This window comes from Arthrobacter ginsengisoli (assembly GCF_031456935.1).
Classification (GTDB): Bacteria; Actinomycetota; Actinomycetes; order Actinomycetales; family Micrococcaceae; genus Arthrobacter; species Arthrobacter ginsengisoli.
This window is the reverse complement of sequence record NZ_JAVDVQ010000026.1, coordinates 1-43609: the sequence shown is the minus strand read 5'-3', so window position 1 is coordinate 43609 and position 43609 is coordinate 1. Positions and strand designations below refer to the sequence as shown.

The 43609-nt window shown below is 66.7% G+C and carries 42 protein-coding genes, 1 tRNA gene and 1 other RNA gene; 21 read left to right on the top strand and 23 right to left on the bottom strand.

Translation table 11 applies throughout. From position 1 onward, the window contains the following. Positions 1 to 170: 170 nt before the first annotated feature. The gene (locus J2X01_RS19340) at positions 171 to 803 is read right to left on the bottom strand and encodes a uracil-DNA glycosylase family protein (RefSeq protein WP_310061299.1); all 633 of its coding nucleotides are present in this window, start codon (positions 801 to 803) and stop codon (positions 171 to 173) included. Positions 804 to 1343: 540 nt separating this feature from the next. Here J2X01_RS19340 and J2X01_RS19335 point away from each other — a divergent pair. The 4 genes from J2X01_RS19335 to J2X01_RS19320 all read left to right on the top strand — a co-directional run bounded on the left by J2X01_RS19335 (position 1344) and on the right by J2X01_RS19320 (position 4857). Further along, complete coding sequence (locus J2X01_RS19335) at positions 1344 to 2633, top strand: adenylosuccinate synthase (RefSeq protein WP_310061296.1); 1290 nt, start codon at positions 1344 to 1346, stop codon at positions 2631 to 2633. A 339-nt stretch (positions 2634 to 2972) separates the two neighbouring features. Continuing rightward, on the top strand, positions 2973 to 3452 hold the full coding sequence (locus tag J2X01_RS19330) for a hypothetical protein (RefSeq protein WP_310061293.1): 480 nt from the start codon (positions 2973 to 2975) through the stop codon (positions 3450 to 3452). Positions 3453 to 3538: 86 nt separating this feature from the next. Beyond that, positions 3539 to 4087, top strand: coding sequence for an RNA polymerase sigma factor (locus J2X01_RS19325; RefSeq protein ID WP_310061290.1), 549 nt, complete (start codon positions 3539 to 3541; stop codon positions 4085 to 4087). After that, the gene (locus J2X01_RS19320; RefSeq protein ID WP_310061286.1) at positions 4084 to 4857 is read left to right on the top strand and encodes a hypothetical protein; all 774 of its coding nucleotides are present in this window, start codon (positions 4084 to 4086) and stop codon (positions 4855 to 4857) included. The genes J2X01_RS19325 and J2X01_RS19320 overlap by 4 nt, the downstream gene beginning before the upstream one ends. A gap of 100 nt (positions 4858 to 4957) precedes the next feature. Here the strand turns inward: J2X01_RS19320 and J2X01_RS19315 are convergent, their stop codons facing one another. From J2X01_RS19315 to J2X01_RS19285, 7 genes are all read right to left on the bottom strand, one after another. Continuing rightward, a complete protein-coding gene (locus J2X01_RS19315; protein ID WP_310061284.1) occupies positions 4958 to 5455 on the bottom strand; it encodes a CoA-binding protein in 498 nt (165 codons plus the stop codon). Continuing rightward, entirely contained in the window at positions 5452 to 6807 is a 1356-nt protein-coding gene (locus J2X01_RS19310) for an O-acetylhomoserine aminocarboxypropyltransferase/cysteine synthase family protein (protein ID WP_310061281.1), read from the bottom strand. Before J2X01_RS19310 ends, J2X01_RS19315 begins: the two co-directional genes overlap by 4 nt. Further along, on the bottom strand, positions 6807 to 8015 hold the full coding sequence (gene sfnG / locus J2X01_RS19305; protein ID WP_310061277.1) for a dimethylsulfone monooxygenase SfnG: 1209 nt from the start codon (positions 8013 to 8015) through the stop codon (positions 6807 to 6809). Before sfnG ends, J2X01_RS19310 begins: the two co-directional genes overlap by 1 nt. Beyond that, on the bottom strand, positions 8012 to 10114 hold the full coding sequence (gene acs / locus J2X01_RS19300; protein ID WP_310061275.1) for an acetate--CoA ligase: 2103 nt from the start codon (positions 10112 to 10114) through the stop codon (positions 8012 to 8014). Before acs ends, sfnG begins: the two co-directional genes overlap by 4 nt. Further along, positions 10105 to 11016 (bottom strand): ABC transporter permease, encoded by a 912-nt coding sequence (locus J2X01_RS19295; protein ID WP_310061272.1) that lies wholly within the window; start codon positions 11014 to 11016, stop codon positions 10105 to 10107. The genes acs and J2X01_RS19295 overlap by 10 nt, the downstream gene beginning before the upstream one ends. Continuing rightward, entirely contained in the window at positions 11016 to 12059 is a 1044-nt protein-coding gene (locus tag J2X01_RS19290) for an aliphatic sulfonate ABC transporter substrate-binding protein (protein ID WP_310061269.1), read from the bottom strand. The genes J2X01_RS19295 and J2X01_RS19290 overlap by 1 nt, the downstream gene beginning before the upstream one ends. 119 nt (positions 12060 to 12178) lie before the next feature. Beyond that, the gene (locus tag J2X01_RS19285) at positions 12179 to 13039 is read right to left on the bottom strand and encodes an ABC transporter ATP-binding protein (RefSeq protein WP_310061266.1); all 861 of its coding nucleotides are present in this window, start codon (positions 13037 to 13039) and stop codon (positions 12179 to 12181) included. Positions 13040 to 13374: 335 nt separating this feature from the next. Between J2X01_RS19285 and J2X01_RS19280 the strand changes: the two genes are divergently transcribed. The 6 genes from J2X01_RS19280 (at position 13375) to J2X01_RS19255 (ending at position 16641) form a co-directional block, all read left to right on the top strand. Next, positions 13375 to 13800 (top strand): CoA-binding protein, encoded by a 426-nt coding sequence (locus J2X01_RS19280; protein WP_310061263.1) that lies wholly within the window; start codon positions 13375 to 13377, stop codon positions 13798 to 13800. Between the two features lie 86 nt (positions 13801 to 13886). Beyond that, positions 13887 to 14297, top strand: a complete 411-nt coding sequence (locus tag J2X01_RS19275; RefSeq protein ID WP_310061260.1) for an MmcQ/YjbR family DNA-binding protein — start codon at positions 13887 to 13889, stop codon at positions 14295 to 14297. A gap of 8 nt (positions 14298 to 14305) precedes the next feature. Next, a complete protein-coding gene (locus J2X01_RS19270) occupies positions 14306 to 14860 on the top strand; it encodes a DUF1990 domain-containing protein (RefSeq protein ID WP_310061257.1) in 555 nt (184 codons plus the stop codon). 90 nt (positions 14861 to 14950) lie between these two features. Continuing rightward, positions 14951 to 15271, top strand: coding sequence for a putative quinol monooxygenase (locus J2X01_RS19265; RefSeq protein WP_310061256.1), 321 nt, complete (start codon positions 14951 to 14953; stop codon positions 15269 to 15271). Between the two features lie 15 nt (positions 15272 to 15286). Next, on the top strand, positions 15287 to 15580 hold the full coding sequence (locus J2X01_RS19260; protein WP_310061310.1) for a DUF503 domain-containing protein: 294 nt from the start codon (positions 15287 to 15289) through the stop codon (positions 15578 to 15580). A gap of 119 nt (positions 15581 to 15699) precedes the next feature. Next, complete coding sequence (locus tag J2X01_RS19255; protein ID WP_310061251.1) at positions 15700 to 16641, top strand: type IV toxin-antitoxin system AbiEi family antitoxin; 942 nt, start codon at positions 15700 to 15702, stop codon at positions 16639 to 16641. An 87-nt stretch (positions 16642 to 16728) separates the two neighbouring features. Here J2X01_RS19255 and purL read toward each other — a convergent pair whose 3' ends face one another. The 3 genes from purL to purS are packed head-to-tail and all read right to left on the bottom strand — an operon-like array spanning position 16729 to position 20082. Continuing rightward, on the bottom strand, positions 16729 to 19068 hold the full coding sequence (gene purL / locus J2X01_RS19250) for a phosphoribosylformylglycinamidine synthase subunit PurL (RefSeq protein ID WP_310061249.1): 2340 nt from the start codon (positions 19066 to 19068) through the stop codon (positions 16729 to 16731). Further along, complete coding sequence (purQ, locus tag J2X01_RS19245; protein ID WP_310061246.1) at positions 19065 to 19829, bottom strand: phosphoribosylformylglycinamidine synthase subunit PurQ; 765 nt, start codon at positions 19827 to 19829, stop codon at positions 19065 to 19067. Before purQ ends, purL begins: the two co-directional genes overlap by 4 nt. 1 nt (position 19830) lies before the next feature. Further along, positions 19831 to 20082, bottom strand: coding sequence for a phosphoribosylformylglycinamidine synthase subunit PurS (gene purS / locus J2X01_RS19240; RefSeq protein WP_011690410.1), 252 nt, complete (start codon positions 20080 to 20082; stop codon positions 19831 to 19833). Positions 20083 to 20383: 301 nt separating this feature from the next. Here purS and J2X01_RS19235 point away from each other — a divergent pair, with 301 nt between their 5' ends. After that, positions 20384 to 20569, top strand: coding sequence for a hypothetical protein (locus J2X01_RS19235; protein WP_310061237.1), 186 nt, complete (start codon positions 20384 to 20386; stop codon positions 20567 to 20569). A gap of 290 nt (positions 20570 to 20859) precedes the next feature. Next, positions 20860 to 23994: a S8 family serine peptidase gene (locus J2X01_RS19230; RefSeq protein WP_445344440.1), complete on the top strand. Its 3135-nt coding sequence runs from the start codon at positions 20860 to 20862 to the stop codon at positions 23992 to 23994. A gap of 100 nt (positions 23995 to 24094) precedes the next feature. Here J2X01_RS19230 and J2X01_RS19225 read toward each other — a convergent pair whose 3' ends face one another. From J2X01_RS19225 to J2X01_RS19210, 4 genes are read right to left on the bottom strand one after another with little or no spacing between them, the layout of a single operon-like run. Continuing rightward, the gene (locus tag J2X01_RS19225) at positions 24095 to 24472 is read right to left on the bottom strand and encodes a serine protease inhibitor (RefSeq protein WP_310061234.1); all 378 of its coding nucleotides are present in this window, start codon (positions 24470 to 24472) and stop codon (positions 24095 to 24097) included. After that, positions 24469 to 25455 carry a 3-methyladenine DNA glycosylase gene (locus J2X01_RS19220; protein WP_374724998.1) on the bottom strand — a complete coding sequence of 329 codons (987 nt, stop codon included), beginning with the start codon at positions 25453 to 25455 and terminating at the stop codon, positions 24469 to 24471. Before J2X01_RS19220 ends, J2X01_RS19225 begins: the two co-directional genes overlap by 4 nt. Beyond that, a complete protein-coding gene (locus tag J2X01_RS19215; RefSeq protein ID WP_310061231.1) occupies positions 25424 to 25972 on the bottom strand; it encodes an SSI family serine proteinase inhibitor in 549 nt (182 codons plus the stop codon). Before J2X01_RS19215 ends, J2X01_RS19220 begins: the two co-directional genes overlap by 32 nt. A 27-nt stretch (positions 25973 to 25999) precedes the next feature. Next, positions 26000 to 26473, bottom strand: coding sequence for a MarR family winged helix-turn-helix transcriptional regulator (locus J2X01_RS19210; protein WP_310061229.1), 474 nt, complete (start codon positions 26471 to 26473; stop codon positions 26000 to 26002). Between the two features lie 80 nt (positions 26474 to 26553). Between J2X01_RS19210 and J2X01_RS19205 the strand changes: the two genes are divergently transcribed. Further along, positions 26554 to 26787 carry a hypothetical protein gene (locus tag J2X01_RS19205; protein WP_310061227.1) on the top strand — a complete coding sequence of 78 codons (234 nt, stop codon included), beginning with the start codon at positions 26554 to 26556 and terminating at the stop codon, positions 26785 to 26787. A gap of 172 nt (positions 26788 to 26959) precedes the next feature. Next, the gene (locus tag J2X01_RS19200) at positions 26960 to 27193 is read left to right on the top strand and encodes a hypothetical protein (RefSeq protein WP_310061225.1); all 234 of its coding nucleotides are present in this window, start codon (positions 26960 to 26962) and stop codon (positions 27191 to 27193) included. Between the two features lie 88 nt (positions 27194 to 27281). On the opposite strand, the gene J2X01_RS19195 is transcribed toward J2X01_RS19200, so the two are convergent. From J2X01_RS19195 to ffs, 4 genes are all read right to left on the bottom strand, one after another. Continuing rightward, positions 27282 to 28640, bottom strand: coding sequence for an aspartate kinase (locus J2X01_RS19195; protein ID WP_310061224.1), 1359 nt, complete (start codon positions 28638 to 28640; stop codon positions 27282 to 27284). A 213-nt stretch (positions 28641 to 28853) separates the two neighbouring features. Continuing rightward, entirely contained in the window at positions 28854 to 29453 is a 600-nt protein-coding gene (recR, locus tag J2X01_RS19190; RefSeq protein ID WP_310061222.1) for a recombination mediator RecR, read from the bottom strand. 50 nt (positions 29454 to 29503) lie between these two features. After that, the gene (locus tag J2X01_RS19185; RefSeq protein WP_310061219.1) at positions 29504 to 32512 is read right to left on the bottom strand and encodes a DNA polymerase III subunit gamma and tau; all 3009 of its coding nucleotides are present in this window, start codon (positions 32510 to 32512) and stop codon (positions 29504 to 29506) included. A gap of 27 nt (positions 32513 to 32539) precedes the next feature. Continuing rightward, positions 32540 to 32636, bottom strand: an RNA gene (ffs, locus tag J2X01_RS19180) — signal recognition particle sRNA small type. A 226-nt stretch (positions 32637 to 32862) separates the two neighbouring features. Between ffs and J2X01_RS19175 the strand changes: the two genes are divergently transcribed. Then, a tRNA-Ser gene (locus tag J2X01_RS19175) sits at positions 32863 to 32947 on the top strand. Here J2X01_RS19175 and J2X01_RS19170 read toward each other — a convergent pair. Beyond that, entirely contained in the window at positions 32929 to 33945 is a 1017-nt protein-coding gene (locus J2X01_RS19170; RefSeq protein WP_310061217.1) for an oxygenase MpaB family protein, read from the bottom strand. The two genes, J2X01_RS19175 and J2X01_RS19170, sit on opposite strands and share 19 nt — an antisense overlap. Before the next feature lie 320 nt (positions 33946 to 34265). Here J2X01_RS19170 and J2X01_RS19165 point away from each other — a divergent pair, with 320 nt between their 5' ends. From J2X01_RS19165 to J2X01_RS19150, 4 genes are all read left to right on the top strand, one after another. Then, positions 34266 to 35684 (top strand): M23 family metallopeptidase, encoded by a 1419-nt coding sequence (locus J2X01_RS19165; protein WP_310061215.1) that lies wholly within the window; start codon positions 34266 to 34268, stop codon positions 35682 to 35684. Positions 35685 to 35793: 109 nt separating this feature from the next. Then, complete coding sequence (locus tag J2X01_RS19160; RefSeq protein WP_310061213.1) at positions 35794 to 36279, top strand: glutathione peroxidase; 486 nt, start codon at positions 35794 to 35796, stop codon at positions 36277 to 36279. A gap of 206 nt (positions 36280 to 36485) precedes the next feature. Continuing rightward, positions 36486 to 37697, top strand: a complete 1212-nt coding sequence (fdhA, locus tag J2X01_RS19155) for a formaldehyde dehydrogenase, glutathione-independent (RefSeq protein ID WP_310061211.1) — start codon at positions 36486 to 36488, stop codon at positions 37695 to 37697. A 195-nt stretch (positions 37698 to 37892) separates the two neighbouring features. Continuing rightward, the gene (locus tag J2X01_RS19150) at positions 37893 to 38834 is read left to right on the top strand and encodes a phosphodiesterase (protein WP_310061206.1); all 942 of its coding nucleotides are present in this window, start codon (positions 37893 to 37895) and stop codon (positions 38832 to 38834) included. A gap of 90 nt (positions 38835 to 38924) precedes the next feature. Here J2X01_RS19150 and J2X01_RS19145 read toward each other — a convergent pair whose 3' ends face one another. Together J2X01_RS19145 and J2X01_RS19140 are read right to left on the bottom strand one after the other, a co-directional pair. Then, positions 38925 to 40559 (bottom strand): stealth family protein, encoded by a 1635-nt coding sequence (locus tag J2X01_RS19145; RefSeq protein ID WP_310061203.1) that lies wholly within the window; start codon positions 40557 to 40559, stop codon positions 38925 to 38927. Positions 40560 to 40691: 132 nt separating this feature from the next. Next, on the bottom strand, positions 40692 to 41606 hold the full coding sequence (locus tag J2X01_RS19140) for a Cof-type HAD-IIB family hydrolase (protein WP_310061199.1): 915 nt from the start codon (positions 41604 to 41606) through the stop codon (positions 40692 to 40694). A gap of 176 nt (positions 41607 to 41782) precedes the next feature. Here J2X01_RS19140 and J2X01_RS19135 point away from each other — a divergent pair, with 176 nt between their 5' ends. Next, the gene (locus J2X01_RS19135; protein WP_310061301.1) at positions 41783 to 42082 is read left to right on the top strand and encodes a type II toxin-antitoxin system VapB family antitoxin; all 300 of its coding nucleotides are present in this window, start codon (positions 41783 to 41785) and stop codon (positions 42080 to 42082) included. Further along, positions 42075 to 42755 carry a LytR C-terminal domain-containing protein gene (locus J2X01_RS19130; protein ID WP_310061195.1) on the top strand — a complete coding sequence of 227 codons (681 nt, stop codon included), beginning with the start codon at positions 42075 to 42077 and terminating at the stop codon, positions 42753 to 42755. Before J2X01_RS19135 ends, J2X01_RS19130 begins: the two co-directional genes overlap by 8 nt. A 40-nt stretch (positions 42756 to 42795) precedes the next feature. Here J2X01_RS19130 and J2X01_RS19125 read toward each other — a convergent pair whose 3' ends face one another. Beyond that, complete coding sequence (locus tag J2X01_RS19125) at positions 42796 to 43434, bottom strand: TetR/AcrR family transcriptional regulator (RefSeq protein ID WP_310061192.1); 639 nt, start codon at positions 43432 to 43434, stop codon at positions 42796 to 42798. Between the last annotated feature and the right edge of the window lie 175 nt (positions 43435 to 43609).

Genomic DNA, 43609 nt, shown 5'->3' with positions numbered 1-43609 from the left:
GTGCGTGAAACGCTATCTCGCCCGACGGATCTACCGGATACTCAACGCCGCAAACCCGGCGCCCTGCCACGCTTGACAACCATAGAAGGATCCCCGCGTTGTTAGTTAGAGTGCGAAGGCGGGCGTCCACCAGTAGGTGGGCGCCCGCCGTCGCAGTTACGCGTGGGGGATCAGTTGGCCTTGGCCAGACCGGTGCGGGCCATGGCGTCCGCGTAAACGGTGCTCATATCTTCGAGGTACTGCTCCTGGCGGGCAGGCGTGCCGGCGAAAGCGCGGCCGCTGAGCGAACGGACCTTGTAGGTCTTGAGGCCGCGGCGCCAGATCATCGGCACCTCGGTTTTGAGCAGCAGGTTTGCGAGCCGGTTGGCCTCGGTGCCGTGGGCCACGATCACTGAGGCGCGGGGAACAACGGCGAGGAACTTCAGCAGCGGCTTCAGGCCCGCGGAAATCTGGTCCGGCGTGAACTTGCCGTTGGGCTCGCCCGGGACGTACCAAGGATGAACATTCCAGGGCATCACGTACTCGGGGCGGAGGCCCAGCTTCCAGTGGACGCCGAGCAGGCGGGTGGCCGCTTCGTCGTCACCGGCGGTGATGAAGCCCGACTCGTCCTCAGTTCCGATGTTGGAGAACAGGCTGATGATCCGGCACTCGTCGATGTCGTGCATCGGGTCCACGTAGGGGACATTTGTGCCAGCTTTGGTTGCCTGCAGCGTGTCGCACAGCTCGTTGACGGCCGCGACGCTAGGTTCATAGCGGCGGCTCAGAAGCTGTTCGCGGGAATTTTCAGTGGCCAAGGCTGTCATATATTGCTGTGTCTCCTGCGGGATTGGTGAAGCTGCCAGACCGTACGCGGCACGCCGAGCACCGGGGCACGCCAAGTACGGTGTGGTTTGAAAATGTGGTGTGGACCGATTCCTGGTCGATCCTTATTAGTCTATCAAGCCCTGCGAAATGCCGTTTCTGCCGAAGTGCGGGCTGCGGAGCCTCGCGGCGGCACTGCGGGCGCACGCACCCCGGGATTCCAGCGCGGCAGGGGCGATTTTGCCGTTCCAGCCGGGCATCCGGACGACAGTCTGTGGAGGCAGTCACATTTTCCCGGGACACCCGCCGGAGCGTCCCCCCACGGATCGCCGCCGGTAACACCGGCGGGAAGTCCATTGGATGGCCAAATGACTTGCCGCCACCGCTATCGGCTAAACTTGGGTGGTAAGAGCCCCGGACTCTGGCGTTGATGGTAAGAGCACAGCGGTAGATTCGGGGCATTCTCATGAACGGCGCTCAGCTCCGGTGACCACCCTGGTGACTCACCCGGAACTCGGCCCGAACGAATGGGGGAGGATCCCATGCCAGCAATCGTGATCGTCGGAGCCCAATGGGGCGACGAAGGCAAAGGAAAAGCCACTGACCTGCTCGGTGGCCGAGTCGACTACGTCGTCAAGCCCAATGGCGGCAACAATGCCGGGCACACCGTGGTCGTGGGCGGTGAGAAGTATGAGCTCAAGCTCCTTCCGGCCGGCATCCTGAGCCCCAACGCGGTTCCGATTATCGGCAACGGCTGTGTGGTGAACCTCGAGGCACTGTTCCAGGAAATCGACGGACTGGAAGCCCGCGGCGCCGACACGTCCAAACTGCGGGTCTCCGCGAATGCCCACCTCGTGGCCCCCTACCACCAGGTCCTGGACAAGGTCACCGAGCGGTTCCTCGGCAGCCGCGCCATCGGCACTACCGGCCGCGGCATCGGCCCGGCCTACATGGACAAGGTGGCCCGCCTCGGCATCCGCGTCCAGGATGTGTTTGACGCCTCCATCCTGCGCCAGAAGGTCGAAGGGTCGCTGCGGCAGAAGAATGAACTCCTGGTCAAGGTCTACAACCGCCGCGACATCGAGGTGGATGAGATCGTGGAGTACTTCCTGTCATTCGCCGAGCGCCTCCGGCCGCTGGTCATCGACAGCACCTATGTCCTGAACACAGCGCTGGACGAGGGCAAGGTGGTCCTCATGGAGGGCGGCCAGGCCACGTTCCTGGACGTCGACCACGGCACCTACCCCTTCGTAACCTCCTCCAACCCGACCGCCGGCGGGGCCTCCGTGGGCTCCGGCATCGGCCCCACCCGGATCTCGCGCTCCATCGGCATCATCAAGGCGTACACCACCCGGGTCGGCGCCGGTCCCTTCCCCACGGAACTGTTTGATGAGATGGGCCTGTACCTGCAGAAGACGGGCGGCGAGTTCGGCGTCAATACCGGCCGGCCACGCCGCTGCGGCTGGTACGACGCCGTGCTGGCGCGGCACGCCTCGCGGGTCAACGGCTTCACGGACTACTTCGTCACCAAGCTGGACGTGCTCACGGGCATCGAGCAGATCCCGGTCTGCGTGGCCTACGACGTCGACGGCGTCCGGCACGACGAAATGCCGATGACGCAGACCGAGTTCCACCACGCCAAGCCGATCTTCGAGCACTTCGACGGCTGGACCGAGGACATCACCGGCGCCCGCACGCTGGAGGACCTCCCGGAGAACGCCAGGAACTACGTGCTGGCGCTCGAGAAGCTCTCCGGCACGCGCTTCTCCGCAATTGGCGTCGGCCCGGACCGCGACCAGACGATCGTGATCAACGACCTGATCAACGACTAGTACCCCGCGCTCCTTCAGCGCTCGACGGCGGCGGGTCACCTGACAAGGTGGCCCGCCGCCGCCGTCGTCGTTAACGGTTGTTCGCGTGCCGCCGGGCGGCTCCGAAAAAATTCCGTCAGGCGCGTAACTTTTCGCGGTGTCCCAGCGATTACTCCTTTGTAAGCGCCACCGGAGGATGGACCCCCCACCAGGAATCCGGCCGGCCTTCCACGGTAAGTGCAGGCCGGCGCCCGCCCCCCATGCGGCGCCGGCCGGCCTTCACCTGATAGCGCGGGCTGTTGACTGCCCCCACGCGGCTGCAGCAGGCCTTCACACAAAAACAAAGGATGTACGTTTTATATGAAGAGTGTTAGCAAGACCACCAAGATTGCTGTCAGCGCCGCGATCCTCGTTGTCGGAGGATTCTCCGGCATCGGTCTGGCCCACGCGGCCCAGGTTTCCAGCACCCAGCAGGCTGAAGTGACCCCCGCTACGCCCGCCGTTCCGGCCGCCACCTCACTTCCGGAGGCCCCTGAACTTCCCGCCGAGCCGGCTGTTCCGGCCGTCCCCGCCGTTCCAGCTTCACCGTCCGGCTCCGCCGAGGGTGACGCCGGCGCAGAAGACCCCGAAGGTTCCGCCCAGGGTTCCGTCGGCGCTGACAAGGACGGCGCCTCCGCCGAGGGTGCCGCCAACGCCAAGGGGGCAGCCGAGGCTAAGGCCCACGCCGGCGTGACCGTCGCTGTCCCGGCGGTACCGGGTGCCAAGGGTGAGCCGGCTGTTCCCGCAACTCCGGCCGTTCCGGCCCTGCCGTCGGACGAGCTGCCCGAGCTCGACAAGTAGGCATAAAACGCCTCTTTGGAGGCGCCCGGGGTGCGGCCGCTAGACTGGCGTGGCCGCACCCCAGCAGTAACCGGAAGGACAGCCAATTGGCAGGACAGCTAAGCGATGACGAATTGTCAGCCGCACTGGCTGGCGAGCCATCAGGATTTAGCGCTGTCTACGCGATCATTTCACCCGCGGTGCTCGGCTACTTCCGGGCCCGCGGGGTGGAAGACGCCGAGGGGCTGACCCAGGACGTTTTCGTTGATGTCCTGCCGAAACTGGCCAAGGTCACCGGCGGCCACAGGGGTTTGCGGACCTTCATCTTCTCCGTCGCCCACGCCCGGCTGGTCGACCATCACCGGCGGGCCGAACGCACGCCGTACCTGGCCGAATACGATCCCCTGGATGACACGCGGTGCGCCCCTTCCGCCGAGGACGAGGCCCTCGGTTCGCTGGGCGGCATGACAGATTCCCTCTCCCGGCTCAACGACGAGCAACGGGAAGTGCTGGTCCTGCGGATCGTCGCGGACCTCTCCATCGAACAGGTGGCCGGCATCATGGACAAATCGCCGGGCGCCATCAAACAGCTTCAACGACGCGGGCTCAGCGCCCTGCGCGACCTCGTCACCGAAAAGGACCACGCAGCATCATGACCGGATCCCACGAACCCCAGCAGGATGGCAGCATCCAGGCGATGCTCTGTGATTCCGGCCTCGAGGCAGCCACCGAGCTCCGCCGTTCGCTGGAAGAACTCCGTGCCCTGGTCCCGGACCGGGCCCCGGCGCCCCGCGCTGACCTCGCGGCGCTGCTGGCCGCGGGCAGCCCCGCTCCTGCCGCCGCCACGACCGTGATGATGCCCGCTGCCGTGGCCGCACCGGATTCCGCCGACGAAGCACTGCCTGCGGGGGTCGTGAGCCTCGCCGAGCGCCGCGGCAGGAAGCGCAGGCTGGCAATTGTTGGTGGCGCCGTCGTGGCTGCAATGACCCTTGGTGCCGGTGCCGTTGCAGCCTCCAGCGAGGACTTCCGGGCCAGTGTCAGCCAGAGTGTGGGGATCGTGTTCCAGCCGTCCGGCCAGACCCCCGATAAGGCTCCGCAACCCCTCCGCCCCTCACCGGCGGACCTTCCGGCGGCTTCCGTGCCGTCGGATGCTTCGGTCGCGACAACTCCGCCGGCGGCCGACGAGGCCGGGGTGGTGGCACCCGGACCCGCCGCCGAGGTTCCTGGGCGGCCGGGCGCTGCAGCGACTCCGCCCGCCATTGGCCGGGGCGGCGTCCTTCCGACGCCGCCCCGCCGGCCCGTCACACCGGGGATCCCCGGCCTCCCCGTCATACCCGCGACGCCCGGGCTCCCCGACCCGGGCGAGGAGCGCGACGCCAAGGAGCCGGCGCCGATTCTTCCCGGCCAGCCCCAGCCCCAGCCCTAGCCCGCCCGGGTCGCGATTGACGTGCAGGGTCGCCGTTTCGTCCCTACGGCGACCCCGCGTGCCTGCCGCGGGTTCGTCAGCCGAACGCCTGCTGGCTAGGCTAGGCCAGGACCTGCCGTTTGGAGGAAATGACGCCGGTGTCGAAGCCGGCCAGGTGCAGGCCGCCGTGGAACCGGGCATGCTCAATCTTTACGCAGCGGTCCATCACGACGTCGAGTCCGGCAGCTTCGGCTTCCTTCGCCACATCCTCGTGCCACGAACCGAGCTGAAGCCACAGCGTCTTGGCGCCGGCCGCGATGGCCTCTTCCAGGACACCGGGCAGGTCATCGTGCTTGCGGAAGACGTCCACGATGTCCGGGCTCTCCGGCAGGTCCGCCAGCGAGGCGTACGTCGGCTCGCCCAGGATCTCCTTCACCACAGGGTTCACGAAATACACCTTGTAGCGCGTGGAGGACTGCAGGTACGTCGCCACAAAGTAGCTCGCGCGGGACGGCTTGTCCGAGGCGCCCACAATAGCGATCGACTTCGCCTGCCGCAGCAGGTTCAGACGCTCCGGCGCCGACGGGCCGGTCCAGGTACGGGTTTCTTCGCTGCTCATGACAGTGCTCCAATCGTGCAGGCGTCAGCCTGTGATGCGTCCGCGGCGGTCTCGGACCCGACGACGTCCTCCGACGCCGCGTCCAGGGCCTGGTCCAGGTCCCAGAGGATGTCCTCGATGTCTTCCAGCCCGATCGAAATCCGGACGAGGTCCTCCGGGACGCCGGCCGACACAAGCTGTTCGGGGCTGAGCTGCTGGTGGGTCGTGGAGCCGGGGTGGATCACGAGGGTCCGGGAGTCGCCGACGTTGGCCAGATGCGAGGCCAGCTGCAGGGACTCAATGAACTTCTGGCCTGCGGCGCGGCCTCCCTTCACGCCAAAGGAGAACACCGAGCCTGGACCCAGCGGCAGGTACTTCCTGGCCCGCTCGAAGTGCGGGTGCGAGGGCAGGCCGGAGAAGTTCACGTAGGCCACGCGCTCGTCCGCCTCGAGCCATTCGGCCACGGCCTGGGCGTTCTTGAGGTGCTCGTCCAGCCGCTGCGGGAGGGTCTCCACTCCCTGCAGCAGCTGGAAGGCTGACTGCGGCGACAGCGCGGGGCCGATGTCGCGCAGCTGCTCGCAACGGAGCTTGGTCAGGAAACCGTACTCGCCGAAGTTCCCCCACCAGGAGACATTGCCATAGGAGGCCACCGGTTCGGTCATGGTGGGGAATTTGCCGTTGCCCCAGTTGAAGCGGCCGCTCTCGACAATCACGCCGCCCAGGGTGGTGCCGTGGCCGCCGAGGAACTTGGTGGCGGAGTGGATCACAATATCGGCCCCGTGTTCGATCGGCCGCACGAGGTACGGCGTGCTCAGGGTGGCGTCGACGACGAGCGGGATGCCGGCGTCGTGCGCTACCTTTGCCAGCCCCTCCAGGTCCTGGACTTCCGACGACGGGTTGGCCACGACCTCGACGAAGATCGCCTTGGTGTTTTCCCGGACCGCGGCCGCGTAATCGGCCGGGTCGGTGCCGGGCACGAAGGTGGTGTCCACGCCGAAGCGGCGCAGCGTGACATCCAGCTGGGTGACAGTGCCGCCGTAGAGCTGGGAGGCCGCGACGATGTGGTCGCCGGACTGGGTGAGCGCGGCGAAGGTGATGAACTCCGCGGCCATGCCCGAGGACGTGGCCACCGCGCCGATGCCGCCCTCCAGGGACGCAATGCGTTCCTCGAACGCGGCGACCGTGGGGTTGCCGATCCGGGAGTAGATGTTGCCGTACTTCTGCAGCGCGAAGAGGTTGGCGGCGTCCTGGGTGTCCTTGAACACGAAGGACGTGGTCTGGTAGATCGGGACGGCCCGGGCGCCGTGCTCGGCGTCGGGCGTGCCGCCGGCGTGCAGGGCGCGGGTGCGGAAACCGAACTTGCGGTCAGCCATTACGCGTTCACCAGCCCGGTGGTTGCGGTGGCCGAAGCTACCGGGGTGCCGGACAGGTCCAGTTCCGTGCCGTTCTTGCGGGCGAGGTCCGCTTCGAGCTCACGGACAATCGGCAGGATGTCCTGGCCGAACGCCGCGACCTCCTCCTGGAAGTGGAGGTACCCGGTGAGGAACAGGTTCACGCCGATTTTCTTGTACTCCACGATCCGTTCGGCGATCTGCTCGGGGGTGCCGATCAGCTGGGTCTTGAAGCCGTCGTTGTACTGGACCAGGTCCTCGAAGCTGGAGTCGGCCCACATGCCCCTGCCGTCCTTTGTGGACGCGCCGGCTTCCTGCACGGCGTCGCGGAAACCCTCGACGGCGGGCTTGTGCACCTTCGCCACGATCTCGCGGAGGGTGTCCCGGGCTTCTGTCTCGGAATCGCGGGCGATCACGAAGCCGTTCAGGCCGAACCGGGGGGCGGCGAGGGCGCCGCCCGTGCCGCGCCGTGTCTCGCCTGCCGCGGCAACGACGCCGGCGATGTTGTCCTTGAAGCCCGCCAGGTCCTTGCCGTTGGAGAAGTACCAGTCGGCCACGCGGCCGGCCGTGGCCTGCGCCGCCGTGGAGTTCCCACCGAAGAAAATCTCCGGGTGCGCGCGGCCGGGTACATCCACCGGGGCCGGGTTCAGGGTGAAGTCGGTGATGTTGTAGTACTTGCCGGACTGGTTGTACTCCTGCTCGGTCCACAGGCCACGCAGCACCCGGATGAACTCCTCAGTGCGGACGTAGCGCTCGTCGTGCTCGAGCCATTCGAGGCCGAAGTTCTCGAACTCCGCCTTGAGCCAGCCGGAGACGATGTTCACGGCGGCACGGCCGTTGGAGATGTGGTCGGCGGTGATGATGAACTTCGCCAGCACACCGGGGTGCCACATGCCCGGATGGACGGCGGAAATCACTTTGAGCCGCTCCGTGGCGGCCAGCAGCGCCAGGCTGAACGAGGTGGCCTCGTGCTGCTTGTCCGCGCCGTATGAGGCTGCGTAGCGGGTCTGGGTCAGGGCGTATTCGAAGCCGGAGTTCTCCGCGATTCGGGCGAGTTTCTTGTTGTAGTCGAAGTCCCAGCTGGTGCGCTGTTCGATCGTGGAGACTACGAGGCCGCCGGAGACGTTGGGAACCCAGTAGGCGAACTTGAGCGGTTCGGAAAGACGGGCGACGTTGCTGATGTCGGTCATGAGGGGTCCTTACTCTGGGTATTTCTGGGGGTGTCATTGCGTTCACGCAGGACGGACTGGATGCCGGCGATCGACGGCTCGTTCTGGAGTGAGGTCGTGTCGCCGAGGGTGGTTCCTTCGAACAGCTGGGTCAGCAGCCGGCGCATGATCTTGCCGCTGCGCGTTTTCGGCACATCAGGAACGACGATGACGTCACGCGGCTTCGCGATCGGCCCGATCTCCTTCGCGACGTGGTTGCGTAGTTCGGCGGCAATTTCCTCGCGCCGCTTAGCGTTCACGGGCTGCCCCGAGCTCGCAAGCTCGCCCGGGGACCCCTGCCCGTTCACTTCACTCGCTCGTTCCCCGCTCGCGCGATGCGCGGCTACCGAGGAATTTGCCGCCGAACCCTTCAGCACGACAAACGCGACGATGGCGTGGCCGGTCTTGGGATCCGCGACCGGGCAGACGCCGGCCTCCACCACGTCCGGGTGCGACACGAGTGCCGATTCGATCTCGATCGTGGAGAGCAGGTGGCCGGAGACATTGAGCGTGTCATCCACGCGCCCGAGGATCCAGATGTCGCCGTCGTCGTCGTACTTGGCGCCGTCGCCGGCCAGGAACCAGCCCTGTTCGGCGTACTGGCGCCAGTACGAGTCGAAGTAGCGTTGCGGGTTCCCCCACACGGTCCGGGCGATGGCAGGGCCGGGGGCATCCACCACAATGAAGCCCTGGATGCCCGGCGGCACGGTGTTTCCGGCCTCGTCCACGATCCGGGTGCGGACGCCGGGAAGCGGCCGGGCCGCGCAGCCGGGCTTGAACTCCGTGTCCGTGGGGGCGGGGGAGAGAATGGTGGCACCGGTTTCGGACTGCCACCAAGTGTCCACGACGGGGGCAGTGCCGGCTCCCAGGTTTTCCCGGAGCCAGCGCCAGGCTTCGGGGTTGACGGCCTCGCCGACGGTGCCGAGCAGGCGGATGGAGGAGAGGTCGTAGCCGGCGGGTACACCGTCCGGGAACCAGCCCATCAGGGACCGGACCAAGGTGGGTGCGGTGTAGTACTGCGTGACGCCGTAGCGTTCGATGATTTCGAAGTGCCGGCCGGGGTGCGGGGTGTTGGGTGTGCCCTCGAAAATCACCTGGGTGGCTCCGTTGGAGAGCGGGCCGTACAGCTCGTACGTGTGGGCGGTGACCCAGGCGAGGTCGGCCGTGCACCAGTGGACATCCTGGTCCCGGAGGGCCGGATCCGGATTGCTGAACAGGTGCTCGAAGCTCCAGGACGCCTGCGTGAGGTAGCCGCCGGAGGTGTGGACCAGGCCCTTGGGCTTTCCGGTGGTTCCGGAGGTGTACATGATGAACAGCGGCGTCTCGGCGTCGAAGGCTTCCGGCGTGTGGCGCGGGGAGGCCTGTCCGACTGTGTCATGCCACCAGACGTCGCGGCCCTCGGTCATCGGGACGGTGTCCAGGAGTTCCGGTGCGGTGGTGCGGTTGACCACCAGGACATGCTCGATGGCGTTGTCTCCGGCGACAGCCGTGTCCGCATTGTCCTTTACCGGCACGGCGACGCCCCGGCGGAACTGGCCGTCGGTGGTGACGAGCAACTTGGCGCCGGTGTCCTCCACCCGGAACTTGAGCGCCTCGGCGGAGAAGCCGCCGAAGACGAGCGAGTGGATCGCGCCGATGCGGGCCACGGCCAGGGTGATGATGACTGTTTCCGGGATGACCGGGAGGTAGATGACCACCCGGTCGCCCTTGCCGATGCCGAGGTCCAGCAGCGCGTTGGCGGCGCGGGAAACCTCGCGCTGCAGTTCGGCGTAGCTGATGGTGCGCCGGTCGCCGGGTTCGCCCTCAAAGTGCAGTGCCACCCTGTCCCCGCGTCCCGCCGCCACATGGCGGTCGACGCAGTTGTAGGCGACGTTGAGCCGGCCACCTTCAAACCAAGTGATGTCCGGGCCGGTGCCGGCGTCGACGTCGGCCGGGACGCGGCGGTGGGCCGTGTGCCATGGCTTGTCCTGTCCGGGCACGTCCTCCCAGTCGAGTCGGAGGGCGGCTGCCTCCCAGAAGGAGAGGCGCTCCTCTTCGGTGGCCGGAAGACTGGCCGGGGCTGTTGCGGTGTTTACGCCCATCGTTTCACTGCCCATTTCTCTGCAAGGCCCAACAGGGCGTCGGTGATTTTTCCGATCACGGCGAGCAACACGATCGCCAGCAGGAGCCGGTCCGTCCGGCCGTTGTTCTGCGAGTCTGTCAGCAGGAAGCCGAGCCCCATCGAGGAAGCGATGAGTTCCGCGGCCACCAGAAACAGCCAGGCCTGCGCCAGCGCCAGCCGGAGCCCGGAGAAGACCGCCGGAACCACCGCCGGCAGTTGCACCGTGGTCAGGAGCTTGATGCCCTTGAGTCCAAACGCGCGCGCCGCTTCCACCAGGTTCCGGTCCACATGGCGCAACGCCAGGGAGACGGTGGTGAATACCGGGAAGAACGCGCCGATCAGGATCAAGGTGATCTTGGAATCCTCGCCAATCTTCATCCAGAGAATGAGCAGCGGAACCCATGCCAGCGACGGAACGGCGCGGAGGGCGCCGATGGTCGGTGCGAGCAGCGCATCGGCGAACCTGGACAGGCCCACCAGGGACCCGAACAGCAGGCCCAGGGCTGCGCCGGCGGCGAAGCCGATCAGCACACGCTGGGTGGAGATCGCGATGTGCTGGCCGAGCTGCCCGCGCTGGAGCAGGTCGATACCGGCCTCCAGCACCATCGAAGGGGGCGGGAGCTGGACAACACTGAACACCCCGGCAGCCGTGGACAGCTGCCAGGCGGCAAGAACCGCCGCGGGAATGATCAATCCAAGGAGCAGACGCGCCCAGCCGTTGGCCGGAATCCCGGCGGGGGACCATCCGTTCGCCGGGGGGCTGCCCACACCCTTAAGGGTAGGGCCCGGCTGGGCGGCGTCTGCTGGAGTTGCGGGGACGGCTGCAGCGCGTCCGTCCGCAACATTAGTGCCGGTGACGGCGGGATTCCTGAGCTGTGGCATCAGGAATCCTTGATGGCGGACGCGTCCGCCTGCTTCACCAGCGAGTCATCAAGAATGGAGGCAACGGCGTCGTCGATCTGCTGCTGGCTGGCGACGTCGCCGGTCTCCACGAAGGTGGGGCCGATCTTCGCCAGGACTTTCCGCTGCGCCTCGCCGGGGGCGGGGTCCACGTCCAGGTTGCTGCGCTCCAGCACCACAGTCTTCGCGACGGCCAGGTCCAGGCCGGCGACGTCGGCGAGGATCTGGGCCGTCTCGTCCGGGTTCACTGCGGCCCAGGCGCGGGCTTTCTCATAGGCGTTGACGACGGCCTGCGCCTGCTTCGGCTTGTTCGCCAGGAAGGATTCCGTGGCGTTCAGGAAGCCGTAGGTGTTGAAGGAAAGGTTCCGGTAGAAGAGCTTGGCGCCCTTCTGCTCCGCGCCGGCCATAATCGGGTCCAGCCCCGACCAGGCATCCACCGAGCCGTTTTCCAGCGCGGCCCGGCCGTCTGCGTGCTGCAGGTTCTGCACCGTGACGTCCTTGGCGGAGATCCCGGCTTCGGCGAGGGACTGCAGCAGGAAGAAGTACGGGTCGGTGCCCTTGGTCGCGGCCACGGACTTGCCCCGGAGGTCAGCCACGGTGGTGATGCCGGAGGAGTCCTTAGCCACCAGGGCCGCCCATTCCGGCTGGGAGTAGATGTCGATCGTTTTGATCGGCGAACCGTTGGCGCGGGCCAGCAGGGCAGCGGATCCGGCCGTGGAGCCGACGTCGATCGCGCCCGAGCGCAGCGCCTCATTGGCTTTGTTGGAGCCGGCCGACTGGACCCAGTTCACGGTGACGCCCTGGTCCTTGAGCGAGGCCTCCAGCCAGCCCTTCTTCTTGATGACCAGGCTGAGCGGGTTGTAGGTGGCGAAGTCGATGTTGAGTGTGCCGCTTTCGACGGCGGCATTCGCGGCCGGGGACCCGCCGGAGCCTTCGCCTGCGACGCAGCCGGTGAGGACGAGGGCGGCGGAGACAGCGGCAGCGCCGATGACGGAGCGGCGGGTGACTTTGCGGGCGAATGACATGGGGCTCCTCTGAGGGATGAAGCGAACAGCGAACGGGGGTGAAAGCGGTGGAGCAGGCGGCGCGCCGGGGGCTGCGGCGCTTCCGGCGGGGAACTTCGAGGAAACCGGGGGAGTTGCGGCTAGTGGCCGTCGACGCCGAGGGTCTCCAGGAGCGAGGCCCGCATTCGGGCGAGTTCCACGGAACCGCGGTCCCGGGGGCGCTCGCCAGGCACGGCGACGGTGCGCACGATCGTCGCGCCGGGCGCCGCTGCCGCTTCCCCTTCGCCGGCTTTTGATTCCTTGCCGAGGACGATGATGCGGTCGGCAAGCTGGAGGGCCTCGTCGACGTCGTGCGTCACCAGGAGTACCGTGGTGGGCTCGGCACGGTGGATGTCCAGCAGCAGGTCCTGCATCTTGATGCGGGTCAGCGCGTCGAGCGCGCCGAAGGGCTCATCGAGGAGCAGGACGCCGGGGTTGCGGGCCAGTGCCCGGGCCAGTGAGGCGCGCTGGGCCATGCCGCCGGAAATTTCGCGCGGGCGGTGCTTGGCGAAGTTCGTGAGGCCCACAAGTTCGAGCAGCCGGGCCACCTTCGCTTTGCCGTCCCGGGCGCTGATGCCGGTGGGCAGGCCGATCGCAATATTGGCCTGCAGGGTGTGCCACGGCAGGAGCCGCGGTTCCTGGAACGCGAAGGCGCAGCGGGAATCAATGCCCTGCACCGGTGTGCCGTCGATGTCAACGCTGCCTGAGCTGGGGGAGTCGAGCCCGGCAGTGGCCCGGAGCAGCGTGGACTTGCCGCAGCCGGAGGTGCCGAGGATCGCCAGGACCTCGCCGGCGCGGATCTCGAAGTCGACGTCGCGCAGTACGGTGTGGGCGTCCGCGCCGGTGCCGAAGGTACGGCGCAGGGAGCGGAAGGAAACCGGCAGGGCCGGCGTGCGGGCGGGAGCTCCGGCGGGGGCGTCCAGGGACGACTCAGGCGCGGAAGAGGACAGGACAACAGTCATAGGATTACTCCATCGGTCCTGGCAGTAGCACCCTACGGAATGAGCCTTTGAACCGGGTGGTCAGTCCGGCGGTTCCCTTGGCTCCATACCTTGCTATCGCCAGCATCCAGGGGCGGATGACGGCGACCAGGGTTGCTGCGGCTTCATCGATCCAGGTCTCTCGGCCGCTCGGGATGGTCGCTTCTAACTAAAACGGAATCGGAGCTTTTTCCCAAATGGCGGTGTTTTGCTGCGTAATATTCGGTCCTGCGCTGCCGGGCGGCCGGGGGCCGGTCAATTCTTCGACGCCGTTTGCCCGGGCCCCGCAAACCGATCCGGCCGGTTAGGCTTTGCACATGGCCCACGTCAACGATCCGGCAGTCCTCGAAAAGCTCATGCGCACCAAGGGCCGGTGGGCCATTGTCGGCCTGTCCACGAATCAGTGGCGGGCCGCGTACGACACGTCCCTTTTCATCCGCGACCGGCTCGGGATGGAAATCATCCCGGTGAACCTGCCCGGCGATCCCGTGCACGGGGAAACCGGCTACGCCGCCCTTGCCGACATCCCGCCCGGGAAGCAGCCCATCGACGTTGTGGACTGCTTTGTGAATTCCCAGAAGGTCGGGGCCGTGGTGGATCAGGCAATTGCCGTCGGTGCGAAAGCCGTCTGGATGCAGCTGGGCGTCATCGATGAGGAGGCAGCGGCCCGGGCGAAAGCCGCCGGTCTCGACGTCATCATGAACGCCTGCCCGGCGCAGGACGCCAGGCGCTTCGGCCTCTGACCGCGCTCCCGCCGCGCTCCCCTGCCGGGCATTCCCGCCAGGGAAGGTCCCTGCAAAATGTCCGCGCCGGCCAGTAGGCTCGGATCATGGATGCAACCGCACTCCGCGAAATTTGCCTCGGCTTTCCCGGCACCTTCGAAGACTTCCCCTTTGGGCCGGCGACGTCCGTCTTCAAGGTGCGGGCCGCGGTGTCCGGCGGACAACGCCACGAAGCCAAAATGTTCGCACTCTCCGCCCTGGACGAGGCGGACCTCGCAGTCAGCCTGAAGTGCGAGCCTGCCCTGGCCGAGCAACTGCGCGCCGCCCACCCGGAGATCACCGGAGCGTGGCACTTGAACAAGAAGCACTGGAACGGCGTGCGCCTGGATGGGTCCCTGCCCGATGCGATGGTGCGCGACATGGTTGAGGATTCCTATGACCTCGTGGTGGCTTCGCTGAGCCGCCGGCAGCAGGAGCAATTGGGCTGGGCGAGGCTCACCGGGGGCGGACGGGCGTGAATCCGCGGATGGCCGCCGGGGAACTGAACTACACCGGGATCGGGTCCACCGAGCATGGCTGGCCGCCCGCCGACGCCGAATGCCTGGTCACCCACGCCTACGTGGGCGAGGGCAAGACGGCGTACCGGCGTGTCGTGCAGGGGTTGCTGACCTGGCAGCTGCAGAAACGGGCCGGCCTGAGGGTCCGCGCGGAATCCGACGTCGTGGCCCCCGGCGTGCGGGTGGTGAGCGGATTCGGCGTCGGTCCCTTCCGGATCAACGCGCCGTGCGAAGTCGTCTGGGTCCGCCGTCCGGTGCCGGGGGACGCCCCGCAATCTGCGGGCTTCGGCTACGGGACCCTCCCGGGGCATCCCGTCCGCGGCGAGGAGGCCTTCGAGGTCTCCATCGACGCCCGGGGCCGGGTCACCATCCGCATCACCGCGTTCGGTGTGCCATCCAACTGGTTCTACCGGGCGGGCGGCGCCTTGACGAGGCGGGCGCGGGGCCACATCACGTCCCGCTACATTAGGGGTGCACAGGAACTGGCCGCGGAACTGCCGCGCCGGGGCACTTACGGCCGATAAATGCCGCCGCCATGGGCCGGGTCTGACCCCGCGTTGCTGCAAGAATGGAAGTCCAGCCAAACCCACCCTGCCCGACCGAAAGGCACATCCGTGATCTTCATTGTCGTCAAATTCAAGGTCAAGCCCGAATGGTCCGGGCGTTGGGCCGGGCTCGTGGAGGACTTCACCCGGGCCACCCGTGCAGAGCCGGGCAACCTGTGGTTCGACTGGTCCCGCAGCGTGGAGGATCCCAACGAATTCGTCCTGGTGGAGGCATTTAAGGACGACGCGGCCGCGGGCCATGTCAACAGCCCCCATTTCAAGCAGGCCATGGCGGACATGCCGCAGGCGCTGCTGGAGACACCCCGGATCATCAGCCGCCAGTTCGACGGCGAGGGCTGGGACATGATGGGCGAACTCACCATCGCCTAGGACGGGGTGAACTCCATGTGGATCGGCTGGATTGAATTCGATGTCCTCCTCGGTGACGTCCACAGCCTGAAGGAGAAGCGCTCCGTGGTGCGGCCGGTGCTTGCCGAACTCAAGCGCCGCTTCGAGGTTTCCGTCGCCGAGGCCGGACTGCAGGACCAATACCGTCGGGCCGTCATCGGCGTCGGGCTGGTTTCGGCGGACCGGGCGCACCTGATCGAGGTGCTCGCCGCCGTTGAACGCTTCATGGCAGCGCGCCCGGAACTCGAGCTGCTCAGCGCCCGCCAGCGCGAACTCCGCAGCGACGACTAAGCCCCATCGATTGCTCCGCAGACGCCCTTATGAGGCCGCATAACGGCACTTGTGGAGCAATGGATTGGACGGTGTGGATAACTTCTGCGGGGTCTACGAGGTTCTGGTCTGATGAAGCCATGAAAACCGCACGCCCGCTGCCGGATGATTTCCTGGGACGCCCCTTCACCGGTGTCGAAGCCGCACGGGCGGGCGTGTCGCCCAAGCGGCTTCGTCACCGCTCCCTCGCAACGCTGGGCAAGGGGATTCGGTCCCTGCCCCCGACGCCGGGGCTTCCTTTGAGCGTGCGAGTGCGGCCTTTCGTTGAGGTCAATGAGCGATGCGCCGCGTCGCACCTCACCGCGGCCGAGCTTGGTTCGCTTCCGGCGCGGCAAATGAAGGAGGGACCGCAGATGTACCACGTGATCAGGCCCGAGGGTGCTGCCCATCTCAACCGGCCACATGTAATCGTTCATCGGATGAAGCTCAACGACGACGAAATCACGCTCCTGGACGGAATTCCCATCACCACCCCGGAACGGACCTGGCTGGACCTTGCCGAAATGCTGACCATCGACGAGCTCGTGGTGGCCGGCGACAGCTGCGTCCGGGTGCCGCGGCTTGAGTTCGAGGGCAGGGAGGTGCCGTTATGCAGCCTCGGGGATCTGCAACGGATGATCGACCGGCACAAAGGGAAGCGTGGAATCCGCCGGGCTCGGGAGGCTCTAGAACTCATTCGAGTGGGCTCTGATTCGCCGCAGGAGTCCCTGCTGAGGCTTGCCATGGTTCGGGCCGGGCTTCCGGAACCTGAGCTGAACGTCCCGATCATCGACGATGCAGGAACGCAGCACCATGAACCCGACTTGTCCTATCGGAAGTACAGGATCGGCATCGAATACGAGGGTGAGCTCCGCGGGGATGAGGGACAGATTGTCCGGGACATCACCCGTTCCGAGCGTTACACAGCCCTGGGCTGGACCGAGGTCCGGCTCTCCAAACGGCACATGCACAATGACGCCAAGGCTGCCGTGGCCAAGGTTCGGGCCGCGCTGGTCCAGGCCGGCTGGCGTCCGGGCCGTTAAACCTCATCGACTGCTCCGCAACTGCCGGTTTGAGGGTTCAAAAGGGCGGTTGCGGAGCAGCCGATGGAGGCCAAAGCGGGGGTGGGGTCAGGCGAAGTACTTTGGCAGGGTTGCCTCGTGTGCTTCGCGGAGTGCGTCGAGGTTCATGGTCTCGACGCCGTTGATCTCCAGGGTGCCGCCCTCGGCGTCGACGACGCCGATCCGGAGGTGGGCGAAGCCGCGGGCGGTGCACATGTCCTTGAAGCGGATCTCCTCGGAGCGTGGCACGGCCACGATGGCGCGGCCCTGCGTCTCGGAGAACAGCGCCGTGAACAGATCCACGCCGTCGCGGTCCAGGACGTCCTGCAGGGCGATCCGGGCGCCGACGCCGTAGCGCAGCGAGGACTCCACGAGGGCTGCCGCGAGGCCGCCTTCGGAGAGGTCGTGCGCGGAGTCCACCATGCCGTCGCGGGAGGCGTTGATCAGGATCTCGCCCAGTGCACGTTCGGCGTCCAGGTCAACCTTCGGCGGCAGTCCGCCGAGGTGGCCGCGCATGTTGGACCATTCGGAACCGTCCAGTTCCGCCGCCGTCGTGCCGAGCAGGTAGATGGCCTGGCCATCTTCCTTCCAGCCCGACGGCGTGCGGCGGGCGACGTCGTCGAACTTGCCCAGCACTGCCACCACGGGGGAGGGGTGGATGGGAGTGGTGCCCGTCTGGTTGTACAGCGAGACGTTGCCGCCAGTGACCGGGATGCCGAGCACCATGCAGGCGTCGGACAGGCCGCGGATGGCTTCGGCCAGCTGCCACATGACGTCCGGGTCCTCGGGGGAGCCGAAGTTCAGGCAGTCGCTGACGGCCATCGGCACGGCGCCGGAGGTGGCGACGTTGCGGTACGCCTCGGCCAGGGCCAGCTGCGCGCCGTGGTACGGGTCGAGGTAGGTGTAGCGGCCGTTGGCGTCGGTGGCCAGGGCCACGCCCAGCCCGGTTTCCTCGTCCACCCGGACCACGCCGGCGTCGTCGGGGAACGCCATGGCCGTGTTGCCGCCGACGTAGCGGTCGTACTGCTGGGTGATCCAGGACTTGTCACACATGTTCGGGGACGCAACAAGTTCGGTGATGGCGGCGGCCAGCTCCGCCGGAGCGGACGGGCGGCCGGCGTCCTGCACGGACCCGGTGAAAGCATCGGCCTGGACGGCGTCCTGCCATTCGGGACGGGCGTAGGGGCGGTCGTAGACCGGGCCGTCGTGCGCCACAGTGCGCGGGTCGACGTCGACGATGACTTCGCCTTCCCACGTGATGATCAGGCGGCCGGTGTCGGTCACTTCGCCCAGCCAGGAGTACTCCACGGCCCACTTGTCCATGACCGCTTCAAACACTGCGATGTTCTCGGGGGTGACGACGGCCATCATGCGTTCCTGCGACTCGGACATCAGGATTTCGCCCGGGGTCAGGGTGGGGTCGCGGAGCAGGACGGAGGTCAGTTCGACCTCCATGCCGCCGTCGCCGTTGGAGGCAAGCTCGGACGTTGCGCAGGAAATGCCCGCGGCGCCCAGGTCCTGGATGCCCTCAACCAGGGAGCCCTTGAACAGCTCCAGGCAGCACTCGATCAGGACCTTCTCAGCGAACGGGTCGCCCACCTGGACTGCGGGGCGCTTGGACGGCTTGGTGTCGTCGAACGACTCCGAGGCCAGCACGGAGGCGCCGCCGATGCCGTCACCGCCCGTGCGGGCGCCAAACAGCACCACCTTGTTGCCCTTGCCGGAGGCGTTGGCGAGGCGGATGTCCTCGTGGCGCATCACGCCGACGGCCAGTGCGTTGACCAGCGGATTGCCCTGGTACACGGAATCGAAGACCATTTCGCCGCCGATGTTCGGCAGGCCCAGGGAATTCCCGTAGCCGCCGATGCCGGCCACCGCACCGTGCATGACGCGGGCCGTGTCCGGATGGTCAATGGCGCCGAAGCGGAGCGGATCCATCACGGCCACCGGGCGGGCGCCCATCGAAATGATGTCGCGGACGATGCCGCCGATGCCGGTGGCGGCGCCCTGGTAGGGCTCCACGAACGACGGCGAGTTGTGCGACTCGATCTTGAAGGTCACGGCCCAGCCGTCGCCCAGGTTCGTGACGCCGGCGTTTTCGCCGATGCCCACGAGCATGTCCTTCTTCATCTCCTCGGTCACCTTTTCGCCGAACTGGCGCAGGTGGTTCTTCGAGGACTTATAGGAGCAGTGCTCGCTCCACATCACGGAGTACATGGCGAGTTCCGCGCCGGTGGGGCGGCGGCCCAGGACCTTAACGACCTCGTCGAATTCGTTCTGCTTCAGGCCCAGTTCGGCCCAGGGGAGTTCGACGTCCGGGGTCTTCGCCGCGTTCTCGACGGTGTCGATGTTGAATTTCTTGGTCTCGGTGGCGGTGCCTGCCGTCCGGCCAGTCGACGTCTCCGTCATTTGTTGTCTCCCACGATCTTGTTCAGGACTGAGGTGAAGAAGCCGAGGCCCTCGGTGCCGGAGCCGTTTTCGGGGCCGAAACCGGCCTCCACGGCGTGCTCCGGGTGCGGCATGAGGCCCACGACGTTGCCCGCGGCGTTGGAGATGCCGGCGATGTCGCGGCGGGAGCCGTTCGGGTTGAAGCCGACGTAGCGGAACACCACCCGGCCCTCCGCCTCAAGCGCGTCGAGGGTCTTCTCGTCCGCGATGTACTGGCCGTCCTGGTTCTTGAGCGGCACCGTGATTTCCCGGCCGACGGCGTAGTCCCGGGTCCAGTCGGTGGCGTTGTTCTCCACCCGCAGGACCTGGTCGCGGCACATGAACTTCAGGTGGTCGTTCTTGATCATTGAACCCGGCAGCAGGTGCGATTCAGTGAGGATCTGGAAACCGTTGCAGATACCCAGCACGGGCAGCCTGGCGTCCGAGTTGGCGGCGTCGATGATTTTGGCCATGAGCGGCGCGAACCGTGAGATGGCGCCCGCACGGAGGTAGTCCCCATAGGAGAAACCGCCGGGAATGACGACGGCGTCGACGTCGCCCAGGGTGGTGTCGGCGTGCCAGAGGGCCACCGGCGTGGCGCCGGCCAGGCGGACCGCGCGGACGGCGTCGCGGTCATCCAGGGTGCCGGGGAAGGTGACGACGCCGATCTTCGCGCCGGCGAGCCTGCGGGCAGCAGGAGCGTCGGCGGCGATGGCTTCACCGATCAGGGGGAGTTCAGTCATCTCAGGCCTCGACGACCTCGACGTTGACGACGTCCTCGATGACCGGGTTGGACAGCAGGGTCTCGGCGGCGTTCCGGGCCTGGGCCAGGATTTCCTCGGTCACCTCGCCGTCGACCGTGAGTTCGAAGCGCTTGCCCTGGCGGACAGAGCTGAAAGCGGTGAAGCCCAGCCGGGGCAGAGCACCCACGATGGCCTTTCCCTGCGGGTCCAGAATCTCGGGCTTGGGCATGACATCGACAACGATCCGGGGCATCCGGCAACTCCTGTGCGTGAGCATTGGGTAAGGGCGCAGCGGAGTGATACCGTCTCACACCGGTCCGCTGTGTGGTGAGGACTGCTTGGTGGATACAGCGTGAAAGGGCGCTCCGCGAGCTTGCAAGCCCATTCTACCGGCAGCGGTGCGTCCGGCCGCATTCGGGCGGGGGAGTGTGAACCCTGCCCTCCGGCAGCCGCGGCCGACCGAGCGTCCGGCTGTCCGGCGACAGCCGCCCTCGTCCGGCGTGACCTGCGACGACACTATGGTCACCCACCTGCCCCGTCAGTAGCATGTGCGTATGGCTGAGAAATCGAAATCCGTGCTTTTGCCCGTTGTCGCTGCCGCCGTTTTCGCCGGCCTGGGCCGGATGGTCCTGCAGAAAATAATCGCGGACCGCAAGGCCCGGGGCAGCAATGTCGCCGGACCCCTCGATGAGAAGACCCGCGCCTGGATCAGCGAAGTAGTCAGGACGCCCAGAAAGTAGGCGCCCAAGCACCCGACAGGAGGGCGCCGGGAGCGCCCGGATTCCCACAAATCAGCTGCCCGGCAGGACCGGCGGCGCCCCTCCGACGCCGCCTGTCTGAGAGGGCTGTCGAATTGATTGACTAATTTTGATTTCCTCATTGTGGTCTATGTCATAACTGGCTCTCAGTCTGTACTGTATGAATCGGCTGGTATCCGTCGGGGCCGTGAGAGTCTCAGCTCTTTACAACCTGCCAGTCTTTGACCCGGCAGCAAGGCCGGGACCGTTCATTCTGAAAGGTTCAACATCACGTGAAATCACCAGGAAAGAGCTTCCTTCGAAGCGGGGGACTCCGGAGGGCCGTGGCACTGACCCTGGGCCTGCCGCTGCTCTTGTCAACAGTCGCGATTGCGCCCGCCACCGCGGCGCCGGCAGGGGGCCCCACCGTTGCAGGAGTGGCCCAGAAGAATCTGGATCCCGGCAGCTACCCGGACGGACGCTACATCGTTCTCCTGGCTGACAAGCCGGCGGCGAGCTATGAAGGCAGCACGGCAGGATTCCAGGCCACCAAGCCGGCCGCGGGAAAGAAACTCGACACCGGCAAGGCTGAGGTCAAGAAGTACCGTGCCCACCTCGAGACCAGGCAGGCCGAGGTTGCAGCCCAGCAGAACGTCCAGATCCAGCGCCGGTACACCGCGGCCGTCAATGGCTTCAGCGCCACGCTCACCACGGACCAGGCCGTCAGGCTTGCCAAGGACCCCGGCGTCCTGGTGGTCGCCCCCGACTCGGAAAACGCCCCGGATTACTCCAGCACCGACTTCCTGAAGCTCAGTGGCAAAAACGGCACCTGGAACCGGAAGTTCGGCGGCCAGGACGGTGCCGGCAAGGGCGTCGTCGTCGGTGTCATTGACACCGGCTACACCCCCGACAGCGCCTTCTTCACCGGCGAAGAGGTCACGCCCCTCGTCGGCGAACCTGTCGTCGGCGTGCCGTACAGGTTGGCGGACGGCAGAATTCAAATGCTCAAGTCCGACGGCGACCTCTTCACCGGAGAGTGCCAGACGGGCCAGGGCTTCGACGGTTCAGCCTGCAACTCCAAGGTCCTCAGCGCGCACTACTTCGCCGAGGACTTCCTGCGCTTCGTTCCCCCGAGCGAACGTGCACCCCAGGAACTGCTGTCCCCGGTGGACGTCGACAGCCACGGCACCCACACCGGAAGCACCGCAGTGGGCAATGCCAACGTCGAGACGTTCGTTGACGGCCGCAGCTTCGGCCTCACCAGCGGCATCGCGCCGGCCGCCAAGCTCTCCGTCTACAAGGTCTGCTGGGAAGACAAAGACCCGGCAACCGGCGGCTGCTACAGCTCCTCCTCCGTTGCTGCTGTGGAGCAGGCCATCGACGACGGCGTGGACGTACTGAACTACTCCATCTCCGGCTCTGCGACCTCCGTTATCGACCCCGTTTCGATCGCGTTCCTGAACGCCGCCGCCACCGGCATCTTCGTTGCCGCCTCCGCGGGCAACTCTGGCCCGACGCCGCCGAGCACGGTCAACCACGGCGCACCGTGGGTCACCACCGTCGCCGCCAGCAGCTTCTCCCAGGAGCTCCAGGGCACTGTGGAGTTCCCCGACGGGACCAAGTTCCGCGGAGCCAGCATCATGAACCGCGAGGTCAGGGACGCCGGCGTGGTGCTGGCTGCCAACGCGGCCCTCGCCGCCGGCAACCCGAACGCGGCACTCTGCGGCCCGGGCACGCTGGACCCCGCCAAAGTCGCCGGCAAAGTTGTGGTCTGTGACCGCGGCGTCTTCGACCGGGTCGCCAAGAGCGCCGAAGTCGCCCGTGGCGGCGGCGTCGGTATGATCCTGGTGAACCTGAGCAGCTCGTCGCTGGACACGGACAAGCACTCCGTCCCGACCGTCCACGTGAACCCGCCGGCCACCGAGGCCATCAAGGCCAAGGTCACAGCCAACCCGGCCATCACCGTTTCACTGGTCAGCAAGGACACCACCGGACTGCCGCTGGAGGCCCAGCCGCAGATTGCCGGCTTCTCCTCCCGCGGGCCGCTGCTGGCCACCGGCTCCGACCTGCTCAAGCCCGACGTCGCCGCACCCGGCGTGGCAGTCCTGGCCGGCGTCTCACCCATCGGCACGGGCGGCGACAAGTTCGGTTTCCTCTCCGGCACCTCGATGGCTGCACCGCACGTGGCCGGTTTCGGCGCGTTGCTCCTGGGCAAGAACCCGAACTGGTCGCCGGCAGCGGTCAAGTCCGCCATGATGACGACGGCAGGCAATGTAGTGAACGCCGACGGCACCAAGAATACCGACGTCCACGCCACCGGCGCCGGCCAGGTCGACCCTGCACAGATGGTGGATCCGGGACTCGTCTACGACGCGAGCCTGAAGGATTACCTGGAATTCATCCAGGGCACCGGAGTCAAACTCAATGCCGAAGGTCTGGGCAGCACCCTGCCGCGGGACATGAACGTGCCGTCCTTCTCGCTGGGCAACCTCACCGGCAAGATCGAGGTCACCCGCACGGTCACCGCCCTGACCCCGGGCGTCTACAAGGTCAAGGCCAACGTGCCCGGAATCAAGGTCAGCGTGGCTCCGGACGTACTGAAGTTCAAGGCCGCCGGCGAAAAGATGACCTTCAAGGTGAGCTTTGAGAACGAGAGCGCCAAGCTGGGCCAGTTCGCGATGGGCTCACTGAGCTGGAAGGGTGCGGGCAAAACCGTCACCTCGCCGATCGCGGTCCGTCCGCAGTCCGTGGTGGCCGCCAAGGACGTTTCCTTCACCACCGAGTCCGGGACCGGGTCCGGTGACATCAACGTTGTCTCCGGCACCGACAAACCGGTCGACATGACCCTGGACGGCCTGTCCAAGGCGGATTCCACCGCGGTGGAACTGGTTCCGGGCTCCTCGGCTGCCTCGATGTTCGTCAAGACCGTCGAGGTTCCGGCCGGTGCTCCGCTGGCCAAGTTCTCGGTCAACTCCGTTGACCCCGCAGCCGATTTCGACATGTGGGTGGATGGCCCGAACGGCAGGGTCGTCGCGGCAACGGCCTCGGCAAGCGAGTCGGTTTCGATTCCTAACCCGGCGGCGGGAACGTACACGATCACGGTGAACCTGTTCTCCAGCGCGGATGGAAAGGCCCGCAAGGCCAACGTTGATGCCGCGATTCTAGGCGCCAACGAAAAGAATGCGACCGTCACGCCGAACCCGCTGCTGCTGCCCAATGGCGAGACAGGAAAGGTCACCCTGAACTGGGACGGTCTGCAGCCCGGCTCGTACATCGGACGGGTTACCTTCGCCGGTGCCAGCGAAGCGACCTTCGTCAGCGTCCTCGTGGGTGCCGGTGCCGCTGCGGCGGCGCCGACGTCGCAAGGTTCTCCCGGCCAGTCAAAGTTCCAGAACCAGGAGCCTGACCGCACCAGTAACGCCATCTAGGCGCAGTTCCACGCCTGACAGCAACGGCAATGGCCGGCGGTTTCCACCGCCGGCCATTGCCGTTTGAGTAGCCAGCCGGCTACGGACATCGGCTTTGCGGCTAGATCGCGCCGGTGGAGCCGGCGACCCCGCCCAGCAGCGGAGCCATGGCACGCCAGCGCGCGATCTCGCAGCCGTCGGTGCGGCTGAAAGTGCGGTGGACGGCCCGGCCCGCAAACCAGCCGGTCACCACGGCGACCTGGGGACCGCCGTACTGCTGCGTGCACATCTTCGGCGGACCCGGCTTCGGGAAGAAGATGGCCTCCCCGTGCTCCGTCACTGCCGCGAGGGCCGCCGCGGAATCCGGCAGCGTGCACCCCCCGGCCAGTGAGCCGCCGCTTGCCTCCAGCTTGAACACATATTCCGGGGCGCCCGGGGCCTCCGTCAGGCGGACGGTGAGATCGATGTCATGGTGGTGACTGTTTTGCGTGGCGGTCATTGCGGTCCTTCCGTGCGTTCGGGTGCGTGGCGTTGGCCGGGCGCCGTCGACTGGAGCAGGGGCGTGAGCTCGCGCAGCAGCCGTTGCCGCAGTTCCTGCGACTCGGCGGCAAAGGACCGCTGGTGCTCCACGTACGCGGCCTTGCCCTCGGGCGTTTCGATCAGGATGGGGGGATAACCCCACTCCTTCAAATCGTAGGGGGACGCCTGCATGTCCATCGCCCTGATCCGCCAGGAGAGTTCAAAGCAGTCCATCACCAGTTCGCTGGGCAGCAGCGGGGCCAGTTTGTAGGCCCACTTGTACAGGTCCATGTTGGCGTGCAGGCAGCCGGGCTGTTCCAGCACCCGCTGGTTCTCCCGGCTTGGCTGCAGGCTGTTCAGCGCCACCGCATCAGGGGTGTAGAAACGGAAAGCATCGAAATGCGAGCAGCGGATCCGGTTCTCCTCGACCACCTCGTCGGTCCGTCCGGAACCGAGCCGGAGCTGGAGGTACTCGTGCCGGAGCTCGAATTTGTCCTGCCGGTAGACCATGGCCCATTCATGCAGGCCGAAGCAGCCGAATTGCGCCGGCCGGGCCGCCGTCCCGGCCAGGATGATCCCGGCGAACTGCAGTGCGTCCAGCCGGTCCCGGAGGAACGCTTCGACGTCGACCATAACGGCCGCTGCGCCCGCCGGCACCCCGGCGGCGGCGAGTTCGCCGGCGTCGGGCGTGCGGTGATACTTCCAGCCGGCGCGCTCCGCCGCGGCGGCACCGGAGAGCACGACGCCGCCGCCCGGGTGCCAGCGCGCCAGCTGGCCTGGCTTCTGCGTGTAGTAAGTGAAGAGGAAGTCCTCGACCGGGTGCTTCTTGCCGGCTGACCGCCGGGCCAAGTACGGATCAGCGTAGCGCCGGACGCGCGACTGATGGGCGCTCTGGCGCGGCAGCCAGTCTTCCTGCGGGAGGTGCAGCAGCTTAGACAGCTCCGCCGGTGGAGCCAAGAACATCCTTGGCGGCGGTCCAGGCGGCGATTTCGCAGCCGTCACGCAGGTTGAAGGTCGCCTCGACCGCCTGGCCGTCCACGACGCCGGTGACCGCGGCCTCTTGAGGGCCGCCGTACTGCTGCGTGCAGGGCTGGTCCGTTGCCCGGGGCGCGGGGCTGAGGAGCGCCGCATTGCCCTTCAAGGCAGCGCAGGCGGCGATGGCGTCGGGGTGCTGGCTCTCGGCTGCCGGGACGCCGTCCAGGCAGACCAGCGTGAAGTTCGCCGGCGTTCCGGTCTCGGACGGTTTGACCATGATGGCCAATTCCGCGTTGCCCTGACCCGGGCCGGAAGGCACAGGGGAAGCAGACGGCGCGGGGGCCGGCGTCTTCGTTTCGGTGTCCGGCGGGAGGGCAACCGGCGCCGACGGGCTGGCCGTGCTCGTCGGTGCTGAAGCCGTGGGCGACGGCGTCCCCGGCGCGCAGGCCGCCAGTCCGGCCATCGCCACCAGAACGAGCGCTGCGTGACTCAGTTGCTTGCGCATCAGCTGTCCTCCTGTGTTTTGCCCAGTCTACCGCCGCGGCGTGTTGCCGGATGCGGTCTTTGTGGCTGCAATCAGGGCCATCATGGAGGCGTGCAGCTGGCCAACCTGCTCACGGGTCAGGCCCAGTGCATCCATCATGGTTCCGGGCACAGCTGTGGCCTGCTGCCGCAATGCGGCGCCCAACGGGGTGAGGCCCACGGCAAGGGTCCGTTCGTCGCCCGGCACCCGCTGGCGCGTGATGAATCCGGCCGTCTCCAAGCGGCGCAGCAGGGGGGAGATCGTCGCCGGCTCCTGGGCGAGGGCCTCGCTGATGTCGCGGACGGAGCGGGGGCTGGACTCCCAGAGGCACAGCATTACCAGGTACTGGGGGTGGGTCAGGCCCAGCTTCTCCAACACCGGTTTGTACGCGCCGACAACACTGCGGGAAGCCACTGTGAGGGCAAAGCAGAGTTGGTGTTCCAGCAGGAGATCGTCCTGGGTTCCTTCGGCCACTTCTGGCACGTGTGCCTCCCGTAGATAGTTAGTGTACTAATCATTAGCGTACACTGGTGAGATCGCCGGGTTCAAAGGAGTGGATAGTGATGGCCAAGGACAAGACCGAAAACGCCTCGCAGAGGTTCATGCGGGCAATGGGCAGGATCCGGATGATTCTCGGACCGGCCAACCGCACCGCCCTTGGACACGAAATGACAGAGCAGAACCGTCAGTTGCTGGTCCAGCGCGAAGCCGAGACCCAGCAGTGGGAGACCCTCCGCCGGCCCGACGGCAGCACCTATGTTGTGCCGCGCAACCCCGAGGACAAATCGCTGCGGTAACGCCGGTGCCGGGCTGCCATTCCGGCGGGTTCCCCGGGGAAGCTTCCGCGCAGTCGCCGGGCTTCGGCGCCCATGCCATTTCCCGACGCCGGGCGTAAAATGAGGTCACTGGCACCAGCACTCAGCCACGGCCGTTCCGCGTGGCCCGGACGCTGGAGAGGGGGTGGGAATTATGGCACTTGCACTGAGGAAGGTGGCACTCAGGCAGCACCTGCACCCGACGTTATGGGCACGCTTCCTTTTCGGCCCTGCCTCGCGGGGGGATTACACCGCGCCGGTCGTGCACAAACATGACGACTTCGAGCAGGCCTCAGAGGTGGACCTCTCCGGTTTCGAAGTGGAGACGGACGCCCAGGGGCATCACTACGCGGTCCGGAGGGAAGACCTCCCGAAAGAGGAAGTCTGAGCACGGCCCGGTGAGGGCATGACGAAGGGAGCGGCACAGGCCGCTCCCTTCGTCCGTTAACTCGTGGTGCTGTCCGAGACGGGGTGGCTCAGCGGCCGGTACCGCCGTACACCGTTGCCTCGTCCTCGCTGTCCAGGTCGAAGGCCTTGTGGATGGCGCGCACGGCGTCGTCGAGCAGGTCCGCGTGGGTGACCACGGAAATCCGGATCTCGGAGGTTGAGATCATGTTGATGTTGATCCCGGCCGCGGAGAGGGCGGCGAAGAACCGCGCCGAGACGCCCGGGTGGGAGCGCATCCCGGCGCCGATCAGCGAGAGCTTGCCGATCTTCTCGTTGTATTCGATGGTTTCGAAACCGATCCGGTCCTGCGCGGCGTGCAGGGCGGCCAGAGCGTCGGCGCCTTCGACGATCGGCAGCGTGAAGGAAATGTCGGTCTTGCCGGTGCCATGGGTGGACACGTTCTGGACGATCATGTCGATGTTCGAGTGCGCATCCGCGATGACCTGGAAGATCGCCGCAGCCTTGCCGGGGATATCCGGAACCCCGACCACCGTGACCTTGGCCTCGGAACGGTCATGTGCAACACCGGAGATAATTGGCTGCTCCAAGGCAACTCCCTCGTGGGTTGTGATCTTGTCGTTGGCGCCGGGGAGGACCCAGGTGCCTTCGTTCTGGCTGAATGAGGAACGGACGTGAAGCGGAACACCGAACCGGCGGGCGTACTCGACGCAGCGCAGGTGCAGGATCTTGGCGCCGGACGCGGCCAGTTCGAGCATTTCCTCGCTGGAGATCCGGTCGATTTTCCGGGCGGACGCGACGACGCGCGGGTCGGCGGTGTAGATCCCGTCAACATCGGTGAAGATTTCGCACACATCGGCGTCGAGGGCGGCGGCGAGGGCCACCGCCGTCGTGTCCGAGCCGCCGCGGCCCAGGGTGGTGATTTCGTTGGTGGTGCGGCTCATGCCCTGGAACCCCGCGACAATCGCGATGTGTCCCTTGTCCAAGGAGGTGCGGATGCGGTGCGGATCCACGTCGATGATCCGGGCTTTGCCGTGGATGCCGTCTGTGATCATGCCCGCCTGGGAGCCCGTGAAGGACTGGGCCGAGGCACCGAACTTGTTGATGGCCATGGCGAGCAGGGCCATCGAGATGCGTTCCCCGGCGGAAAGGAGCATGTCCATTTCACGGGCCGGGGCGGAATCGGTGACCTGGGCCGCGAGGTCGAGCAGTTCATCGGTGGTGTCGCCCATGGCGGAGACGACCACGACCACCTCGTCGCCGGCGTTCCGGGCATCCACGATGCGCCGGGCTACCCGCTTAATGCCCTCGGCGTCAGCGACGGAGGAGCCGCCGAATTTCTTCACCACAAGGTGCCTGGTGGCAGCGGCGGAGACGGGCAGCACCTGTGGCTGCGGTCCGGGATGGACTTCGGTAGTGGGCAAACTCATGCGCGCACCCTCACTGGATCATCGGGGTTCTGGGCCAAGCAACCAAACGGCGCGACGGCGTAACTTCTCCGCCCAGTTTATCGCTGGCTGCCGTCCGGCGTTGAATTGTGAACGAATCCCCGCCTGACGCTTGATTCCCATGCGGAATTTCGCGGCGTGGGTTCCGAATTTGGCATAGCGGTACCGATCGGGGGACAGGTGCGCGTCAGCAACTTAGGTGAGTGCGTTGCGGCGGCCCTCGAAGGCGCGGCCGAGGGTGACCTCGTCAGCGTATTCGAGGTCGCCGCCCACCGGCAGGCCGGATGCCAGCCGTGTGACGGCGATGCCAATCGACTTGAGCATCCGCGCGAGGTACGTTGCCGTGGCCTCGCCCTCAAGGTTGGGGTCTGTGGCGATGATGATTTCCTGGATGGCTCCGTCATTGAGCCGGGTGAGGAGCTCGCGAATCCGGAGCTGCTCGGGGCCGATGCCGGCAATGGGATTAATCGCACCGCCCAGCACGTGGTAGCGGCCCCTGAACGAGCGGGTGCGTTCGACGGCGAGAACGTCTTTGGACTCCTCGACGACGCAGATGACCGAGGGGTCCCGGCGAGGGTCGCGGCAGATGTTGCAGAGTTCCTGCTCCGTCACATTGCCGCACACCGTGCAGAACTTGACCCGTTCCTTGACCGTGGTGATTGCGTCCACGAGGCGTTTCATGTCCTGCGGGTCGGCCTCAAGGATATGGAAGGCCAGCCGCTGGGCGGATTTGGGTCCGACTCCGGGAAGGCGTCCGAGCTCGTCAATCAGCTCTTGAACTGCACCTTCGTACACAATGTCCTCGTTCGTTTGGGTGGTGACGGGCGGCGGCGCCGGCGGGGCGGCTAGGAGCGCGGCGGCAGCGGGCTGCCGTCCAGCGACCGCTCCTCGACCAGCTTTCCGCCGAGGATACGTTCGACGGCGGCGCGGCCGAACACGCCGGACTCCTCGATGGTCTCGTCGTCGGCGCTGGGGATGTCCTGCACGAAGGCAGTGGTGACGGCCGTTGCCCGGGCCGGGGCTTGGGCACGTCCAGCTTCAGCTTCCGGGCTGTTGGACAGCCGCTGGTAGAGGCTTTGCCGGCCCGTCGCCGTGGAAGCAGCCGGGGATACGGGGTCCGCGGCCGGCGAGGCTGCCGGGGGAGCGGGCGCTGCCATCGGCGCAGCGTTGGCGCCGACCGGACGGGATGCGGCGCCAACGGTCACCAGATCCGCGGAGTCTCCCCAACTGGTTGACGGGGAGGCGGCAGGCTCATACGCGGCCGAAGCCGACACTGCTGCGGCGTACTGCGGGATCTGGGCCGCCGCAGGTTCGTAGTGCACCGGTTCTGGCTCAGGCGCGGGGTCGGGGATCCCGGGCTCTTCCCGCGTGGGGCCCCCGACGTTGGAATCCGTGCCGAGGGCCCAGATCCCGGGGGCCTGCTCGATGGCACGGGCCCACGGGTCGTTGGCGGTTCCCGGCTCCGCGGGAGCTTCGGCCGGGGCCGTTGTGGCGGCGGCGATGGAACGCGCCGGAGCGGCAGCTTTCGTGCGGGCGGACGCGGCGGCCGGCTGGGGTGCCCGAACCGCCGTGGGGGCAGCGGGGTCCCAGTCCATGGGAGGTTCTTCGTCCAGCGGCGGAGCGTCCTCGTCGCGGGGCGGACCCCAGTCATCGTCGGCGTAGGATCCGGCGGACTCCGCCGAACTGTCCTGTTCGTTTGAGGCCGCGGCTGCCGGGTTGCCGGGCGCGCCGGCGGCAGCGGGTGCCGGAACCGGGGAAGGAGCCGGCGTCACTGGCGCCTCGACGGGAGCCGCCGGCGTAACGGGAACGGTCACCCGGGCCGGAGCGGTCTGCGCTGGTTCGGTCTGGGCTGGTTCGGTCTGGGCGGCGGCCGGCGCCAGGCCCCAGTCGGCGTCGACGGAGGTGGCTGGGACGTCCCGGCTAACGGGTACTTTTGGGTTTGGCTCAGAGCTCGCTGCGCTGTTGCTCCCGCTGGCCACCGCGTTGATCTGGCATTCGATGCCGATCGTCTTGTGGATCGCCTGCCGCAGGTTCTCGGAGTGATCCGCCCGGCCGAAAGCGCCCGCCAGCCCGGAGGTGGCGAAGGCGAGTGTCAGGACATGGTCTTCGAAGTGGCCCACCTGGGCATTCGGTTCGACGAGGGCCCACGTGCTCCGCTTGATTTTGCTCAGCGTCTGGAGGATCTCCGGCCAGGCGCGGCGGAGGACCTCGACGTCGGGCCCGGGTCCGGCGACGGGCGCCGCGACAGGCGCCGCGGCAGCAGGAGCGGATGCCGGCCGGGCCTGGACAGGAGCGGACGCGGCCTGGCCTGACGGAGCTTGGCCGGAGGGGACAGGGACGGACGGCGCAGCGCTTGCCGGCGGCGGCTGTGTCGGCACCGATACCCGGGGCTCCGGGGGCCTGCCGGCGGCAGCCCGGTTGACGGCGGCGGACTCATCGACCGGCCAGTCCCCGGTGCTGACGCGCGGCGCGGTGAGGGTTTCCCGGACCTCCCCGGGACCGCGCGCAGGTGCCGCGGCCGCCCCGGCGGCTGCGGGGGATGCCGGCGCAGCCGCAGCGACGGGAGCTGCGGCGGCAGGAATTCCAGTCGCCGGTGCGGGGGCATCCGGCGCGGGACCGGCCTGCGCGGGAACCGCAGCTGGCGGAGCGGGCGGTGCCGCGGCCGGAGCCCCGACGTCGTTCCCGGCGTAATTCAGGCGGCGCTCGACCCGGTCAATCCGGGCGGCAATGCCACGCTCGGTCTGCTCGGCGGAAGGGAGCAGGATGCGTGCGCACAGCAATTCGAGATGCAGGCGCGGCGAGGTCGCCCCGGTCATCTCGGTCAGCGCGGTGTTGGTCACGTCAGCCGCCCGGGAAAGCTCGGCCGCGCCCAGGTTGTGGGCCTGGTTCTGCAGGCGCGCGATCTGGTCCGCGGGCATGCCGCGCAGAATCGCCTGGGCACTCGCCGGCATGGCCTGGACGATGATGAGGTCCCGGAAGCGCTCCAGCAGGTCCTCGACGAAGCGACGGGGGTCGTGCCCGGTCTGGATAACACGGTCCACTGCGCGGAAAACAGTCGCGGCGTCAGACGCTGCCACGGCCTCCACGACGTCGTCGAGCAGTGAAGCGTGCGTGTAGCCCAGCAGGGCGACGGCGAGTTCGTAGTCCAGGCCCGCGGGTCCGGCACCGGCCATGAGCTGGTCCAGAACAGACAGAGAGTCGCGGACCGAGCCGCCGCCGGCGCGGATAACGAGCGAGAGCACGCCGGGCGCCACGGGAACGTTTTCCTGCGTGCAGAGCAGCTCAAGGTACGCCATCAGGGGTTCCGGCGGCACGAGCCGGAACGGGTAATGGTGCGTGCGGGAGCGGATGGTGCCGATGACCTTGTCCGGCTCCGTCGTGGCGAAGATGAACTTGATGTGTTCCGGCGGCTCTTCGACAATCTTGAGCAGCGCGTTGAAGCCGGCGGACGTGACCATGTGGGCCTCGTCGATGATGAAGATCTTGTAGCGGTCGCGGACCGGGGCGTAGGTGGCCCGCTCACGCAGATCGCGGGCATCGTCGACGCCGCCGTGGCTGGCGGCGTCGATCTCGATCACGTCGAGCGATCCGGAGCCGCCGCGGGCGAGTTCGATGCAGCTGGGGCACTTGCCGCAGGGGGTGTCCGTGGGGCCCTCGGCGCAGTTCAGGCAGCGGGCCAGTATGCGGGCAGAGGTGGTTTTTCCGCAGCCGCGGGGACCTGAGAAAAGGTAGGCGTGGTTGACGCGGTTCTTGCGCAGGGCCGTCATGAGCGGCTCGGTGACGTGCTCCTGCCCGATAACGTCCGCGAACGAATCAGGGCGGTATCTACGGTATAGAGCGGTAGTAACAGTCACAGCTAAACCCTACCAATCGGCACAGACATAAAAGACCCCTCATGCACCCGCCAGAGCCCATTTACCCTTGCTACCTTCCGGTCCTGGGGGAGTTCAACAGGATGACGCCACATGAGGGGCCGTCAGCAAGTTTACCCGACGTTTGGGTGTGCCCCGAATCGGGCGGCGGCGGCCCGGGAATTCCTGCCGGACATGCCCATTTTCGACGCCCCGGAGTGGGCAGATTGGGACAGTGTGCGGTGCCCGCGGTCAGGGCGGGGCATGTCCCGTGGCGACGGGTCTGAAGGGCCAATTGGGCGATGCCGGGAAGTTCAGGTAGTCTAGTATCTGCTTTTGATTCAGAAGCTACTGGAGAATTCGCCTAGCGGCCTATGGCGCACGCCTGGAACGCGTGTTGGGTTAACGCCCTCGGGGGTTCAAATCCCCCATTCTCCGCGTTTGGCCCCGGTCCACTGGACCGGGGCCTTTTTGCGTCCCGGGAACCCTGGGCGGTGGAAAAATCCGGGGGTGCCCATCGGCTCTTGGGCCCGGTGGCCCAGCCTGCGCAGCCGGTCCCGCGCGGCCTGTTCGCTTGGGCCCACGCGCCCCAGGGCAAGGTGGACGACGCCGAGGGTCACCTTCGTGGCCAGTCGCACCGGCAGCGGGAAAGGACCAATGCGGGGGATCCGGAGGCCCAGCAGCTCACGGTATTTGGGCTCGAGCGTCGCAACCGCCGCCGCGAACAGCACGCGGTACCCCGGCCTGAGGGCGGGATGAAGTGGCGGATTGCGGATGAATGCCACCGTTTCGGCGACCCTTTGGTCGGATCGAAGCTCCCCGGCGTCGTACCAATGATCCATCTGCCGGCGCATTTCCTCCTCGCTGAGCGGCGGGGATTCCACCCCCATCAGTTCGCCGGCCTGCGCCCATTCGCGCACGTAGGCATCAGGACCGCCCGGGATGGGCCTGCCCCAGATCTTGTGTGCGGAAAGGAAAGCGTCAGTGAAGGCGATGTGCACCCAGCGGAGCAGCTCCGGATCGTTCGCCGCATAGTGCCGCGCAACACCGTGCCCGTCTATATAGTCCCCGCGCACGGATTCATGCAGCCTGAGCACCCAGTCGGAGCCAGCGCGGGCCGCGGCGGTTGAACCGTAGGAAACCGTGAAAATCCAGCGGATAGTTCCGGCAAGCCGGCCCAGAGGATCCTCGCGAAAGCGGGAGTGATCGTGCACGCCGGCCAGCGCGCCGGGATGGAGCGCCTGCATGAGCAGGGCCCGAATGCCCGCCACGATGGTCGGCATATCCCCATGGACGGCCCAGACGGCCGATCCCGGCAGGTGGTAGCCACAATCGGTGCCGTCCGCCAGGCGCGGGACCCAGTCCGGCACGGCCTCGCGGGTCCCGGTGAACGTCTGCTTGATTTCCGCCTGCCATTCCCTGAGGAGGTTGCGCATACTCCATTCTCGCCCACGACTGCCGCGCCTAGTACTTGGGCCGGTACTTAGTGCTACTGGGCCTCCACTGAGTCGGAAAGGAGTAGTTTTTACCGTTCCCACGGCAACCCGAGTGTGGTCACATAAGAACGTGAGTCCGCAATTCTGGGGACTGGCGGACAGAATGCGGGAGTCACATCGTGGGAAAACACTGGGGAAACTCATCGAGTGAGCAGGCAATCAGAGCACGGATCATTGCCGTGCGCTGTTTATCGGGCGGCTTTTGCCTCTCTCTGGCGGTCCTGACCTTTGGGGTCCAAGGCCTGTCGGGCGGCGCCGCTGTGGGGCGTTCCCCGTCGCTGGCGTCCGGCGTTGTGGGGCCGGGCATTTTGACTCCGGGCACCGCGGACACCTCCGCCGATTCAAGCCCGGAGGCGGTGGCCACGGCGGCTTTCACTGCGGACGCCTTGGCGCTGGTCGCCTACAACCGGTCAACAGTCGAGACGACCTCAAAGGACGGCGTCCCCGGGGAGCTCAATGTGGCATCTGCCGGAATGCAGCGGCCCGCGGAAGGCTTCCTCATGGCCCCACTGGAATCCCTTCGGGAGTCCTCTTCCTTTGGTTTGCGGACCAGCCCCATCACGGGGTCATCAGGCGAATTCCACTGGGGCCAGGACTATGCCGCGGCATGCGGTACCCGTGTCTACTCCGCCGATGCCGGGGTTGTGCGGGCAGTCGGCTGGCATCCGTGGGGTGGCGGAAACCGCGTGGAGATCGACCACGGCAACGGGCTCATCACTACCTACAACCACCTTGAGGCAATCGCCGTCAAGAAGGGTGACTCGGTGCGGGTCGGCGAGGTCATTGCCCGGGTGGGCACGACCGGATCCTCCACCGGCTGCCACCTGCATTTCGAGACCATCCTGAACGGCTCCCACAAGAATCCGCACGACTGGATCCTTCTTCCGATCACGCAGAAGGACCAGCTGGGCACCATCGACATGACCAGCTACGCGCCCGACGCCGGCAATCCCTCCAACACCGCCGTCGGCTGGGCTATCCCGGTGTCCGATGACAGGACGCACGAAGTGGCTGGCGGTGACCAGGAAGCGCCGGTCGCAGCGCCGCCGGGAACACCGGACTCCACAACTGTCGTGGCCACACCGTCGCCGGATGCACCCACGCCCGAGCCCAGCCAGCCGACGACCGGTTCTCCGGGCGGGACCTCCACACCGGGCGGGACCTCCACACCGGGCGGGACCACGACGCCGGGCGGCACTTCCGACCCCACCGACACTCCGCCCCCCGCGGAGCCCGGCACCTCGGTGCCCCCACCACCAGAAGCGCCGACGCCGACGCCGACGCCAACACCAACGCCAACGCCAACGCCGACACCAACGCCGACACCTACGCTGTCGCCGGAGCCCAGCCCGCCGCTGTTGCCGCCGGCCCCGCCGGTCGTGGAGCCGGCGCCGGCCCCTCCGCCTTCGCTGGAACCCACCGGAGTGCCGGCTATATCGCCGCCCGTCGTGGTGCCTGCGCCACCCGCGCCGCCACCGCCCCCGCCGGTGGTGGAACCAGTCCTGCCTCCGCCTCCGCCCCCGGCAGCGCCGGCACCTGTGCCGCCCCCGGCAGCGCCGGCACCCGCCCCGCCGCCGGCTCCTGCACCGGTGCCCACTGTGGAACCGGAGCCGGCTGCGCCCACCGGGTCCACTGCGCCGTCAGCGACCGCGGACCCGTCGCTGACGCCCGGCCCGTAGCGGGCACAAACCCATACCCGCGCTCGTTGGTATCGAATGACTATCGTGACCAGTTCCGGGACACCTTTCCGGACACGATCTTCAGGACCAACTTCGCGAGGAACCATCCATGACCGCTCTCCACAGCATTCCGCTCACCCTCATCGACGGCACAGACACCGACTTTGGCTGTTTTAAGGGCCAGGTGGTGCTGGTGGTGAACGTCGCGTCGCAGTGCGGCTTCACGCCGCAGTACGCAGGACTCGAAGCGCTGCATAACAAGTTCCGGGACCGGGGCTTCCAGGTGCTCGGCGTCCCCTGCAACCAGTTTGCGGGCCAGGAACCCGCGGCCGACGCCGAGATCGCCGCATTCTGCGAACGCAACTTCGGCGTGACCTTCCCGCTTGCCGCCAAAACCGACGTCCGAGGGAAGAACCAGCACCCGCTCTATGCCGAGCTCACCAAATTCAGGAACGGCTTCCTGCCGGGACTGGTGAAGTGGAACTTCGAGAAGTTCCTGGTCAACCGCGACGGCGAAGTGGTGGCCCGATTCGCCCCGACAGTGGAACCCGATTCCCCGGAGGTTATCGAGGCCGTCGAGGCCGCCCTTAGCTGAGAGTCGGCTTTCAGACCACAAGGGGACAACGGCCCCTATCCCTAAGCATGCTTACCGTCCTAGACTGGCCGGACCTTCCAAGTAAACCGGGCAACCCCGCGTTACAGACACGCCTGCGCCACAGGCCCGGGGGACGGTGCTTCAGCACGCTTCGTGAATCACAACTGGACACTCATATTGGGTTCCGTGAAACCAGGAGGAAAGTGATGACAGGGAACAAAGCCGTTGCCTACAAGGGTCCGGGCAAGGTCGAATTGATCGACATTGACTACCCCAGCTTCGAACTCAAAGACGGCCCGGGGGTCAATCCCGCCAATGTGGGCCGTTCGGTGCGCCATGGCGTCATTCTCAAAACCGTTGCCACCAACATTTGCGGATCCGACCAGCACATGGTCCGGGGCCGGACCACGGCCCCCTCGGACCTGGTCCTCGGCCACGAAATCACCGGCGAAGTCGTGGAAGTGGGACCCGACGTTGAATTCATCAAGGTGGGGGACATCTGCTCGGTCCCCTTCAACATCGCCTGCGGCCGCTGCCGCAACTGCAAGGAGCGCAAGACCGGCATCTGCCTGAACGTCAACCCTGACCGTCCGGGCAGCGCTTACGGGTACGTGGACATGGGGGGCTGGGTCGGTGGACAGGCCAACTACGTCCTGGTTCCGTACGCGGACTGGAACCTGTTGAAGTTCCCGGACAAGGACCAGGCCCTCGAGAAGATGATGGACCTGACGATGCTGTCGGACATCTTCCCCACCGGATTCCACGGCGCCGTCACCTCCGGTGTCGGAGTCGGCTCCACGGTCTACATCGCGGGCGCCGGTCCGGTCGGACTCGCTGCGGCCACCAGCGCTCAGTTGCTGGGTGCCGCCGTCGTGATTGTGGGCGACCTGAACGCCGACCGACTCGCGCAGGCGCGCAGCTTCGGCTGTGAAACCGTCGATCTGACCCAGGGCGGGCCCGCCGAGCAGATCGAACAGCTGTTGGGCGTTCCGGATGTCGACTGCGGCGTCGATGCCGTCGGCTTCGAGGCCCGGGGGCACGGCCACGATGCCAAGGAAGCTCCGGCGACGGTGCTCAACTCACTGATGGAAGTCACTGCTGCCGGCGGCGCGCTGGGTATCCCGGGACTCTACGTCACGGGGGATCCAGGCGGGGTGGACGAGGCCGCCAAGAAGGGTGCGCTCTCGATCAGTCTCGGCACGGGCTGGGCCAAGTCGCTGAGCTTCACCACCGGGCAATGTCCGGTCATGAAGTACAACCGCCAGTTGATGATGGCGATCCTGCATGACAAGGTCCATATCGCGAAGAACGTCAATGCGAAGGCGATCTCGCTGGAGGACGCGCCCAAGGGTTACGCAGAGTTTGACGCCGGAGCGGCCACGAAGTACGTGCTGAACCCCAACGGCTACCTGAGCTAGCCGCGCGGTACCTGAGTAAGCACGGCCCGGTGGACACATACCGGAACAGGTATGTGTCCACCGGCATACTCGTTGTTGCCTCTTTTCGAACATGCCTACTGGTGTTTGCACATTGTTGGCCGAATGTCTGGTTGGATAGATATTACTGAGAGGGACGCCGGGGGCAACCGCCCCCGCCCAACCAGGAAGGTAGCAATGGAGCTCATGGAGGCCGAGCACCCCCGGCCACGTCATTTTCTACTCCATCTGAGTGACCCCCACCTGTTGGGCGGTTCGGCACCATTGCATGGTGTGGTCGACTGCGACGCCCTGCTCCAGCAACTCTTTGACGAAGTGCGCGCTTCCGGAGCGCGGCCCGAAGCCGTGATTTTCACTGGCGACCTCGCTGACCAGGGCGAGCCCGAGGCGTACGCAAAACTCCGGGCCATCGTAGACCCCGCCTGCAAGGCCATGGGTGCGAAAGTCATCTGGGCGATGGGAAACCACGACAACCGGGCCCACTTCCGCACCGGCCTTCTTGACCTGCCGGCCGACGACGACCCCGTCGATCACAGCTACTACATCAACGGGCTCCGGATCATCACTCTCGACACTTCCGTCCCCGGTTACCACCATGGCGAGGTGAGCCCGGAGCAGTTGGAGTGGCTCGAGGCCGAACTCTCCACCCCCGCCCCGGACGGAACAATCCTGGCCCTGCACCATCCGCCGGTTCCTTCGGTCCTGGACCTTGCCGTCCTGGTCGAGCTGCGCGATCAGGCGGCCCTGGCCGGGGTCCTGCGGAACTCCGATGTCCGGACCATTTTGGGCGGTCACCTGCACTATTCGACGACGGCGACCTTCGCCGGGATCCCTGTCTCCGTGGCCTCGGCCACCTGCTACACGCAGGATCTCAACGTTCCCGTTGGCGGGACCCGCGGGCGTGACGGCGGCCAGGCGTTCAACCTCGTCCACGTCTACGAACACACGATCGTGCACTCGGTTGTCCTGCTCGGAGACACGCCGGCCGTCGGCGAGCTCGTCTCGGCCGAGGAGACCCAGCGCCGGATCTCGGCGGCGGGGATCCGCATCCCGAGCAGGGCGCGGCCCGAGGACCCGGCCAATGTTCCCGACCGCCGTCGGCTGTCCGCCAGCAACTAGGACCATTGCCCGGGCCGGCACAGCCGTGACATGGCCGGTGGCCAGAAACCGGTCGCGCCGGCGCGGACACCGAAGGGGGAGCGGGGGACCCTACTTCTCCCAGGGGGCCTTGATGGGGTAGTACTTCTCCAGGAAGTCGGTCACGAGCGCGGCGCGTTCCTCCGCCGCGACCTCGGGGAAGCTGCCGTCATTGAGGCAGAAGAAGTCCATGTTCCGCTTGGCGAGCAGCTTGGGCAGGTAGTTGAGGCCTGCCCTGGCCGTGGTGTCCACGTAGCGTACCTTCGCCGCCGTCTGGGTGACAGCCCGGCCGGTCAGCAGCGCGTAGTAGTGGTAGAACGAGTTCGTCACCGAAATGTTGTCGGCCGCGCGGAAGGTGCTCGCCGCCGTCTTGGCGAATTCCGCTGGGAACTCCTGCTCCATCGTGGCCACAACGCTACGCCTCAGCGGCGCAGCCGTGTGTTCCAGGTGCCGGGTGGTGATCCGGCCAAAGCGGTCCCAGAGCAGCTTCCGGTTCACCCGGGCGGCGTTCTCGAAGCCGCTGCGTTCCGCGTCGTTGTCCCCGAGCCCGATCCGGGTTTCCGCTTCGATGAACTTCGTTATCCCGCCGGGCGTAAAGAACATGTCCGGCCCGACGGCGCGACCGAAGAACATATCGTCGTTCGAGTACAGGAAGTGCTCGGACAGGCCTTCGATGTGGTGAAGCTGGCACTCCACCGCTTGCGAGTTGTGCGTGGGCAGCACGGAGGCGTCCGCGAAGAACTCCTCGCTGCGCACAATCGTCACGGTGGGATGCTCAGCCAGCCAGGCGGGAGCGGGAGAGTCCGTGGCGATAAAGATCCGCCGGATCCAGGGGGCGAACATATAGACCGATCGCAGCGCGTACTTGAGTTCGTCGATCTGGCGGAAACGGGCTTCATGGTCGTCGCCTTCACCGACCACAACGCCGGCCATCCGTGCTTGACGCGCCGCGATGTACTCCGGGGAGCTGCCGTCCACCCAAGAGAACACGAGGTCGATATCGAAGCTGATATCACTGGCGTGATCCGCGAACATGTTCTCGATCGTGGGCCAGGTGTGGCCGTAACGCTCCACCGTGCCGCGGACGGCGTCCTGGGCCAGCAGCGTCCGGCGCGTCAGGGAGTTTTCGATCGGCAGGATCAGCTGGTCGCCTTCGAAACTCCACAATTCCAGCTGCACCCCGGCCGAGGCGCCGAACTCAAAGCCGCCTTCCGGCTCCACCCTGGGGCGGTACAGCCTGAAGATCCGGGACTGCCGGTTGGGGGAGAGCTCGCCGTCGGCCACCAGCACCGAGGACTTCTTCTTGGCGTCCACGCTCATCGAGTAGAAGGGCTCATCGCGGCAGGCCGCCACGAGGGCGTCGCGGAGTCCTTTCCGGTCCTTCCAATCCACGGCGATGACCGGCCGGTGGTTGTTGCCGCGGACCAGCAGGTAGTCGAGGCCCGCACCATCGAGCACCGATCGGAGGAACATCAAATCCTCGACCATGGCCTGGTAGGGCGTACGGTTCTCATTGATGAGCCCGTACCGGCTGCGCCGGCGCACAACGTCCTGGCGGGACCGGAACCGCGCCACGGCAGCTGCGGAAGTGACCTCGTCATGGGCGTCTACGGACGCCTGGCTGCCGTAGTAGATCTCGTCCTGGACCAATGCTTCTGTAATGTCGATTCTCCGTGATTCTTTGCGTGAATGTGTCCCTACTTGCATGATAACGCCCGCCCCAAAATCGCCCCGAAATTCCGCGGCCGAAACGCCGCCGGTGTGGGCCGCGAGAGCCCGCCGTCGTGGTCCCAGAATTCCGGATCCGGACCTCGGACCAGCTGACCTCAGCCCCCCGGTTCAACCGATGAGGGCCGAGCGCCACCGGTGCAGGAAGGCCGCCCCGGCGTCGTCGTGGATGACCTCGGCACCCAGCCCCAGATCCGCGGCGGTGAGCACCTCGTACGGTTTCACCGGAACCCCGTCCGCGGGCCGGACATCGACGTGTTTCACCGGGTGGTCGTTGTGGTGCAGCCAGTCGGCCATGGCGTAGTCCGTGCGGGAGTCGCCCACCGTGCGCCAGGCCAGCGGCGTGATTCCCTGGGCCGCCAGCAGCTCCACGGCCCGGCTCGCGCCGAGATCCTTACCCAGCCGGACCGACTCGATATCAGTCGAGATGATGGTCGGATCCACCCGGTAGTCTATCTGGTCATCGGAGTCCGGAGCGTGGTGCTCCAGGCGGACAACTCCGAGGCCGTGACGGGCCATCAGCCCGATGGCATCGGTGTCGAACAGCTCCTGCTCGTCCCGGTAATCGGAGTTCGCGACATCGATGTGTTGCTCCACGGAGACCATCGCCAGTTTGGTTTCATCGAAGAACATGTGCCTGGCATAGTCCTCGGCCACAAGCCGCCGGACGTCGTCGCCGAAAGCCCGCGGGATGGCAAGTTCGTGATCGACGTGGACTGCGCCGGCACCGGTGGACGTGTAGCTGAACCAGACGGCGCCCTTCTCGCAGATGGCGTGGATGAGCGTGCCGGCCGGCATCCCGGCAGCGATCATCGGATCCATGACCTGTTCGCGGATGAACGCCGCCGAACGGCCGGTGTTGAAGATGACCGGGATCCCCGCCGCCGCCAGGGCCAGCATGTCAGCGATGATCGCCGGCTGCACGGTCCGGGTGACGGGACTCGCCACGGGACCGTCGACGTCGAGCAGCAGTGCCAGCGGAGGAGTCGACGGCGAGGGGGAGGCTGGGGTCTCGGGAGTTGTCATGCCCCTATTCTCCCAGCCGGCACGCAACTTTGCATGGGAAGTGGATCGCGTCTGGTGCACGGTGTCGGTCGTGACAGGCGGTGCGGATGGTGACAAATGGTTACCGTTTGGCTACAACCTCCCGGCTTCGGGCGTCGTGCATTCCTTTGGCCTTTCAAGTTCCATAGGCTTACATGGTGATATTCAAAGCCGTGGGCGAGGGACGCCCGTACCCCGACCATGGTTACAGCACGCCCAGGGATTGGGCGACGCTGCCGCCGCGCCCGGTCCGGCTGGACGAGCTGGTGACCACCAAACGCACGCTGGACCTTGAAGCATTGCTGGCGGAGGACTCGACCTTCTTCGGCGACCTGTTTCCGCACGTCGTGGAGTACCGCGGCGTCCTGTACCTGGAGGACGGGCTGCACCGCGCCGTCCGTACCGCGCTGCATCAGCGCACCGCGATCCACGCACGCGTCCTTGTGATCAATGGCTAGGAAGCCGAAGGACATTACCGTCCTGCACGGGCACCACGTCATTTCCGGCTCTGACTTGCGGGCCACTTTCGTTGATGATGACGAAGAGCACCACAATCCCGTCAGGAAGCGGCGCCGGATCCTGCACGGCATCGTCCTGGTGCTGCTGGTAGGCATGATTGCCGCGGCCATTGTGGTGGCAGTGGCCATTATGAACGGCCAGATCAAGATTCCGACGGCCGAGCGCAGCCAGGCTGTCGTGTCCGTCTGCCCGGAGGCGCTGCATGACTACGCGCCGCCGGAGACGATCAACCTCAACGTCTTCAATTCAACGTCCCGTCCGGGCCTGGCCCGATCCGTGGCCGACGAGTTCACGGCCCGCAAGTTCATTGTCGGGGCTGTGGCCAACACGACGTCGAGCTACCGCGGGGTTGCGTTGGTTGTCTCCGGGGCGGCGGGCCAGTCCGCGGCATTCAGTGTGCAGCGCAACGTGCCGGGCTCGGACTATTTTCAGGATGGCCGGACGGACGCGAGCGTGGATGTCATCCTGACCGGGGAGTTCAAGGAACTGGCAAAGGCGGAACTGGTCGACCAGACGCCGGGCCAACTTAGCTGTCCGCGCGAGGACCGGCGGATTGTGGACGAATCGGCGTGGCCGGTGACGCCGACGGTTCTGCCCACGCCCGGCAGTTAACCACATCCGCCGGCACCGCCACAGGCCCTAAATCAGGTGATCAGGAGTCCAGGCGGAGCGAGCGGCCGTCGTCGTCGAACCGCGCCCCCGCACCGAGCTGGACGAAACGGACGGTGCGGGCCAGCCGCGCCTCTGCCTCGGAGTCCTGGCCGGCGCCGTCACCGCGGGCGGCACTGGAGGACAGCGTTCCGTGGATCAGCTGCGCAAGCTGGGTGATGTCCGCCTCCGGCAAATAGCCCTGGGCGATGCCGTCCCGCAGGATGCCCTGCAGCAGAACGCTGAGCTCGCCCACGTGGTCCGCCAGCTTCGCGAACGACGCCGGGGAGAGCACAGCGCCCATCGCAGGACCGGGCGGCAGGTGCCGCCGGCTGAGGTCCTCGACCTGGGCCCGTACATACAGCGCCAGCCGGTCCACCGGGTTCTCCAGCGAGTCCAGGGATCCCCTCAGATCGAGCAGGAAACGCTCGGTCTCTTCGAGGGCATAGGCGATCAGAAGCTCTTCGATGTCCGCATAGTAGTTGTAGACAGCGGTCCGGCCGATCCGGGCGTGGCGTGCGACGTCGGTCATGGTCAAGCCGGGCAGCCCGTGCGTGAACAGGAGCTCGCCGAAAGCAGTCAGGATGCGCTGCTGGGTCTCGGCTCGTTGGGCGGCGTTGCTCGCGGCCGAAATCCTAGGCATACAGACACTTTAGCGTGATCTGTCAGCAAATCCGGTTGATCACGCGGCAGGTGGCGGAATTACAAAAAAGGTGACAGTTCCGGCGCTAGCCAATATGTCCTTGTCGGACGCCCGTTCCGGGCTGAAAATGGTGCCGTGGTCGCCTGTCAACGCCGTGTCTCTATGGTTCTTTCAG

Excerpts from the sequence above, each read along its gene's own strand:
- J2X01_RS19340 (WP_310061299.1), bottom strand. The coding sequence starts at position 803 with ATGACAGCCTTGGCCACTGAAAATTCCCGCGAACAGCTTCTGAGCCGC.
- J2X01_RS19335 (WP_310061296.1), top strand. The coding sequence starts at position 1,344 with ATGCCAGCAATCGTGATCGTCGGAGCCCAATGGGGCGACGAAGGCAAA.
- J2X01_RS19330 (WP_310061293.1), top strand. The coding sequence starts at position 2,973 with ATGAAGAGTGTTAGCAAGACCACCAAGATTGCTGTCAGCGCCGCGATC.
- J2X01_RS19320 (WP_310061286.1), top strand. The coding sequence starts at position 4,084 with ATGACCGGATCCCACGAACCCCAGCAGGATGGCAGCATCCAGGCGATG.
- J2X01_RS19315 (WP_310061284.1), bottom strand. The coding sequence starts at position 5,455 with ATGAGCAGCGAAGAAACCCGTACCTGGACCGGCCCGTCGGCGCCGGAG.
- J2X01_RS19310 (WP_310061281.1), bottom strand. The coding sequence starts at position 6,807 with ATGGCTGACCGCAAGTTCGGTTTCCGCACCCGCGCCCTGCACGCCGGC.
- sfnG (WP_310061277.1), bottom strand. The coding sequence starts at position 8,015 with ATGACCGACATCAGCAACGTCGCCCGTCTTTCCGAACCGCTCAAGTTC.
- acs (WP_310061275.1), bottom strand. The coding sequence starts at position 10,114 with ATGGGCGTAAACACCGCAACAGCCCCGGCCAGTCTTCCGGCCACCGAA.
- J2X01_RS19295 (WP_310061272.1), bottom strand. The coding sequence starts at position 11,016 with ATGCCACAGCTCAGGAATCCCGCCGTCACCGGCACTAATGTTGCGGAC.
- J2X01_RS19290 (WP_310061269.1), bottom strand. The coding sequence starts at position 12,059 with ATGTCATTCGCCCGCAAAGTCACCCGCCGCTCCGTCATCGGCGCTGCC.
- J2X01_RS19285 (WP_310061266.1), bottom strand. The coding sequence starts at position 13,039 with ATGACTGTTGTCCTGTCCTCTTCCGCGCCTGAGTCGTCCCTGGACGCC.
- J2X01_RS19280 (WP_310061263.1), top strand. The coding sequence starts at position 13,375 with ATGGCCCACGTCAACGATCCGGCAGTCCTCGAAAAGCTCATGCGCACC.
- J2X01_RS19275 (WP_310061260.1), top strand. The coding sequence starts at position 13,887 with ATGGATGCAACCGCACTCCGCGAAATTTGCCTCGGCTTTCCCGGCACC.
- J2X01_RS19270 (WP_310061257.1), top strand. The coding sequence starts at position 14,306 with ATGGCCGCCGGGGAACTGAACTACACCGGGATCGGGTCCACCGAGCAT.
- J2X01_RS19260 (WP_310061310.1), top strand. The coding sequence starts at position 15,287 with ATGTGGATCGGCTGGATTGAATTCGATGTCCTCCTCGGTGACGTCCAC.
- J2X01_RS19255 (WP_310061251.1), top strand. The coding sequence starts at position 15,700 with ATGAAAACCGCACGCCCGCTGCCGGATGATTTCCTGGGACGCCCCTTC.
- purL (WP_310061249.1), bottom strand. The coding sequence starts at position 19,068 with ATGACGGAGACGTCGACTGGCCGGACGGCAGGCACCGCCACCGAGACC.
- purQ (WP_310061246.1), bottom strand. The coding sequence starts at position 19,829 with ATGACTGAACTCCCCCTGATCGGTGAAGCCATCGCCGCCGACGCTCCT.
- purS (WP_011690410.1), bottom strand. The coding sequence starts at position 20,082 with ATGCCCCGGATCGTTGTCGATGTCATGCCCAAGCCCGAGATTCTGGAC.
- J2X01_RS19235 (WP_310061237.1), top strand. The coding sequence starts at position 20,384 with ATGGCTGAGAAATCGAAATCCGTGCTTTTGCCCGTTGTCGCTGCCGCC.
- J2X01_RS19225 (WP_310061234.1), bottom strand. The coding sequence starts at position 24,472 with ATGACCGCCACGCAAAACAGTCACCACCATGACATCGATCTCACCGTC.
- J2X01_RS19220 (WP_374724998.1), bottom strand. The coding sequence starts at position 25,455 with ATGTTCTTGGCTCCACCGGCGGAGCTGTCTAAGCTGCTGCACCTCCCG.
- J2X01_RS19215 (WP_310061231.1), bottom strand. The coding sequence starts at position 25,972 with ATGCGCAAGCAACTGAGTCACGCAGCGCTCGTTCTGGTGGCGATGGCC.
- J2X01_RS19205 (WP_310061227.1), top strand. The coding sequence starts at position 26,554 with ATGGCCAAGGACAAGACCGAAAACGCCTCGCAGAGGTTCATGCGGGCA.
- J2X01_RS19200 (WP_310061225.1), top strand. The coding sequence starts at position 26,960 with ATGGCACTTGCACTGAGGAAGGTGGCACTCAGGCAGCACCTGCACCCG.
- J2X01_RS19195 (WP_310061224.1), bottom strand. The coding sequence starts at position 28,640 with ATGAGTTTGCCCACTACCGAAGTCCATCCCGGACCGCAGCCACAGGTG.
- J2X01_RS19170 (WP_310061217.1), bottom strand. The coding sequence starts at position 33,945 with ATGCGCAACCTCCTCAGGGAATGGCAGGCGGAAATCAAGCAGACGTTC.
- J2X01_RS19160 (WP_310061213.1), top strand. The coding sequence starts at position 35,794 with ATGACCGCTCTCCACAGCATTCCGCTCACCCTCATCGACGGCACAGAC.
- fdhA (WP_310061211.1), top strand. The coding sequence starts at position 36,486 with ATGACAGGGAACAAAGCCGTTGCCTACAAGGGTCCGGGCAAGGTCGAA.
- J2X01_RS19150 (WP_310061206.1), top strand. The coding sequence starts at position 37,893 with ATGGAGCTCATGGAGGCCGAGCACCCCCGGCCACGTCATTTTCTACTC.
- J2X01_RS19145 (WP_310061203.1), bottom strand. The coding sequence starts at position 40,559 with ATGCAAGTAGGGACACATTCACGCAAAGAATCACGGAGAATCGACATT.
- J2X01_RS19140 (WP_310061199.1), bottom strand. The coding sequence starts at position 41,606 with ATGACAACTCCCGAGACCCCAGCCTCCCCCTCGCCGTCGACTCCTCCG.
- J2X01_RS19130 (WP_310061195.1), top strand. The coding sequence starts at position 42,075 with ATGGCTAGGAAGCCGAAGGACATTACCGTCCTGCACGGGCACCACGTC.
- J2X01_RS19125 (WP_310061192.1), bottom strand. The coding sequence starts at position 43,434 with ATGCCTAGGATTTCGGCCGCGAGCAACGCCGCCCAACGAGCCGAGACC.